The organism is Streptococcus sp. STC1396 (assembly GCF_058933875.1).
The window spans coordinates 1-57,671 of sequence record NZ_JBZYCU010000011.1 but is presented as its reverse complement, the minus strand read 5'-3'; the positions used below and the strand labels follow the sequence as shown (position 1 = coordinate 57,671).

At 42.6% G+C, this 57,671-nt stretch carries 53 protein-coding genes, 2 tRNA genes and 1 other annotated feature (1 of these 56 running past the window's edge); of the genes, 6 read left to right on the top strand and 49 right to left on the bottom strand.

Annotated elements, in window-relative coordinates; translation table 11 throughout:
- A protein-coding gene (locus tag AC5FEC_RS05285; protein ID WP_493661527.1) for a DUF6556 family protein crosses the window boundary here: on the top strand, positions 1-429 show its 3' portion. It extends 3 nt beyond the left edge of the window; 429 of the gene's 432 nt are visible here — the last part of the coding sequence; its start codon lies off the left edge, out of view; its stop codon occupies positions 427-429.
- Between the two features lie 57 nt (positions 430-486).
- Here AC5FEC_RS05285 and AC5FEC_RS05280 read toward each other — a convergent pair whose 3' ends face one another.
- From AC5FEC_RS05280 to AC5FEC_RS05135, 30 genes are all read right to left on the bottom strand, one after another.
- Positions 487-1,557: an ABC transporter substrate-binding protein gene (locus AC5FEC_RS05280; protein WP_037614895.1), complete on the bottom strand. Its 1,071-nt coding sequence runs from the start codon at positions 1,555-1,557 to the stop codon at positions 487-489.
- Positions 1,554-2,327 carry an ABC transporter permease gene (locus AC5FEC_RS05275; RefSeq protein ID WP_005590157.1) on the bottom strand — a complete coding sequence of 258 codons (774 nt, stop codon included), beginning with the start codon at positions 2,325-2,327 and terminating at the stop codon, positions 1,554-1,556. Before AC5FEC_RS05275 ends, AC5FEC_RS05280 begins: the two co-directional genes overlap by 4 nt.
- Complete coding sequence (locus tag AC5FEC_RS05270; protein ID WP_037614898.1) at positions 2,324-3,130, bottom strand: ABC transporter permease; 807 nt, start codon at positions 3,128-3,130, stop codon at positions 2,324-2,326. The genes AC5FEC_RS05275 and AC5FEC_RS05270 overlap by 4 nt, the downstream gene beginning before the upstream one ends.
- Positions 3,111-4,268: an ABC transporter ATP-binding protein gene (locus AC5FEC_RS05265; protein ID WP_493661526.1), complete on the bottom strand. Its 1,158-nt coding sequence runs from the start codon at positions 4,266-4,268 to the stop codon at positions 3,111-3,113. Before AC5FEC_RS05265 ends, AC5FEC_RS05270 begins: the two co-directional genes overlap by 20 nt.
- A gap of 217 nt (positions 4,269-4,485) precedes the next feature.
- Positions 4,486-5,391, bottom strand: coding sequence for a UDP-N-acetylmuramate dehydrogenase (murB, locus tag AC5FEC_RS05260; protein WP_493661525.1), 906 nt, complete (start codon positions 5,389-5,391; stop codon positions 4,486-4,488).
- Positions 5,392-5,722: 331 nt separating this feature from the next.
- Positions 5,723-6,712 (bottom strand): lipoate--protein ligase, encoded by a 990-nt coding sequence (gene lplA / locus AC5FEC_RS05255; protein WP_493661524.1) that lies wholly within the window; start codon positions 6,710-6,712, stop codon positions 5,723-5,725.
- A gap of 14 nt (positions 6,713-6,726) precedes the next feature.
- On the bottom strand, positions 6,727-8,430 hold the full coding sequence (lpdA, locus tag AC5FEC_RS05250) for a dihydrolipoyl dehydrogenase (RefSeq protein WP_493661523.1): 1,704 nt from the start codon (positions 8,428-8,430) through the stop codon (positions 6,727-6,729).
- A gap of 72 nt (positions 8,431-8,502) precedes the next feature.
- Positions 8,503-9,546: a dihydrolipoamide acetyltransferase gene (locus AC5FEC_RS05245; RefSeq protein ID WP_493661522.1), complete on the bottom strand. Its 1,044-nt coding sequence runs from the start codon at positions 9,544-9,546 to the stop codon at positions 8,503-8,505.
- A gap of 127 nt (positions 9,547-9,673) precedes the next feature.
- Positions 9,674-10,666 (bottom strand): alpha-ketoacid dehydrogenase subunit beta, encoded by a 993-nt coding sequence (locus tag AC5FEC_RS05240; RefSeq protein WP_234550206.1) that lies wholly within the window; start codon positions 10,664-10,666, stop codon positions 9,674-9,676.
- Positions 10,667-10,684: 18 nt separating this feature from the next.
- Positions 10,685-11,653 carry a thiamine pyrophosphate-dependent dehydrogenase E1 component subunit alpha gene (locus AC5FEC_RS05235; protein ID WP_493661521.1) on the bottom strand — a complete coding sequence of 323 codons (969 nt, stop codon included), beginning with the start codon at positions 11,651-11,653 and terminating at the stop codon, positions 10,685-10,687.
- A 220-nt stretch (positions 11,654-11,873) separates the two neighbouring features.
- On the bottom strand, positions 11,874-12,278 hold the full coding sequence (locus tag AC5FEC_RS05230; protein WP_493661520.1) for a hypothetical protein: 405 nt from the start codon (positions 12,276-12,278) through the stop codon (positions 11,874-11,876).
- Positions 12,279-12,463: 185 nt separating this feature from the next.
- Entirely contained in the window at positions 12,464-13,642 is a 1,179-nt protein-coding gene (locus tag AC5FEC_RS05225; protein WP_234550203.1) for an ATP-grasp domain-containing protein, read from the bottom strand.
- Between the two features lie 27 nt (positions 13,643-13,669).
- Positions 13,670-14,410: an esterase family protein gene (locus AC5FEC_RS05220; RefSeq protein ID WP_234550202.1), complete on the bottom strand. Its 741-nt coding sequence runs from the start codon at positions 14,408-14,410 to the stop codon at positions 13,670-13,672.
- 26 nt (positions 14,411-14,436) lie between these two features.
- The gene (locus tag AC5FEC_RS05215; RefSeq protein ID WP_493661519.1) at positions 14,437-15,261 is read right to left on the bottom strand and encodes an alpha/beta hydrolase; all 825 of its coding nucleotides are present in this window, start codon (positions 15,259-15,261) and stop codon (positions 14,437-14,439) included.
- Between the two features lie 107 nt (positions 15,262-15,368).
- Positions 15,369-16,703: a methylenetetrahydrofolate--tRNA-(uracil(54)-C(5))-methyltransferase (FADH(2)-oxidizing) TrmFO gene (gene trmFO / locus AC5FEC_RS05210; protein WP_493661518.1), complete on the bottom strand. Its 1,335-nt coding sequence runs from the start codon at positions 16,701-16,703 to the stop codon at positions 15,369-15,371.
- Positions 16,704-16,796: 93 nt separating this feature from the next.
- Positions 16,797-17,291 (bottom strand): phosphoribosylanthranilate isomerase, encoded by a 495-nt coding sequence (locus AC5FEC_RS05205; protein WP_493661517.1) that lies wholly within the window; start codon positions 17,289-17,291, stop codon positions 16,797-16,799.
- Positions 17,292-17,332: 41 nt separating this feature from the next.
- On the bottom strand, positions 17,333-19,426 hold the full coding sequence (gene topA, locus AC5FEC_RS05200; RefSeq protein WP_493661516.1) for a type I DNA topoisomerase: 2,094 nt from the start codon (positions 19,424-19,426) through the stop codon (positions 17,333-17,335).
- An 85-nt stretch (positions 19,427-19,511) separates the two neighbouring features.
- The gene (gene dprA, locus AC5FEC_RS05195) at positions 19,512-20,354 is read right to left on the bottom strand and encodes a DNA-processing protein DprA (RefSeq protein ID WP_234550197.1); all 843 of its coding nucleotides are present in this window, start codon (positions 20,352-20,354) and stop codon (positions 19,512-19,514) included.
- Between the two features lie 234 nt (positions 20,355-20,588).
- Positions 20,589-21,161 carry a sugar O-acetyltransferase gene (locus tag AC5FEC_RS05190; RefSeq protein ID WP_037614935.1) on the bottom strand — a complete coding sequence of 191 codons (573 nt, stop codon included), beginning with the start codon at positions 21,159-21,161 and terminating at the stop codon, positions 20,589-20,591.
- 2 nt (positions 21,162-21,163) lie between these two features.
- Complete coding sequence (locus AC5FEC_RS05185) at positions 21,164-21,979, bottom strand: PRD domain-containing protein (protein WP_493661515.1); 816 nt, start codon at positions 21,977-21,979, stop codon at positions 21,164-21,166.
- 23 nt (positions 21,980-22,002) lie between these two features.
- The gene (gene rnhB / locus AC5FEC_RS05180) at positions 22,003-22,770 is read right to left on the bottom strand and encodes a ribonuclease HII (protein ID WP_493661514.1); all 768 of its coding nucleotides are present in this window, start codon (positions 22,768-22,770) and stop codon (positions 22,003-22,005) included.
- A complete protein-coding gene (ylqF, locus tag AC5FEC_RS05175) occupies positions 22,757-23,608 on the bottom strand; it encodes a ribosome biogenesis GTPase YlqF (RefSeq protein WP_493661513.1) in 852 nt (283 codons plus the stop codon). The genes rnhB and ylqF overlap by 14 nt, the downstream gene beginning before the upstream one ends.
- A gap of 1,006 nt (positions 23,609-24,614) precedes the next feature.
- Positions 24,615-27,794, bottom strand: coding sequence for a carbamoyl-phosphate synthase large subunit (carB, locus tag AC5FEC_RS05170; protein ID WP_493661512.1), 3,180 nt, complete (start codon positions 27,792-27,794; stop codon positions 24,615-24,617).
- A gap of 88 nt (positions 27,795-27,882) precedes the next feature.
- Positions 27,883-28,974 carry a carbamoyl phosphate synthase small subunit gene (locus AC5FEC_RS05165; protein WP_493661511.1) on the bottom strand — a complete coding sequence of 364 codons (1,092 nt, stop codon included), beginning with the start codon at positions 28,972-28,974 and terminating at the stop codon, positions 27,883-27,885.
- A 153-nt stretch (positions 28,975-29,127) separates the two neighbouring features.
- Positions 29,128-30,045: an aspartate carbamoyltransferase catalytic subunit gene (locus tag AC5FEC_RS05160; RefSeq protein WP_037614949.1), complete on the bottom strand. Its 918-nt coding sequence runs from the start codon at positions 30,043-30,045 to the stop codon at positions 29,128-29,130.
- Positions 30,046-30,101: 56 nt separating this feature from the next.
- On the bottom strand, positions 30,102-31,382 hold the full coding sequence (locus AC5FEC_RS05155) for a uracil-xanthine permease family protein (protein WP_037614951.1): 1,281 nt from the start codon (positions 31,380-31,382) through the stop codon (positions 30,102-30,104).
- Positions 31,379-31,906, bottom strand: coding sequence for a bifunctional pyr operon transcriptional regulator/uracil phosphoribosyltransferase PyrR (pyrR, locus tag AC5FEC_RS05150; protein ID WP_037614953.1), 528 nt, complete (start codon positions 31,904-31,906; stop codon positions 31,379-31,381). The genes AC5FEC_RS05155 and pyrR overlap by 4 nt, the downstream gene beginning before the upstream one ends.
- 231 nt (positions 31,907-32,137) lie before the next feature.
- On the bottom strand, positions 32,138-34,726 hold the full coding sequence (locus tag AC5FEC_RS05145) for a leucine-rich repeat domain-containing protein (RefSeq protein ID WP_493661510.1): 2,589 nt from the start codon (positions 34,724-34,726) through the stop codon (positions 32,138-32,140).
- 134 nt (positions 34,727-34,860) lie between these two features.
- Positions 34,861-35,490 carry a Pr6Pr family membrane protein gene (locus tag AC5FEC_RS05140; RefSeq protein ID WP_037614957.1) on the bottom strand — a complete coding sequence of 210 codons (630 nt, stop codon included), beginning with the start codon at positions 35,488-35,490 and terminating at the stop codon, positions 34,861-34,863.
- Positions 35,491-35,498: 8 nt separating this feature from the next.
- Positions 35,499-35,837: a zinc ribbon domain-containing protein YjdM gene (locus AC5FEC_RS05135; protein WP_005590197.1), complete on the bottom strand. Its 339-nt coding sequence runs from the start codon at positions 35,835-35,837 to the stop codon at positions 35,499-35,501.
- A 210-nt stretch (positions 35,838-36,047) separates the two neighbouring features.
- Between AC5FEC_RS05135 and AC5FEC_RS05130 the strand changes: the two genes are divergently transcribed.
- The 3 genes from AC5FEC_RS05130 (at position 36,048) to AC5FEC_RS05120 (ending at position 38,571) form a co-directional block, all read left to right on the top strand.
- Positions 36,048-36,572, top strand: a complete 525-nt coding sequence (locus AC5FEC_RS05130) for an ECF transporter S component (protein ID WP_493661509.1) — start codon at positions 36,048-36,050, stop codon at positions 36,570-36,572.
- 38 nt (positions 36,573-36,610) lie between these two features.
- A complete protein-coding gene (locus AC5FEC_RS05125; protein ID WP_217473381.1) occupies positions 36,611-37,123 on the top strand; it encodes a transcription repressor NadR in 513 nt (170 codons plus the stop codon).
- A gap of 140 nt (positions 37,124-37,263) precedes the next feature.
- Positions 37,264-38,571, top strand: coding sequence for an aminotransferase-like domain-containing protein (locus AC5FEC_RS05120; protein WP_493661508.1), 1,308 nt, complete (start codon positions 37,264-37,266; stop codon positions 38,569-38,571).
- A gap of 304 nt (positions 38,572-38,875) precedes the next feature.
- On the opposite strand, the gene AC5FEC_RS05115 is transcribed toward AC5FEC_RS05120, so the two are convergent.
- From AC5FEC_RS05115 to AC5FEC_RS05085, 7 genes are all read right to left on the bottom strand, one after another.
- Positions 38,876-40,615 carry an ABC transporter ATP-binding protein gene (locus AC5FEC_RS05115; RefSeq protein ID WP_493661507.1) on the bottom strand — a complete coding sequence of 580 codons (1,740 nt, stop codon included), beginning with the start codon at positions 40,613-40,615 and terminating at the stop codon, positions 38,876-38,878.
- The gene (locus AC5FEC_RS05110) at positions 40,612-42,360 is read right to left on the bottom strand and encodes an ABC transporter ATP-binding protein (protein ID WP_493661506.1); all 1,749 of its coding nucleotides are present in this window, start codon (positions 42,358-42,360) and stop codon (positions 40,612-40,614) included. Before AC5FEC_RS05110 ends, AC5FEC_RS05115 begins: the two co-directional genes overlap by 4 nt.
- Positions 42,361-42,472: 112 nt before the next feature.
- Positions 42,473-43,144 (bottom strand): MmcQ/YjbR family DNA-binding protein, encoded by a 672-nt coding sequence (locus tag AC5FEC_RS05105; RefSeq protein WP_493661505.1) that lies wholly within the window; start codon positions 43,142-43,144, stop codon positions 42,473-42,475.
- Positions 43,145-43,155: 11 nt separating this feature from the next.
- A complete protein-coding gene (locus AC5FEC_RS05100; protein WP_493661504.1) occupies positions 43,156-43,788 on the bottom strand; it encodes a copper homeostasis protein CutC in 633 nt (210 codons plus the stop codon).
- Between the two features lie 65 nt (positions 43,789-43,853).
- Positions 43,854-44,714 carry a GNAT family N-acetyltransferase gene (locus AC5FEC_RS05095; RefSeq protein ID WP_493661503.1) on the bottom strand — a complete coding sequence of 287 codons (861 nt, stop codon included), beginning with the start codon at positions 44,712-44,714 and terminating at the stop codon, positions 43,854-43,856.
- Between the two features lie 90 nt (positions 44,715-44,804).
- Positions 44,805-45,404, bottom strand: coding sequence for a hypothetical protein (locus AC5FEC_RS05090; RefSeq protein WP_493661502.1), 600 nt, complete (start codon positions 45,402-45,404; stop codon positions 44,805-44,807).
- 216 nt (positions 45,405-45,620) lie between these two features.
- The gene (locus AC5FEC_RS05085) at positions 45,621-47,597 is read right to left on the bottom strand and encodes a peptide ABC transporter substrate-binding protein (RefSeq protein WP_493661501.1); all 1,977 of its coding nucleotides are present in this window, start codon (positions 47,595-47,597) and stop codon (positions 45,621-45,623) included.
- 197 nt (positions 47,598-47,794) lie between these two features.
- Here AC5FEC_RS05085 and AC5FEC_RS05080 point away from each other — a divergent pair, with 197 nt between their 5' ends.
- Complete coding sequence (locus tag AC5FEC_RS05080; RefSeq protein ID WP_037616256.1) at positions 47,795-48,052, top strand: metal-sensitive transcriptional regulator; 258 nt, start codon at positions 47,795-47,797, stop codon at positions 48,050-48,052.
- Between the two features lie 118 nt (positions 48,053-48,170).
- Positions 48,171-48,659 carry a prolyl-tRNA synthetase associated domain-containing protein gene (locus AC5FEC_RS05075; protein WP_062198444.1) on the top strand — a complete coding sequence of 163 codons (489 nt, stop codon included), beginning with the start codon at positions 48,171-48,173 and terminating at the stop codon, positions 48,657-48,659.
- 50 nt (positions 48,660-48,709) lie between these two features.
- On the opposite strand, the gene AC5FEC_RS05070 is transcribed toward AC5FEC_RS05075, so the two are convergent.
- The 12 genes from AC5FEC_RS05070 to AC5FEC_RS05015 form a co-directional block, all read right to left on the bottom strand.
- Positions 48,710-49,003: a rhodanese-like domain-containing protein gene (locus AC5FEC_RS05070; RefSeq protein WP_062198446.1), complete on the bottom strand. Its 294-nt coding sequence runs from the start codon at positions 49,001-49,003 to the stop codon at positions 48,710-48,712.
- Positions 49,000-50,652: an FAD-dependent oxidoreductase gene (locus AC5FEC_RS05065; RefSeq protein ID WP_493661500.1), complete on the bottom strand. Its 1,653-nt coding sequence runs from the start codon at positions 50,650-50,652 to the stop codon at positions 49,000-49,002. The genes AC5FEC_RS05070 and AC5FEC_RS05065 overlap by 4 nt, the downstream gene beginning before the upstream one ends.
- 17 nt (positions 50,653-50,669) lie before the next feature.
- Positions 50,670-50,975 carry a rhodanese-like domain-containing protein gene (locus tag AC5FEC_RS05060; RefSeq protein ID WP_493661499.1) on the bottom strand — a complete coding sequence of 102 codons (306 nt, stop codon included), beginning with the start codon at positions 50,973-50,975 and terminating at the stop codon, positions 50,670-50,672.
- A gap of 103 nt (positions 50,976-51,078) precedes the next feature.
- The gene (locus AC5FEC_RS05055; RefSeq protein WP_493661498.1) at positions 51,079-53,064 is read right to left on the bottom strand and encodes an NACHT domain-containing protein; all 1,986 of its coding nucleotides are present in this window, start codon (positions 53,062-53,064) and stop codon (positions 51,079-51,081) included.
- A 162-nt stretch (positions 53,065-53,226) separates the two neighbouring features.
- Positions 53,227-53,520 (bottom strand): 50S ribosomal protein L27, encoded by a 294-nt coding sequence (gene rpmA / locus AC5FEC_RS05050; RefSeq protein ID WP_003032879.1) that lies wholly within the window; start codon positions 53,518-53,520, stop codon positions 53,227-53,229.
- 17 nt (positions 53,521-53,537) lie between these two features.
- A complete protein-coding gene (locus AC5FEC_RS05045) occupies positions 53,538-53,882 on the bottom strand; it encodes a ribosomal-processing cysteine protease Prp (protein WP_037616265.1) in 345 nt (114 codons plus the stop codon).
- 15 nt (positions 53,883-53,897) lie between these two features.
- Entirely contained in the window at positions 53,898-54,212 is a 315-nt protein-coding gene (rplU, locus tag AC5FEC_RS05040) for a 50S ribosomal protein L21 (protein WP_485671170.1), read from the bottom strand.
- Between the two features lie 34 nt (positions 54,213-54,246).
- Positions 54,247-54,336, bottom strand: a sequence feature (ribosomal protein L21 leader region).
- 132 nt (positions 54,337-54,468) lie between these two features.
- Positions 54,469-55,671 (bottom strand): 30S ribosomal protein S1, encoded by a 1,203-nt coding sequence (rpsA, locus tag AC5FEC_RS05035; RefSeq protein WP_037616267.1) that lies wholly within the window; start codon positions 55,669-55,671, stop codon positions 54,469-54,471.
- Positions 55,672-55,834: 163 nt separating this feature from the next.
- Positions 55,835-55,906, bottom strand: a tRNA-Gln gene (locus AC5FEC_RS05030).
- A gap of 49 nt (positions 55,907-55,955) precedes the next feature.
- Positions 55,956-56,036 (bottom strand) — tRNA-Tyr (locus tag AC5FEC_RS05025).
- A 49-nt stretch (positions 56,037-56,085) separates the two neighbouring features.
- Positions 56,086-56,316, bottom strand: coding sequence for a DUF2969 domain-containing protein (locus AC5FEC_RS05020; protein WP_037616269.1), 231 nt, complete (start codon positions 56,314-56,316; stop codon positions 56,086-56,088).
- A 92-nt stretch (positions 56,317-56,408) separates the two neighbouring features.
- Positions 56,409-57,464, bottom strand: coding sequence for a branched-chain amino acid aminotransferase (locus AC5FEC_RS05015; RefSeq protein WP_304949353.1), 1,056 nt, complete (start codon positions 57,462-57,464; stop codon positions 56,409-56,411).
- Between the last annotated feature and the right edge of the window lie 207 nt (positions 57,465-57,671).

The window sequence follows — 57,671 nt, the reverse complement described above, 5'->3', positions numbered from 1 at the left end:
GAAAACTATTCACGTAAAAATAAACATCAAAATGAACAAAAGCCAAGCAGAAAAACAACTAGCCATCATATAAAAAAAGGGTTTTCTGCCCTTCAAAAAACAATCGCAACTATCGCCAGTATTCTGTCGATTATCATTGCTAGTCTGACCATTATGAATCTTTTGAACAACAATGACAGCAAATCTAAGTCAGATACCAGTAATTCTACAACGACAACAACCATCGTTAAGGAAATCGAAAAAGAGACTGTCACTTCTAGTTCAGCAGATAACCAATCTAGTGCTGCTAGTGATACAGCAATCGAAACTGGCTCTTCTACGGTCGATACAGCCTCTACTACTGCTACCGATAGTAACAACAGTACGACTGCCAGCTCAAGCACAGCAACAGACACGACAACTGATGCTCACACTGAGTCATCAAACTAACCTTCTTTTAAAAAAAACTAAAAATAAAGCCAAGACACACAGTCTGGCTTCATTTTTTTATTTGCGATACATTTTGACTTGAAGATAGAGGTCGTTATAAGTCCCAAGCCATTTTGGTCCTAACTGCTGATAGACTTCTAGATGCTTCATAGTTTCTTCTGTCGGATAGAAAGCCTCGTCTTCCTGTATGTCTTCTGGCAACAGGGCCTTGGCAGGAAGGTTTGGCGTTGAATAGCCAACATAAAGCGCATTCTTATAAGCATTTTCCGGTCTCAGCATGAAATTGATAAACTGATAGGCGGCTTTTTTATTTTTGACCGTCTTTGGAATGACGATATTGTCAAACCAAAGGTTGCTGGCTTCTGTCGGAACGACATAGCGCAGATCCTCGTTGGCTTCCAGCATTTGACGGGCTTCACCAGAGAAGGTTACGCCTATGGCCGCGTTATTCTGAATCATGTAGCCCTTCATCTCATCAGCAACGATGGCTTTGATGTTAGGCGTCAGAGTATAAAGCTTATCGACAGCTTCCTGCAGCTGGTCTGCATCTTTGGAGTTGAGACTATGACCATTTGAGTTCAGACCAATCCCCATGACTTCGCGGGCTCCGTCAATCATCATGATAGAATTTCTATATTCTGGTTTCCAGAGATCGTTCCAATGCTCAGGCGCATGTTCGACCATTTTAGTATTGTAAACAATTCCCAGCGTCCCCCAGAAATAAGGAATGGAATACTGATTTCCTGGATCAAATGGCTGATCCAAAAAATCTGACCCAATATTTTCCAAGCCTTTGATCTGGCTATGATCCAATTTTTCCACCAAGTTTTCCTTCATCATCTTGGCAATCATGTACTCGCTTGGGATAGCAATGTCGTAGGTTGTACCACCTTGTTTGATTTTCGTGTACATGGCTTCGTTGGAATCGAAGGTTTCGTACTGAACCTGCACACCTGTTTCCTTGGTAAACTCAGTCAGCAAGTCTGGATCGATGTAATCTCCCCAGTTGTAGACAACCAATTTATCACTGCCCTTGCTATTGGTTCTGCTTTCAATCCGATAGCTAATTCCCCACAAGATCAGGATAATCGCAAGAATCCCTGCTAAAAACGAATAGAGTTTTTTCATGCTGCTTCCTCCTTCTCACGCGTGATAAAGTAATAGCCGATGACTAAAACAATGCTAAAGAGAAAGACCAGAGCTGACAAGGCATTGATTTCCAAGGAAATTCCTTGCCGTGCGCGGGAATAGATTTCAACCGAAAGAGTCGAGAAGCCATTTCCTGTCACAAAGAAGGTCACAGCAAAGTCATCGAGTGAGTAGGTGAAAGCCATAAAGTAGCCGGCAATGATGGCTGGTGTCAGATAAGGGAGCATGATTTCCTTGAGCATCTGGACTTGACTAGCTCCCAAATCATAGGCAGCTTTAATCATATCGTCATTCATTTCTTTCAGCCGTGGCAAAATCATCAGCACCACAATGGGAATTGAAAAAGCGACGTGGCTAGCCAAAACAGATACAAAGCCCAACTGGAATTTAGCCGTGGTAAAGAGAATCAGGAAACTGGCCCCAATCATAACGTCTGGCGCAACCATCAGAATATTATTGATGGATAAGAAGGCATCCTGATATTTTTTGCGGGCTTGGTAAATATAAATAGCACCAAAAGTTCCGATAATCGTAGCGATGAGGGAAGAAAGAAAGGCTAGGAAGAATGTCTGCGCCAAAATCAAAATCAAGCGTGAATCTTCAAACAACTTTTGAAAATGAACCAGATCAAAGCCAGTAAATTTGTTCATATCATCGCCAGCATTGAAAGCATAGGCAATTAAGTAAAAAATCGGAAGATAGAGGATTAGAAACACAATCGCTAAATAGAGATTAGCAAATTTTTTCATCGTTCTCTCCTTTCCTTGGTTGCCCACATGGTGAAGAGCATGGCAATAATCAGAACTACTCCGATTGTTGACCCCATTCCCCAGTTCTGCGTTGTCAAGAAATGCTGTTCAATGGCTGTTCCCAGCGTAATGACACGGTTTCCACCGATCAAACGCGTCAGCATGAAGAGACTGAGACTAGGAATAAAGACTGACTGTACACCACTTCTCACGCCATTCATCGAAAGAGGAAAGACAACATTGCGGAAGGTCTGCCATCGATTGGCCCCCAAGTCATAGCTGGCATGAATCAGATTTTGATCCAAATCATCCAAGACATTGAAGATTGGCAAAATCATAAAGGGCAACTCAATATAGCTGGCAACAAAGATAAAAGAAAAGTCAGTGAAAAGAATCTGCTTGGGACCGATACCGATAAAGGTCAGAAATTCATTTACCGAGCCATTTTGTCCAAAAATACCGATAAAGGCATAGGCCTTAAGCAAAAGATTGATCCAAGTCGGCAGGACAATCAGCATGAGCCAGAGCTGGCGATGCTTGAGCTGGGTCAAAAAATATGCGGTCGGATAAGAAATGAGCAAGGTGACCAAGGTAATAATACCTGCGTAAAATACCGAATTAAAGCTCATTTTCAGATAAGTCAAATTCTGCGATGTGAAATAAATCCGATAGTTTTCCAGCGTGAACTGACCTTCGATATTAAAGAATGATTTCCAGACAATCATCATCACTGGAGCTAGGACAAAGAGCAGAATCCAAAGAAAATAAGGAACCAGAAAAAGGTTAGAGGTTGTTTTCTTCATCTCTTTCCTCCTCAATGGCATTGATCAGCCCTGCTTCTTGTTCTTCGATTTCTACGTATTCTTCAATCCGAGCATCGAATTCTTCTTCGGTTTCATTGAGGCGCATGATATGGATATCCTCTGGCTCAAAGTCCAGACCGATTTCTTCTCCAACGATGGCCTTGCGAGTCGAGTGGATCATCCATTCATTGCCAAGCTCATCGTAGGCGATAATTTCATAATGAACCCCGCGGAAAAGCTGGGTATCCACTTTTACCTGCAGTTTTCCTTCTTCAGGAAGCGTAATCCTCAAATCCTCCGGACGAATCACCACTTCCACCGCTTCATTAGGCCGCATTCCTCCGTCCACCGCTTCGAAACGCTTACCGTTAAACTCGACCAAGTAGTCCTCAATCATCCTACCTGGCAGAATATTAGATTCTCCGATAAAGGTCGCAACAAAGTGGTTAATCGGCTCATCATAGATATCCACTGGCGTTCCTGACTGAACAATTTCACCTTCATTCATGACAAAAATCCAGTCACTCATAGCGAGTGCTTCTTCCTGATCGTGAGTCACAAAGACGAAAGTGATACCGAGGCGCTGCTGCAGTTCCCGGAGCTCATATTGCATGTCCGTACGAAGCTTCAAATCCAGAGCAGAGAGGGGCTCATCCAATAGAACGACCCGCGGCTGATTAATGATTGCACGGGCAATGGCTACCCGCTGGCGTTGCCCACCTGAAAGTTTTCGAATAGAGCGGCGCTCAAAGCCTTCCAGCTGAACCATTTTCAGCACTTCAGCAACCCGCTCTTCAATTTCTTTTTTGTCCACCTTCCGAAGCCGCAAAGGAAAGGCCACATTCTCAAAGACATTCATATGCGGGAAAAGAGCATAGGACTGAAAAACGGTGTGAACATCACGTTTATTCGTGGGAATGTCATTAATGCGGACACCATCCAAAAAGATGTCTCCTGTAGTCGCATCCAGTAGTCCTGCAATTATATTGAGGATGGTTGATTTCCCCGAGCCAGAAGCCCCTAAAAGCGTGTAAAATTTCCCTTCTTCTAATTCAAAGTTGATATCTTTGAGAACGATGGTATTATTGTCTTCAAAAACTTTTGAAACGTTTTTGAACTCAATGATTGGTTTTTTCAATTGACATAAATTCCTTCTTTTCCATGTATTAACAGATTTCTGGTTCTGTCAGACCACAAAGACCTCTCGAGGGCTACTATGGCCCTGCATACTTGCGATATCGATAGGCTTTCACCCCCTTTACTAAGATACACATGGATATTCGCTATTCCAAATACTTGGACAAACCTAGGAACTAGAAATCAGAAAGAACTAGTCTGACAAATTGCTTGTCGGACTATAAGGCTTCTCCAATGATTCTAACTTCGCGTTCCAGAGTGACCCCAGAATGCTCTTTTACTGTTTTAATAACGTGGGCAATCAGATTTTCATAATCGCTAGCCGTACCATGATCGACATTAATCATAAAACCAGCATGTTTTTCTGAAACCTCCACCCCACCGATTCGACAGCCTTTTAAACCAGCCTCACTAATCAACTGACCGGCAAAATGCCCTAGAGGACGTTTGAAGACCGAACCGCAAGATGGATATTCTAAAGGTTGCTTGAGCTCACGCAGATGGGTCAAGCGTTCCATTTCATGACGAATATTTCGATGGACACCAGGTGCCAAGGCAAACTTAGCCGAAATCACAATGTCGCCTGTTTCCTGAACAAGTGAATGACGATAGCCGAATCGCATATCACGAGCATCTAGGGTCTTAATTTCCCCCTCCGGCGTCAAGACCTTACAAGAAACTAGCACATGACCGATTTCACCACCATAAGCGCCAGCATTCATAAAGACAGCGCCACCGACACTACCTGGAATACCACAGGCAAATTCAAAGCCTGTTAAGCTATGATGCAGAGCAATACGCGTTGTCTGAATCAGATTTGCCCCTGCTTCAGCCTCAATTGTGTAACCATCCACTGCCACATTGTTTAATTTGTCAAACATGATGACAAAGCCCCGAATACCGCCATCCCGTACAATAATATTGCTGGCATTCCCTAACACCAGCCAAGGGATGTTTTCACGATTGGCGAATTTGACAATTCTAGCCAGCTCATACCGATTGCGCGGAAAAACTAAGAAATCAGCCGCTCCTCCTACCTTTGTGTAGGTATATTGACTCAAAGGTTCATTGAAGCGGATGTCAATTCCTTCTAATTCAGCATTAAATTTTTCTAAGTTTTGCATGATTTACTCTCTTTTTTACAAAATACACTCTATTATATCAAAATTATATGACATTTACGATAATTTGAATAAAAAAGCTGATAAATATCTAGCTAGACTATTGCTAATCTTACTCCACATCAAAGCAATTCTAAGGCTGAGAGGCTATAGAGACAGCAAATAGAAGAGTCTGGGACAAAAAGATTTCAATTTTTAAAAATCTTAATTATTAAGCCCTTCAAATCTATAATTAAATGCGAAAAGCGAACAAAGCAGAATTCTGATTACCAGAAAACTAGTTTTGTTCGCTTTTTATATTTGAGGTCGGACTTTTGTCCCAGACTCTTCTATTTTAGCCAACAATCGCTTCAGCAATCTCTACTTTGCTGATACCAGCAAAGTAGCGTGTAATGTCAATTGTTTCTAAGGCTTTAAGGACATCTTCGCGTTCATATCTTACTCCACGAAGGACATCTTCTACAGCTACGACATCTTCGATACCAAAGAAGTCACCATAAATCTTGATATCTTGGATTTTAGACTCGATAACATTGGCAAAGACTTCGACCTTACCACTAGGGAATTTTGTTCCACGACGAACGTTAAACTCAGGTGATTTACCGTAATTCCAGTCCCAAGTACCAAACTTAGTATCCTTGATACGATTGATTTCCGCCAACTCTTCCTCTGAAAAGACGTATTCAGTCATCACTGGGTACTCTTTTTTCATATAAGCCAGAAGAAGATCCTTAAATTCTTCAACAGTGATTTTCTCTGGAAGCTCGTCCACAATATTGGTCACACGAGCACGGACAGATTGAACTCCCTTGGATTCAAACTTATCCTTAGAAACCTTAAGAGCATTGGCCAAGACTGACAAATCCACATCAAAGAGCAAGCAGCCATGGTGCATGATACGGCCATTGATGTAGGCTTGGGCATTGCCACAGAATTTCTTGCCATCAATCTCCAAGTCATTGCGGCCAGTGAATTCAGCCTTTACACCAAGCTGAGCTAAGGTATTGATTACTGGCGTTGAGAAAGATTTGAAATCAAAGGCTTTATTCTCATCTTCTTTGGAAATAATCGTGTAGTTCAGGTTGTTCAGATCGTGGTAAACGGCTCCGCCACCACTGATACGGCGTACCACTTCAATACCGTGTTCCCGCACATAGTCGCGGTTGATTTCTTGGATCGTGTTTTGATGGCGCCCGACAATAATCGATGGCTTATTGATCCAGAGCAGGAAAATTTGATCCTCATCAAGGAGATACTTAAAAGCATACTCCTCGAGAGCGATATTAAAGGCAGTATCATTGCTATTGTTAATGATATATTTCATTGACGAGACATCCTTTATTTTTTCTTAGGTGAGTGGATAGCCATTCCCAAAACATCCGCAAACGCTTCATACATCACTTCTGAATAAGTTGGGTGTCCGTGGATGGTCTTGAGCATTTCTTCAACAGTGATTTCCATTTCGATGATGCTTGACGCTTCGTTGATCAATTCTGCAGCTGCAGGACCAATGATGTGAACTCCGAGGATTTCTCCGTATTTCTTATCAGCGATAACTTTAACAAATCCTTGAGCCGCGTCAGAAGCGATCGCACGGCCATTCGCTGCGAAGTTGAATTTACCGATGGCAACATCGTATTTCTCACGAGCTTGTTCTTCAGTCAAACCAACTGCAGCAACTTCAGGAAGCGTGTAGATAGCGGCTGGAGTCAAGTTGAGTTTCGCAACAACGTGGTTACCTTTAAGGGCATTTTCAGCAGCAACTTCACCCATACGGAAGGCTGCGTGGGCCAACATCTTCGTACCGTTGATATCGCCCGGTGCGTAAATACCTGGAACAGAAGTTTCCATGTACTCGTTGACTTTGATACGGCCACGATCCAATTCGAACTCAACATCGCCAATACCTTCTAGGTCTGGCACACGTCCGATTGAAAGAAGAGCCTTACTTGCGACAATGTCCTCTTTTCCTTCAACTTTGATACGAAGTTTGCCGTTTTCTTCGATGATTTCTTCCAACTTAGTTTCAGTCAGAATTGTCATCCCCTTGCGCTCCAAGATGAGGCGAAGGTTCTTAGAAACTTCAGCATCCATGGCTGGTACGATACGATCCATCATTTCGACAACTGTGACTTTTGAACCAAAGGTCATGAAGGCTTGACCAAGCTCAATACCGACAACTCCGCCACCGATAATAACAAGGCTTTCTGGCACTTCATTCATTTCTAGGATATCATCGCTGGTCATAACCAGAGGTGATTCCATGCCAGGAACATTGATCTTGCTGACTTTTGAACCACCAGCAAGGATGATTTTCTTGGTTTCAAGCAATTCTGAACCATTTACCAAAACATTCTTGTCTTTAGTAATGGTACCAATTCCCTTATGAACATCTACGCCATAGCTGCGGAGAAGACCAGCAACACCACCAACAAGTGTATTGACAACTTTAGACTTGGTTTCTAAGAGTTTGTTCATGTCAACTGTGAAGTTTGGATTTTCAATGACGATACCACGGTTTGCTGCATGACCGATGCTTTCAATGATTTCAGCGTTATGAAGGTATGTCTTAGTTGGAATACATCCGCGGTTCAAGCACGTTCCACCGAGTTCTGATTTCTCAACAAGAGCAACCTTACCACCAAGTTGGGCTGCTTTAATCGCTGCTACATAACCAGCAGGACCTCCACCGATGACAACGATATCGTAAGCATCATCGCTCTTACCATCATCATTTGAGGCACTTGCTGCAGGTGCAGGGCTAGCTGCTGGCGCTGCTGCTCCTGCCGTTGGGATATTTTCGCCTTCTTCACCAAGGTAGCCGATAACTTCTGTTACAGGGACAGTTTCCCCATCACCTTTAAGAATGGCAATCAGGTAGCCATCTTCTTCTGCTTCCAATTCCATGCTGACCTTGTCAGTCATGATTTCCAGAAGGATTTCCCCTTCTTTGACAAATTCACCGACTTTTTTATTCCATTGGACAATTTGTCCTTCGGTCATATCCACGCCGGCTTTTGGCATAATTACTTCTAAAGCCATTTTTCTTTCCTTTTCTAATTAATTCTTCATTTGCTGAGCGCTTCTTTGCTTTTCAGACTAGCAAAGAAAATCTTATACCAACATTGAAATTGGGTCTTCAATCAGAGCTTTCAAGTCCTTCATGAACTTAGCTCCAGCCATTCCATCAACTACACGGTGGTCAATGGTCAAGCCCAAGCTCATAATTGGACGGATAACGATTTCTCCATTCACAACGACAGGTTTTTCAACCGTTGAGCTGACACCCAAAATAGCAGAGTTTGGTTGGTTGATGATTGGTCCAAAAGACTGTACACCAAACATTCCCAAGTTACTAATCGTGAAGGTTGAGTTTTGCAGCTCGCTCGGTACCAACTTACCATCCAACGTACGGCTGATAACGTCTTTAAAGGCTACAACCAACTCTGACAAGCTCATTTTTTCTGCGTTGTAGACGACTGGCGTCATCAGGCCATTCTCCATACCGACCGCCATGGCTAAATTCACATAATTGTGAGTGATAATGGTCTTGCCATCCTCTGTCAAGGTCGAATTGAGGTAAGGATGCTTCATCAATGTCTTGACAACAGCAAGAGAAAGCAGGTCTGTGACCGTTACTTTTTTTCCAGTAGCTTCCATGATTGGCTCTAGCACTTTTTTACGCAAGGCCAGCATTTCTGTCATATCGACATCGTAGTTGAGAGTGAAGGTTGGTGCCGTCAGGTAAGATTCTATCATCCGTTGAGCGATGACCTTCCGCATCGGTGTCATCGGAATCCGCTCAATTTCACCGTAAGGAGTGATGTTATCAGGAACTTCTTCCACTTTCTCGATTTGAGCAGGAGACTTAATCGTATCCGACTCAATATTTTCAGGCAGAAAGGCAAGGACGTCCTTTTTCATAATCTTGCCACGATGGCCAGTTCCTTGAATTTCTTGCCAAGCAATATTATGTTCCTTGGCAATTCGTTTTGCAAGCGGTGAAATACGGACCGCATGGGTATTTTGGTAAGTTTCCACGTCTTCTTTGTGGACACGACCGTTTGAGCCTGTACCAGTTACATCGTAAAGGTTAATTCCCAAATCATCTGCTAGTTTTCTGGCAGCAGGAGTCGCTCTAAGCTTTTCGTCAGTCATGACCTCTCCTATTCTAAGTGAGTTTATTCAATGCAGCTTCTGCATTGAAGTTTTCTTTTTTTATACGAGTTCAGTTTACATAAAAAACTTATATAAACTGAATATTTCCATTCTTTTTTATTATAGTTTATTCTTTGTGATAAGTCTTACGGATGGCCTCTTTGATGGATTCTACAGTCGGAATCATGGCATTTTCCAAGTTTTGTGCATACGGCATCGGCACATCTTCTCCTGCGCAACGGCGGATTGGTGCATCTAGATAGTCAAATGCTTCTGATTCTGAAATGATAGCTGAAATCTCTCCGATATAACCACTTGTTTTGTGAGCGTCGTTAACCAGAACAACCTTACCAGTCTTCTTAACTGAGTTAATGATGATATCCTTATCAAGCGGTACAAGGGTACGTGGGTCAACAATTTCAACTGAAATTCCTTCCTCTGCCAATTCTTCCGCAGCTTGAACCACACGGCGAAGCATTTTTCCATAAGTAACAACTGTTACATCCGTTCCTTCGCGTTTGATTTCCCCAACTCCAAGTGGGATTGTGTAGTCTGGATCGACTGGCACTTCCCCTTTTTGGTTAAATTCAGACTTATATTCCAAGATAATCACTGGGTTGTTGTCTCGGATAGAAGCTTTGAGAAGGCCTTTCATATCGGCAGGCGTACCTGGGGCTACAACCTTCAATCCTGGAATATGAGTAAACCAAGATTCCAAAGACTGAGAGTGCTGAGCTGCAGAACCAACTCCATTGCCAGCCGCACAGCGAATGGTCATCGGAACTTGCCCTTTACCGCCAAACATATAACGAGTTTTAGCGGCTTGGTTGACGATATTATCCATGGCAATCACAGCGAAGTCCATGAAAGTCATATCTACGATTGGGCGGAGGCCTGTCATGGCTGCTCCTGCGGCTGCTCCAGAAATGGCTGCTTCAGAAATCGGACAGTCACGGACACGCTCAGGTCCAAACTCTTCCAGCATACCAACTGATGTACCAAAGTCTCCACCAAAGACTCCGACATCTTCTCCCATCAAGAGTACATTTTCATCGCGACGCATTTCCTCAGACATAGCGAGGATAATGGTGTCACGAAAAGACATAGTTTTAGTTTCCATTTTCTTTTTCTCCTCTCTTTAGTCTGCGTAAATATCTTCAAAGGCAGATTCAAGCGGCGGGAACGGGCTTTCTTCTGCAAACTTCACAGACGCTTCTACTGCTTCTTTTACTCCAGCTTGGATAGCTTCTAGCTCTTCCTCGCTTGCAATCTTGTTTTCCAGCAGGTATTTACGAAGATTTTCGATTGGATCTTTCTTTTTCCATTCGTCTACTTCTTCACGAGTACGGTATTTACCAGGGTCAGAAGACGAATGTCCCAACCAACGATAAGTTACGCTCTCAATCAAGACAGGTCCTTTACCACTGCGAACATGCTCTACAGCCTTTTGGAAACCTTCATAGACATCCAGAACATTATTGCCATCTTCGATGAACATACCTGGAATACCATATGCAGCACTACGTTGATGGATATGTTCTACGTTGGTCATTTTCTTGATGTCGGCAGAAATGCCATAACCGTTGTTAATACAATAGAAAATAACTGGTAAATTCCAGATGGAAGCCATGTTAACTGCTTCGTGGAAGACACCTTCGTTGGTAGCACCATCACCAAAGAAGCAGACAACAATTTTTCCAGTATTCTGCATTTGCTGGGTCAGAGCTGCTCCAACAGCAATTCCCATGCCACCGCCCACAATACCATTGGCACCGAGGTTACCCGCATCAAGGTCTGCAATGTGCATAGAACCACCTTTTCCTTTACAGGTTCCAGTGTATTTCCCTAGGATTTCCGCCATCATACCATTCAGGTCAATGCCTTTGGCAATGGCTTGACCGTGTCCACGGTGATTAGAAGTGATTAAATCATCCGGATTCAAAGCTAACATTGCACCAACGTTTGCTGCTTCCTCACCAACTGAAAAGTGAGTCATGCCTGGAACTTTTCCTTTTTTTACAAGTTGTGCAATTTTCAAATCCATGCGACGGATTTCTTCCATCTTACGGAACATCTCTAACAAAAGATCTTTATCTAAAGTTGACATATTTTTGCCTTTCTAAGCATCATTCTATAGACACATTTTATCCAAAGCTGTAAGCCCTGTCAAAATTTATGCTTAGAAAATTTCACAAAGAAAAACTGGTATATCGCATAGATACACCAGTTTCGGCGAGAAAAATAATATTTTCACAAACTTTAGGCTGCATTGATTACTTACAATAGCCCTATCATTTTTCTATTTCAATGACTTCGCCTTCCATTTCCTAAATTATCGGATTGTGAGTTGCTATGATAATCACTCGCTCCTCGCTTTTTAAAGAACCATTAAAATTGTAATAATTAACGACCAAACTCGAAGAGCGACTTGTTGAATCTTTTGCTTTATTCAGCCCTTGAGGCAATCTCCCCTGACCATATAACTCATATCGAATATTTTTATCGCTATTCTCATCAGAAACTTGCACCATACGACCGATGAGGCTCTTGTTTTCCTCCGCGAGTTTATCCAATTCAGTTTTGACATTTTCATATTTGAAAGTTTCCCTGGCAGAAAAGACAGAGACTGAAGGATATAAATCATAAGTTAAACCTTGGTTTGTAATTGAAAATACCCACAACAAAAAATCAACAGCATAACATTGGAAAAAAACAAGAAAGATTCGTTTCATAATTTCCCTCTTTTCTAGCAGACAAAAAGAGGTGGCTGACCGCCACCTCCATTCATTCATGAATCTTATCCAAAAATGATGCAATAGATTTCAAAGTATCTCTCGTATTCTAACTCTATTAGACACTATATGTATGTGCTAAATAAATGATTGCTGTGTCTGACGTTTTGCGTGGTGTACCAAGACTATTGTGCGGCATCGTCCACTTTCTTCCCAAAATCTGCCACCATTTGATCAAGTTCCTCGCGGCTTGGAGTCGTCAGCATATAGAGAACATCGCCCTGAAGCTCTGCGAAAGCTGCTGGCATATCTTTTTTGACTTTAAAGTTATCCCGATATTTTTCAAGCAAGTCTGCCTCTGAATAAGCATAATGTGAGGTCGAACGGCGAGCGGTTGCCAAGCAGAATAATGGCTCCATGTGTGACCCAGGAAATGGCTCACCTGCCACAATAGCAGCATAACCCTTATAAAGATCGATTGAATGAGCGTAATTGTAAACATCGATTGTAAAACCACCGGCCGGTCGATTATTGTATTCTAGGGCGATATAATCACCATCTTGACGGAAAAATTCTATGTGGAAAAAGCGCTCTTTCATGCCAAACGTTTTGACAATCGCTTCCCCGTATTCACGAAGTTTTGGATCCATATCCTTGAGGATGTAATAGGAATTATCTGCTTTATAGAGCATCAAATCAAGCGGTGTGTGCGCATAGTCAAAGGTTGTTGAAAAGACAATATTTCCATTAGAATCAATCAGTCCATCAAAAGTACAAATCTCACTTGAAGTCACAAATTTTTCAAAGAAATAAACTGTTTCCTGATCCCATTCTGCCTTGAAACGATCAACATCTGCTCCTGTTTCAAGCTTGAAAGTGGCTGCTGCTCCAACACCATTGTCTGGCTTGGCAATCAGGGGCAGACCGATTTTATTGACAGCCAAATCCACACCGGACAGAGTTTTAACAACCTGACCTGGAACAACTGGCACACCAGCCTTTTTGAAGAATTTCTTCATTTCAGACTTAAACTTGGTCTTTTTCAGATCTTTTGGTTTGGCTCCGAAAATATTAAATTGCTCCCGCAACTGGGCATCCTGCTCCAGCCAGTATTCATTGTGGGACTCGATGCGATCAATCGGGCCATGTTTGTAGAAAAGGAAGGCAACTGCACGTTTGACTTCATCCAGATTTTCTAAATTTTCAACACGGAAATACTCAGTTAAAGCATCTTTCAACGGCTGATCTAGTTGGTCATAAGGCTCCTGACCGATACCAAGTACTGTAATGCCCTTGTTGGCCAGCTCAATTGTAAACTGCTGAAAATTTTGCGGATAGTAAGGGGAGATAACGATATAATTCATAGTAAGACTTCCTTTCTACTTGACATTTTAAAGATTTAACTGACTTAGGAAATAAGGCATCTGCTTGCGCCACCAAATCCAATCATGGGCCACATCATGCCCCCACTCAGAGAACCAAGCTGGAATATTTTTGTGCTCAAAAGCTTCTTTTAGGGTATAGAAGGATGGCAGGCCATCTTGTTCCCAATCACCCAGGCCAGTACAAATAATGATATCTGCTTGACGGTAACGGTCGATGAACCAACCGTCGTTTTGATTCCAGATATAGTCAGCTGGTGAGTTTTGATAAATGACTTCGTCGTTCAAATTGTCACCGACAAAAAAGCGTGCATCATAGACACCACTGAGGGCAATCACTTTATTGAAAACATCCGGATGCTGGAGGAAGAAATTAACAGCGTGATAAGCTCCCATAGAACAGCCGGTCGTCATCATCGGGTCAAACCAGCCAGTCTTGTGCTTGATAAACGGAATCGCCTCTTCAATGACATAACGCTCATAAGCACGGTGCATCTCAGCACGATCGTGGGGATGCTTCCAGTCAGCCAGCCAGCTTTCGCTATCCACGCTGCTCAAAGTGAAAAACTGAACCTTCCCTGTCTCGATGAACCAAGAGCAGGCCTCAATCATCCCAAAATCAGCATATTCATTGTGAGTGCCACCTGACGAAGCAAAGACTACCACTGGAATGCCAGCATGACCATAACGATTGACATACATTTCACGGCCTAGATTTCCACTCCAATGACTTAAAAATTCTACATGCATTTGTTTTCTCCTTTTAGCTTCTTTTCCTACCACTTTTCACTGATAAAGCGGAAACAGTCGGGTAGATTCTCTGCCCAGTCTACTTCATTGTGAATCGCTCCGGACTGGATTTTGATGTGCAGATTGTCCAGCTCCACACCAGCAGCAATCAGCTGACGGTAATAACTGAGCGAAGAATCGATATAGGCTTGTTTGATATTGCCTGCCATGAGGGTCTTGTCCGTATCATCAGCTTCCTCCGTTCCAACATAGATGAAAATCCGCTGGTCAGGTTGTAGCTTCTGGCGTTCTATATAGCGATCAAAAGCTTCCTGATGGAGCCAGTTGGCTGATGAAAAAACGCCCAGACAGCCGACCTGATCCTGATATTCAATGCCAATAAACTGGGTAATATTGCCACCCAATGAAGAACCAATCATAGCTGTATGCTGGCGGTCAGCCTTCGTCCGATAGTTTTCGTCAATAAAAGGTTTGACGACATCCATAACAAACTCTGCATACTCCGTCCCCTTACCGCCAAACTGAATGTCAGGAATATTGGACTCCTGGAACTTCCAGGCAGAGTATTCATTCATCCGACGCGGTCCATCATTATCAATGGCTACGACTATCATTTTTTCAATATCGGGATTGCGCTTGATTGTCGGAATCACTTTCCAAGAATGGCCACTGAAAGACTCCTTGCTATAAAGGACATTTTGGCCATCGTGAAAATAAACGACAGGATAGGTCTTTTCAGTATCTTGTTCATAGTTTTTAGGAAGCAACACTCGCACGCGCCGCTTTTGTTTGGTGTAAGGAACTACCAACTCATGGTTTTTCATATCAAGATAGAAATAGGATTTATTCATTTTCAGAAAACTTTCTATTTTCAAAAATTTTTATTTATTATATCATAAAATTAGTAAAAAAGTTAGGCGTTTCCTAACTTTTTTGAGATTTTCGGTAAAATTCTGCTCTATTTATCTAAATAGGCCTCTAAATCTGCCAATGCCCGCTCAGCAATCTTCTCATAGCGCTCTTTCTTATCACGAATCCGAGGGCCATCTAGCTCTTTGATAATGCCAAAATTGACATTCATGGGTTGGAAATGCTTGCTATCAGCATGAGTGATATAATGCGGCAAACTACCGATGGCTGTCGTTTCTGGGAAGACAAGCGCTTCTTCTCCCTTGAAGAGTCGAGCGGCATTGATACCAGCAACCAAACCAGAAGCCGCTGACTCAACATAGCCTTCAACTCCAGTCATTTGACCTGCAAAGAAAAGATTTGGCTGTTTCTTAGAGCGGAAAGTCTGTTCCAGCAGATTTGGAGAGTCCATGTAGGAGTTGCGGTGCATGACGCCGTAGCGGACAAATTCTGCATTCTCAAGACCAGGAATCATCTGAAAGACCCGCTTTTGCTCACCCCATTTGAGATGAGTTTGGAAGCCAACGATGTTGTAAAGGCTGCCTGCTGCATTATCCTGACGAAGCTGCACCACAGCGTATGGCGTCTTAAAATCTCCGTCACGAGGCCTTTGGTAGTCATCTGGATATTCCAAACCAACCGGCTTCATAGGACCATACAACATGGTTTTAATGCCTCGCTTGGCCATAACTTCAATAGGCATGCAACCTTCAAAGTATTTTTCTTTTTCAAAGGAATTGAGCGGTGCTTCCTCCGCATTGACCAAAGCATCATGGAAATCCATAAACTCTTGCTTGGTCATGGGCGCATTGAGATAGGCCGCTTCGCCCTTGTCATAGCGGGATTTGAGATAGACCTTGGTCATATCAATGGTATTGACATCGATGATTGGCGCCGCCGCATCGTAGAAATAAAAGCCGTCGCCCCCATTGAGCGCGTGTATTTTTTCTGCTAAAGCATCGCTAGTCAAGGGCCCTGTCGCAATGACTATGATGGCATCTTCTGGAATTTCAGTGATTTCCTCACGAATGACTTCAATCAATGGATGATTGGTCACTTGCTCCGTTACTAGCTGCGAAAAACCTTCTCTATCAACTGCTAGAGCGCCACCAGCTGGCACTCGAGTCGCTTCTGCAGCTCTTAAAATGACCGAGTCCAGCCGACGCATTTCTTCCTTAAGCAGACCGACTGCATTTGTCAGCGCATCTCCTCGCAGGGAGTTAGAGCAGACCAGTTCTGCAAACTCCGCAGTTTTGTGCTGAGGAGTCGACTTGACACCCCGCATTTCATAGAGTTTGACTGGGATTCCGCGCTTGGCAATCTGGTAAGCTGCTTCACTGCCAGCAAGACCAGCTCCGATAACATTGATATAGGATGATGACATGATACTCTCCCTTGGATATTTCTAGATTTTCACTCTGACCATTATAACAAAAAGAAAGTAAAAAAGACAGACAGGAGAATTCCTCACTGTCCATCATTTCGTCATTTTTTCTAAATAAGCAATCTTAGCAAAATCCTTATGATTGTTATTTTCATTTCGGTAAGAATCTTGAGAAGAGGCACGGTAGATTGCTAGAAATTGCTCTGGAGTCGGCAGTAGAAATTCAACTCCTTCCACTTCTCTTCGAGTCAGCTCCGCTATTGGCACACCTGAAAATGCCTCCAAGGTTTCCATGACCCCAAATTCAACAGACAAGTCTTCTTTTTGAAATTCATGCTCATGCAGGTCAACTAAACGATAGCCTAGCCGCTCCATCATGGGCTCAATCCTGTCCATATCGTAAATACGTTCTTCGTCTGGTACTTCCCAGCCACGCTCATCACCGTAAACGTGAATGTCGATATCACGCGCCTTCCAGTCCTGACCAGAAACCTGCTCCAGTCCCAGAGATCCCATCAGCAATGGAATAATTCCCATCTTGTTCAGTTGAGACGCTATTTTAAGAAACTCTGCAAATTTATCCATCATAGCCTGTTCCTTATTTTTAAAAATAGATTGAACAATACAACTTATTTCACTTTTTCTTCTTGATAGTCGCCATTGCTGCAGACCACTTGCTTGCCACCCCCACGAACTTTCTTTTCAACTAGATAGTGGTCGCATTTTGGACAGTTGCGCCCAACGGGCTTGTCCCAAGATGTGAAATCACAGTCAGGATAACGATCACAGCCATAGAAAATGCGATTTCGCTTAGTCTTACGCTCAATAACTTGACCTTTCTGACACTGCGGGCAGGTCACGCCGATTTCCTTGACAATAGCCTGAGTGTGACGGCAGTCAGGGAAATTGCTGCAGGCGTAGAATTTCCCAAATCTCCCCAACTTGATAACCATAGGACTTCCGCAGACCTCGCAGTCAAAACCAGCTGGTTCATCTTTGATTTGGATTTTCTCCATTTCAGTTTCGGCTTTAGCCACTTCCTTTTCAAAAGGTTGATAAAACTCGTCAACAACTTTCTGCCACTGCTCTTTGCCAACTTCTACATCATCTAGTTTAGCTTCCATTTCTGCTGTAAATTTCACATTTACGATGCCTGGGAAGAATTCTACAATCAATGAATTGACAATTTCACCTAGTTCCGTCGGCTCAAAGCGCTTGGAAACCAGCTTAACGTAATATCGTTTCTGAATAGTTTCAATGGTCGGTGCATAGGTAGACGGACGACCAACACCATTTTCTTCTAAAGTCTTGATAAGAGTCGCTTCAGAATAACGAGCAGGTGGCTGGGTAAAATGCTGTTCTGGATTGGTATTGACACGTTTGACTGTGTCCCCCTCTTCCATGTCTGGCAGCATTTTATTTTTGTCAGAGTCGTTGTAAATAGCCAGATAACCATCAAACTTGACCTGACTGCCATTAGCTGCAAATTGGACACCATTTTGCCCCAGCTTGACATTCATTGTATCAAAGACTGCTGCTGTCATTTGGCTGGCTACAAAACGGTTCCAGATCAGCGTATAGAGCTTAAGCTGATCCTTATCCAGATACTTTGCGATGCTTTCTGGAGTATTGAAAACGCTGGAAGGACGAATGGCTTCGTGGGCATCTTGAGCGCCAGAAGCGTTCTTGGCCTTGCTGCCATGTTTGGAATATTTAGCGCCAAATTTATCCGTGATAAAGCTTGCTGCTTCATTCTGCGCTACTGGGCTGATACGAGTCGAGTCGGTACGCATATAGGTAATAAGACCCTGTACGCCAGATCCGATATTGATCCCCTCATAGAGCTGCTGGGCCACCATCATGGTCTTACGAGTCCGGAAGTTAATCTTATTAGCAGCATCTTGCTGCATGGAGGACGTCGTGTAAGGCAGGGGAGCATTGCGTCGACGCTCTTTCTTTTCGACACTGTCGACTGTAAAGTCATCACCTTTGAGATGAGATAGGACTTCTTTGACCTCATCGTTATTAGTCAGCTTCATCTTTTTACCATTCATACCGTAAAAGCTGGCTTGAAATTGACGAGTTCCTTTCTTGAAGGTTCCGTCAATCGTCCAGTATTCTTCTGGTTTGAAGGCGTTGATTTCATTTTCACGGTCGATAATCAGCTTGAGAGCGACAGACTGCACCCGACCAGCTGACAGGCCTTTTTTGACTTTCTTCCAGAGAATAGGAGAAATGGAATAACCCACCAAGCGGTCCAGAACTCGGCGAGCCTGCTGTGCATCAACCAAATCCATATCAATCTGACGTGGCTCTTTAAAAGCATTTTTGACCGCATCTTTGGTAATTTCGTTGAAGACGACACGGTTTTTCTCTTTTTCATCCAGATTAAGAATGTGAGCCAAATGCCATGAAATAGCTTCTCCTTCGCGGTCCGGGTCACTTGCCAGAAAGACTTGCTTGGCTTTCTTGGCTTCTTTTTTTAAGTCATTAATCAACGGACCTTTACCACGAATATTGATGTATTGCGGCTCATAGTTGTTCTCAAAATCAATGGACATAGTAGACTTTTTCAGGTCTCGAATATGTCCCACACTGGCTAGAACCTTATAGTTTCGTCCCAGATATTTTTCTATTGTTTTTGCCTTAGCAGGCGACTCTACGATGACAAGATTTTTCTTGGTCGTAGATTTTTTCTTTGTTTTTGTTACCAATTTAGACACCTTCTATCAGAAATAAAATCTCATAGAGTGTAAACTATTTTTTGATAGATGTCAACTACTAACTTTTCTTATAGGAAAACTTGTTTTAAAAATCAAACTCAGAAAGGACGTCAGAGCCTGATGTGATGCACTTTGCGCCCTCTTGAATCAAATGATGGCAACCGTCAGATTTTCCATCCAAAATTGATCCCGGAATTGCAAAAACATCCCGCCCTTCTTCCATTGCCCGCTCGCAGGTAATGAGACTGCCCGACCGCATTTTGGCTTCCGCCACAATGACGCCTCGGCAGAGACCGGCAATAATGCGATTACGCTCTGGAAAATGAAATTTTAAAGGCTGTTCACCTGGACCATACTCTGTCAGCAATAGATGATTCTTACCAATATAAGTCTGTAATTTTTTATTGGCCTTGGGATAAAAAACATCCAAGCCCGTCCCAATAACAGCAATTGTCTGACCGCCGTTTTGCAGGGCAGCCATGTGAGCTGCGGTATCAATCCCACGAGCCAGCCCGCTGACGATGACCAGTTCGTTATTAAGCTCTTTGACAATCTTTTGAACCGAAGCATTGCCTTGCTTACTGCTATCTCGGCTGCCAACGACTGCAGCCTTAGGCAGCTCTAGCAGGTCTAGATTTCCCTGATAAAAGAGAAGAGTCGGAGCATCATAAATCTCGCATAAATCCCAAGGGTAAACATCGTCCAAGATAGAAAAGGATGGAAATCGGTCAAACTCTTCCTTCAAAGCTTGCAGATCGAGCCGCTTGTACTTCTCCATAAAGAGAGCAGGATTGCGGCATTCAGACACGACAGCCTTGTCTCGTAGAGAGAGTTCACCCTCTCTAGTCTCGGCATATCTCAAAACGTTTAAAACCTGATGATTGGTCAAACCAGCTTTTTTCATTTTATAAATTTCAAAATTATTCATTTTTTCACCTCACTTTATTATTCGTAAAAGAAATAAAAAAGAGCTGAAAGACAGCTCGATTTTGAAAATTTTAGATTATAGCCTATGATTACCCAAGCTGATTCAAATATGCCTGATAGATCCCAACTGTCTGGCATAAAGGTCTTGGTGATGGAGTCGATTTCCCTTTTGTTTGAGTGCAAGACCAACTTGATAAAAATACCACCAAGGTCCATAGCTAGAAAACCGCTCTTCTTAGGCCTTTTCTTCCTTATGAATAGGAATTTCCTTAATCATCCGTGCTGGGTTGCCACCTAAGACCACATTATCACCAAAAGACTTGGTCACAACAGCTCCTGCTCCGACCACGACATTATCACCCAGCGTCACTCCTGGCAAGATCGTTACACCGCCGCCCGCCCAGAAGTTGTCACCAATCTTAATGGGCGCTCCGTATTCAACACCTGAATTTCTCTCTACTGGATCGAGCGGATGCAATGGCGTCAGCAGCTGGCAATTGGGACCCAGCATGGCATTTTTTCCGATGGTAATGGGGCAAACATCCAGCATGGTCAGGTTCCAGTTAGAATAAAAATTTTCTCCAAGGTGGATGTTAACCCCATAATCACAGACCAAATCAGGCTTCATAGCTAGATTCTCCCCTGTGCTACCAAACCACTCCTTGATGATAGCGCTGCGTTTCTCACTATCTCGTTCTTGATTAAAGCGATACTGAAAATCTCTCGACCGAGCAGCTAATTCTCTCAATTCAGCATCCTGAGGGCTGTAATACTCCCCTGCAATCATTTTCTCATATTCACTGCTCATGCTTATCTCCTTTTCATGCGTGACAGATGGATGGTCAGATAGAGCTGCTCATCATCTGAAGTGTGGTAATTGCGCGTTCGACGCAGATAATCACTAATCTTTTTGGTTGTTTCAAACGCTAAAGGATACTTGATTTTCAGCATATCAAACATATCATTATCTGGCAAATCTCGATGGCCTTCATTGGCCAAAACCCTCTGGCAGAAGAATTTGAGGTGGGTCATGAAGCGTTCGACGTAAATATCATGATCTTCTAAAGAGGTCTCCAGACTGTATTTGACAATGGTCAGGATTTCCTCCATGAGCTGAGTCAATTCTCTCGCAGCAGCTGTACCAGTCCCTAACTCCGCATTGACAAGGGTCAGGGCTATAAAAGCCGCCTCATCATCCGGCAGGTCCTTGCTCAGATAATCGCTCAAGAGGTGATTTGCAAACTTTCCGACCTCATATTCTTTTGGAAAGAACCGCTTGATATCCCAAAGCAGAAAATTTTTCATGTAAAGATCGTCCTGCAGACGCAGGGTAACACCGTAGATATGGTCCGCCACAGCTAAAAAAGCACTGTCCTTCAGCTTGCTCTCTAGATGATTATGGGCAAAAGAGATAATCTGATCGGCCATTTCCATGATTTCAGCTGGCAGCTCCATGAGGAGTTCTCTTTCCTGCTCAGAAGAAACATAGCGTTTTTCGATTAGGTCGGTTGGAATCTCGTCTCCTACCTTGCGACCAAAAGCCAAGCCGCATCCCATTAAAATCACTTCCTGTCCTTCAGCTTCAGAAAGGACGACATTGTTGTTCAGTATTTTAGTAATAATCATCTTTTACCTCTCAGGGCTTTTTATTATGGACTTATCATGGATTTCACAGGTTCAAAGCTTCGGCGGTGAATCGGTGTGACACCGTATTTTTCCAAGCCTTCCAGATGCAATTTGGTGCCATAACCAGCATTCTGGGCAAAGTCATAGCCTGTATAAACCTGATCAAATTCCGCCATCATCTTGTCCCTCGTCACCTTGGCTACGATAGAAGCCGCAGCGATGGACAAAGAATTCGCATCACCCTTGATGATGGACTGCTGGGGCAAGGGCAAGTCTAACTTCATCGCGTCAATCAAAAGGCAATCCGGCTTTATCTGGAGCTGGGCTACCGCTTCTGTCATAGCTAGCTTGGTCGCTTCATAGATATTGACTCGGTCAATCGTTTGATTGTCCATAATGCCCAGACCAATGGCTAAGGCCTGATCTAGCACTGCTTGATAAATTTCATGATGCCTTTTCTTGGGAATCTTCTTACTGTCATTCAGACCTTTGATTTTACAGTCAGGAGGCAGAATGACTGCTGCTGCAACCACCGGACCAGCTAAGGGGCCTCGTCCGACTTCATCAATGCCAGCCAGGACTTGAAATCCCTGACTGTACAGTTCTTTTTCATAGCGCAGCATAAACTCCAGACGCAGGTCTTCATCTAGCTCTGCTTGGATTTCTTTTTGGCGCTTGAGTAGCAGTTTTTGAACACCGCTCCGCTCATCCTGCTTCAAATCCTGAAAAAGTGGATCCTGCAAGTCAGAAACTTGAGCTAGCTGCTCTTGGATTTCCTTAATCGTGGGCATCCAATTCCTCCAGACCATCCAGTGTATAACGACCTAAGCGCCCATCACGCACTTCCTTGACAAAGAGGCTGTAAAAGCGATCGTAATCCTCTCTGAAGCCCAATTTCTGGGTTATATCCATAATCATGTCTGGCGCTTCCAGTTCTAAATCCAGCTGCTTAAAGCGCTCCTGCAGTGCCTTAGGATAATGCTCTTTGAAATAATTGAGTCCGAAAATCGTGACCTCATCCATTGGTAGCAAATTGTCCTTGATAGCACCCGTCAAAGCGAGTTTCAAAGCCACCATTTCATCTTCAAATTTTGGCCAAAGAATCCCCGGTGTGTCTAGAATTTCCAAATCCTTATTGGACTTGAGCCACTGCTGACCTTTGGTGACCCCTGGTTTATTGCCGACTATCGCAATTTTCTTACCAGCTAGCCGGTTCATCAGCGTTGACTTTCCAGCATTGGGAATCCCGATAATCATAGTTCGCAGAGTCTCGATTTGAATTCCTCTTTCCCGCTGGCGAGCTAGCTTATCAGCCATCAATTTTTTAGCTGCTTCGGTTACTTTTTTGACTGCAGATTGCTCCTTAGAGTTAATAGCCAAGGTTTTGATTCCCTGACCTTCAAAATAAGCCTGCCATTCCTTGGTTAAGGTCGGATCTGCCAGGTCAGCCTTGTTTAAAATCAATAACTTGGGCTTGTCCCCAACAATTTTAGTCAGCATAGGATTTTGACTGGATAAAGGCAGCCTCGCATCCACCAAAATCGTCACAAAATCTACAAATTTAATATTTTCTTGAACCTGTCTCCGAGCCTTGGACATGTGGCCTGGAAACCATTGAATTGTTGCCATAATATTTCTCCTATTGAGTCTAATTTCTCATTGAAAAAAGCCATTAAAAGGGCTCTGTTTACGTTTATTATAGCAGAAAAGACCAAAAATGTCGCAAGGCAATGCTGAAATCATGAGAAACTTTGACAGGCTTCGCCATTAAAGAAGCGCTCAAGTATTTCGTAGCCCTGCCCGAAAATATTAGCTGCGTATTTATGGATAACCATAGTCCTGATAATGGCACAGCCATTGATATTACCCTAAAGTTTTCTGAGCGGAAGGCTGGTGTCTTCTTTGGTTGGGTCTTCCCCCAAGCTTTCCTTCGCATAGTATAGGTTGGTCCCAAAAACGTCGGGACACCAACTACATCTGTTATTCTTATGGGGATTAATCTTGAGACAACCTATGCAACACTAATGGTCAACGGATTGACAAGCTCGGCTAGTGTCCTAAGCTTTTGCAGCTTTGTTTTTTCAGCTCTCGTCATCTTTGAATACATCTATAATTTCTTTGATAAGAAAAACAAGTGTAATATGAAAACAACATGATTCCGTAATTGTTGGAATCATGTTGTTTTTTTATAAACACTTTAAATTCATCCTATACAAATTGCCAAAAAGTCTCAATAGCATCAGAAACTTAACCAAGCATAGTCCTCAACTGAAAATATTAGCTCATTTCCTGCTGGGACTCTCTTTCCAGATTCACCCTAACATCCGCTTTGGAGCAACGCTTGTATGCCCTCTTTCCCAAGAACGCTTGAATAGTCGCCTTGAGACAGGTAGACCAGATCAGTCCAGTGCAATCAGCTCTTCTGGATTAAAGTAAAATTGACCATTAAGCGGATAATTGCTGGTGCCGTTGGACAGATGGATTGTGTCATCGATCCCCTCTTAGTTGCTAGCTGTGACACGATAGAGTGACATTATTTCTCCTTTGCATTCAGCTTCTCTCAAGATTAGCTGTATAAGATCGCCTTCCCAACTCGTACACAGACAAATGCCGATATTGGACTTAAAATCTATCTCTAAATCGCCTCTGTAGTGAAACTGCGGCTTTCCAGTACCTTCAGCATGGCATCAGCTGTATCCAAGGCTGTAAAGAGTGGAACTCCGTGCTCAATAGCTGAGCGGCGGATAATTTGACCATGCTTGTCAGCTGTGCGCTTGGTCCCAACCGTATTAATAATAGCCTGAACCTTGCCCTTGCGGATATAAGCTGGGATGTTCTTATCATCGTCACTACCGATTTTTTTCACCAGACGGACGTGTAGGCCGTGATTTTCAAAATAAGAGGCTGTTCCCTTGGTTGCCCAGATACTATAGCCGATATTGGCAAAGCGCTGAGCCAGCTGCAGGGCTTCTTCTTTACTATCGTCTGCGATAGTAAAGACAATATTGCCGAAGTTTGGCAGATGAAGATAGGAAGCCTCAAAAGCCTTGTAGAGAGCTTTTTCCAGGGTGCGGTCACTGCCCATGACTTCACCAGTAGACTTCATTTCAGGTCCCAAGAGACTATCGACCTTAGCCAGCTTGGTAAAGGAGAAGACCGGAGCCTTGATATGAACCATGGAACTTTCTGGATGAAGGCCGTCTTCATAACCCAGCTCTGCCAAGGTTTCCCCAAGGATCAAACGAGTCGCTACTTGCGCCATCGGAATATCGGTCACCTTGGACAAGAAAGGAACAGTCCGGCTGGCCCGTGGATTGACCTCAATGACATAGACCTGCTCATCTTTGATGACGAACTGAATATTCATCATGCCGATACAGTTCAGTCCCAGAGCCAAACGTTTGGTATAGTCTGCAATAGTATCCTTGACTTTCTGAGATAAGGTTTGCGGCGGATAAGCCGCCATGGAATCCCCTGAGTGAACCCCTGCCCGCTCGATATGCTCCATAATCCCTGGAATCAAGACCTGACGGCCATCAGAAATAGCATCCACCTCGCACTCATCACCGACAATGTAAGAATCAACCAAAACTGGATGGTCTGGACTGGCCTTAACCGCTGTCCGCATATAAGAGCGTAGATCCGCTTCGTTTTCTACGATTTCCATGGCACGGCCACCCAAGACATAGGAAGGTCGCACCAGAACGGGGAATCCAATTTTACGAGCAGCCTCTACTGCTTCCTCTTCATTAGTGGCCGTCTGACCCGGCGGCTGCGGAATATCCAGCTCTTTCAGCGCTTGCTCAAAGAGATCCCGGTCCTCAGCTCGATCCAAGTCCGCTACTTGGGTACCTAAAATCTTAACACCAGCCTTGGACAGTGGCTCTGCCAGATTAATGGCTGTCTGCCCGCCAAACTGTACGATAACACCCTTAGGCTGCTCCAGCTCAATGACATTCATGACATCTTCAAAGGTCAGCGGCTCAAAGTATAGCTTGTCAGAGACAGAAAAGTCGGTCGATACAGTCTCTGGATTACTGTTCATGATAATCGCTTCATAACCAGCTGCCTGAATAGCCTTTACAGAATGAACAGTCGCATAGTCAAACTCGACCCCTTGCCCGATTCGGATAGGACCTGAGCCCAGCACAAGAACAGATTCCTTGCTGGACTTGACAGATTCATTTTCAAAGCCATAGGTGGAGTAGAAATATGGCGTCGCAGACTCGAACTCAGCAGCACAGGTATCGACCATCTTGTAAACCGGCACAATCTTCTGCTCCTGTCGGATGCGACGCACCTGCTCAGCTGTTATGTCCCACAAGGCTGCAATCTTAGTATCCGCAAAGCCATTTTGCTTGGCCTTCTTGAGCACATAACTATCTCCGATATGACTGGCCAGTTCCTGCTCGATTTCGTAAATGTGGAGGAGCTTATCCAGGAAAAAGACATCAATCTTAGTCAGCTCGGCAATTTCATCTGGACTGTAACCACGGCGAATAGCCTCTGAGATGTAGAAAATCCGGTCATCTTGCGCCTTGACAATCTTCTTCATCAGCTCATCATCGCTTACTTGACTGAGAGCAGGCAGCTCATTGTGGTCCACGCCAACTTCCAGAGAACGGCAGGCCTTGAGCAGACTCTCCTCGATATTGCGGCCAATAGCCATGACTTCGCCTGTCGCCTTCATCTGGGTTCCCAGACGGCGCTCACCCTGCTCAAATTTATCAAATGGAAAGCGCGGAATTTTAGCGACCACATAGTCCAGAGCCGGCTCAAACATAGCATAGGTCGAGCCTGTCACCGGATTGATGATTTCATCCAATGTAAGTCCGACTGCGATTTTAGCCGCAAGCTTGGCAATCGGATAGCCAGTCGCCTTAGAGGCAAGGGCTGATGACCGGGAAACCCGCGGATTGACCTCGATGACATAATATTTGAAACTATGCGGATCCAGAGCCAGCTGCACATTACAGCCACCCTCAATCTTTAGCGCACGGATAATCTTGAGACTGGCGTCCCGCAGCATCTGGTATTCATAGTCTGAGATAGTCTGACTAGGTGCAAAGACGATAGAATCTCCTGTATGGATGCCGACTGGGTCAAAGTTTTCCATATTACATACGACCAGCGCATTGTCTGCACCATCCCGCATGACTTCGTATTCGATTTCCTTAAAGCCTGCTATGGAGTGCTCGATCAGACACTGAGTAACTGGAGAGAGTTTGAGGCCGTTTTCTGCGATTTCCTGCAGCTCTTCCTTATTGCTACAGATACCGCCGCCAGTTCCCCCCAGTGTAAATGCCGGACGGACAATGACTGGATAGCCGATACCAGCCGCAAATTCCAGCGCTTCATCAACTGTATTGACAATTTCTGACTCAGGGATGGGCTGGCCTAGCTCTTCCATCAGCTGCTTGAAAAGGTCTCGGTCTTCCGCTTGGTCAATGGCTGATAACTTGGTTCCCAAGAGTTCCACTCCTAGCTCTTCTAAAAGCCCTGACTTGGATAATTCCATGGCCATATTGAGTCCAGTCTGACCACCCAGAGTAGGCAGAAGAGCATCTGGCCGCTCCTTGCGCAGAATCCGCGCAACAAACTCCAGCGTGATAGGCTCGATATAAACCCGATCCGCAATCTCCTTGTCCGTCATGATGGTCGCCGGGTTGGAATTAACCAAGACGACACTGTAGCCCTCTTCTTTCAAGGACAGGCATGCCTGAGTCCCTGCATAGTCAAACTCCGCAGCCTGACCAATGACAATCGGACCAGAACCAATGACCATGATTTTTTGAATATCTTTACGTTTTGGCATCTTTTACCTCGTTTTCTATTGTCTATGTCCCTGCATAAACTTAAATATACTGGCAAGCAAATTTGAATATAAATCTCCTAGCGCTGGGTTAAGAATCCTTTGAATGAATCTCTTGGAAAGTATCCATCATCTCCATAAATTCATCAAAGAGATAGCTGGCATCATGAGGGCCAGGTGCAGCATCAGGGTGAAATTGAACAGAGAAGGCCGGATAATATCTGTGGCGCACTCCTTCAACAGATTTATCATTGATTTCTTCATGGGTCACAATTAAGCATGCCGGCAAATCCTCACGGCTAACTGCATAACCGTGATTTTGACTAGTAAAGTCAACTCGGCCTGTCGCAATCTCACATACCGCATGATTGAAGCCACGATGACCAAACTTCATCTTATGCGTCCTGGCACCATTGGCCATTGAGAAGAGCTGATGCCCCATACAGATACCAAAAATCGGAATCTTGCCCTGAACTCCCCGAATCATCTCCAGAGCCTCTGGCACATCCTCTGGATTGCCTGGACCATTAGACAGCATGACTCCGTCGGGATTGAGCTGCAAAATTTCCTCGGCGCTGGTATCATAAGGCACCACTGTCACACTGCAGTTACGCTTGGCTAGCTCTCGCAAAATAGAGTGTTTGAGACCAAAGTCCACCAATACCACGCTGCGGCCAGTTCCCGGAGCGGGGTAGGCTTGCTTAGCAGACACCTGCTTGATATTATCCGTTGGTAGGACTGTTGCCTGCAGCTGATCTTGGATGTGCTCAATCGTATCCTCCGCATTGGCAAGTGTCGCCTTCATGGTTCCGTGTTGGCGGATAACCTTTGTCAGTGCCCTTGTATCAATTCCTGAAATTCCTGGAATATCCTTCATTTTGAGAAACTCATCCAAAGACATTTGATTTCGCCAATTGCTTGCGCGGCGGGCATGTTCATAAACAACCACCCCCTTGCAGGTCGGGCGGATAGACTCATAATCATCGCGATTAATGCCATAATTTCCCACAATCGGATAGGTAAAGGTTAAAATCTGACCATTATAAGATTGGTCTGTAATCGACTCTTGATAGCCCGTCATACCTGTGTTAAAGACAATTTCTCCTGTCACACTAAGGTCAGCTCCAAAAGCCTCTCCTTCAAAAATCATGCCATTTTCCAATACTAAAAGTCTTTTTGTCATTGTCTCCTCCTTCTGTACCCAACTAACCCAAAGAATTAGTTGGGGGATTCAATTCACTTAACTGCAGCCACAAATTCTTGCTATCTATATAATAAGAGGGAGCAGGATGACTCTTTTTGAGTCCACCCCCACTCCCAACCGAAATATCTGAGATTATTTACGTCCTTTGAGAACTGCCTCAATGATGGCCATTCTGACAAAAACACCATTGGTCATTTGTTCTACGATACGAGATTTTGGAGCCTCAACCAAGTGATCTGCAATTTCCACATCGCGGTTGACAGGAGCTGGGTGCATCAGGATAGCGGTATCCTTCATACGGTCATAGCGCTCTTGCGTCAAACCATGAAGTTTATGATAATTTTCCTTAGAGAAAATAGAGTTGTAGTCATGGCGCTCATGTTGCACACGTAGGAACATCATCACATCCACTTGGTCAATCACTTCATCAATGGTTACGAACTTACCATAGTCAGCAAACTCCGCACTTCTCCACTCATCTGGACCAGCAAAGAAGAGCTCGGCACCGAGACGTTTTAAGATTTGCATATTAGACTTGGCTACACGAGAGTGATCGAGGTCACCGGCAATAGCCACTTTCAAACCATCGAAATGGCCGAATTCTTGGTAAATTGTCATCAAGTCAAGCAGGCTTTGGCTTGGGTGCTGACCAGAACCATCACCGCCATTTACGATGGAAGTTGTAATCGTTGGACTTTCGACCAATTCTTTATAGTAATCCACCTCAGGGTGACGGATAACACAGACGTCTACACCGATAGCCGACATAGTCAAAATCGTGTCATATAAGGTTTCTCCCTTATTGACTGAGCTTGTCTTGACATCAAAGTCAAGCAGGTCACATCCAAGTTTCAATTCTGCTACTTCAAAAGCCTTGTGAGTCCGAGTCGAAGGTTCAAAGAAGAGATTCGCAACGATATGTTGCTCATCGTAATGAACCTTTGCGCCGTTTTTGAATTCAATCCCGCGCTTAATCAGGGCCATCACTTCTTCGTTAGTGAGGTGTTCCATAGATACAAGGTTTTTAAGTGCGATTTGATTTGATGACATGATGTTATACTCCTTTTATATTAAAAACGTTGAACAAATGTAGCAAGCTTGTCAGCCTAATTTTTAGGTTCTGGCAGGATGAGGTAGAGTGCAATTCCTAGAACAGTTGATAGAGCAACTCCTGAAATTTGCAGACCTGATAGTTGCAGGGTCAGACCACCGATACCAGATACCAAAATGACACTGGCAATCAGCAGGTTCTTTTTGTTGTCAAGATTGGTTTGCGCTTCAATCAGAATTTTAAGACCACTGGAAGCAATTACCCCAAATAGAGCAATCGAAATGCCTCCCAAAACTGGGCTTGGAATCGATTGGAGCAGGGCAGAAACCTTGCCCACGAAACTCATGACAATGGCCAGTACTGCAGCACCAGCAATCACATAAACACTGTAGATTTTATTGAGCGCCATAACCCCGATGTTTTCACCGTAGCTGGTCACTGGCGGAGCACCAAAGATACCTGCGATGACCTGAGCCAGACCATCCCCAGCCAAGGTCTTATCCAAACCAGGCTCTTTAAAGAAATCCTTGCCTGTCAAGCTATTCAGAACCATAACATGCCCAAAGTGCTCTGTCATCGTTACAAAGGCGATCGGTGCCATTGTTAAGATTGCACTTGGATACAATTTAAAATCATAATCTAAAAACGGAAGATTCATTGGCGGAACATGGAACCAAGAAGCTTTTGTCACGTTGGCGAAGGAGATAATCTCCTGACCTGTCACTGCTCCGGCAATCAGGGCAAAGATATATCCAACAATCAAGCCCAGCAGAACCGGAATAATACCAACGATTTTCTTACCGTAGATGTTAAAAAGAATGACGCAGAGAAGGGTTACCATCCCGATAGCAAAGTAGGTGATGTCGTAGACCTTCTGGTCTCCAACAGTCTTATACATCACATCGCCAACGGCTGTACCCGCTAGACTCAGGCCAATCACCATGATGATAGGCCCTACCACTACTGGCGGCAAAATCTTATCAATCCAAGCATTCCCTGCGAATTTCACGATGAGGGCTACGATAAAGTAGACCAGACCGCCCGTGATGGCACCTTGCGCCACTGCTGCAATCCCATCTGTCTTCATCAGCATTTGCATGGCAGCGATATAAGCGAAACTCGAACCCATATAAGCAGGAATCTTGTACTTGGTCACTGTCAAGTGAGCCAGCGTACCTAAACCACTTGAAAACAGGGCTACCGCTGGGTCAATTCCCACCAGAATCGGAACCAACACCGTCGCACCAAACATGGCGAATAAATGCTGGAATGAAAGTCCTAAGAGTAAACCAGGTTTTGGCATATCATGGACATCGTATTTAACTTCTTGACTCATGATGCATCCTCCTCTACGATGAGGACTCGGTCCTGACCATCTTTTTCTGTCATTTCGACAATGATTTCCTCTCGACGGCTAGTTGGAATATTTTTACCAACGTAATCTGCTCGAATCGGCAATTCGCGATGACCACGGTCAACTAGAACCGCCAAACTGACACGAGATGGCCTGCCATGACTGACCAGATTGTCAATAGCTGCGCGAATGGTCCGCCCTGTATAGAGAACATCGTCCACCAGAATCACTTCACGGTCAGTAATATCAAATGGAATCAGTGTTGTATCTTCCTCGACCTTGACATCATCCCGAAAAGGCTTGGTATCCACTTCACCGACTGGAATATCAATATTTTCCAACTGAGCCAGTCGTTGCTGGATGCGCTTGGCAATGAAAACCCCTCTGGTCTTAATGCCCGCCAAAACAATCTGGCTTAAATCCTTGTTGCGCTCGATGATTTCATAAGTAATCCGTGTAATGGCACGGTTCATGGTGATGTCATCGACAACTTCTTTTGTCTTCATCTAAACCTCCTAAAAGCATAAGAAAAAGTCCCCTTTACAAGGAGACTTCAGAAAATCTAGATAGGCTAGCACAAGACGCACTTGTTTACACTCCGCCCATCATTTTTACTTTGCTCCTTGCCCATCTCTCTGGATAGAATTAAAGGATTATTTAATTTTTTATACTATATCACAAATTAAAAACTATTTCAAGAAAAAAATTATGTTTTTTATGATTGTCTTAGATAAGCATCAGTGATTAGCTTCTTTATCCGCTTTTTCCTTATCTTTCGGATCCTTTTGATTTTCTTTGTCTGCTGCTTGAGCTGGCTCATCATTTAATGCAGACTTTTCGGCAGCTGGCACTTCTTCTGATGATGGTTTTGAAGAAGCTTCCGCTTGCTCGTTTACCTCTGCTTCAGGAGATGCAGCTGGATGCTCGGCATCTTTTAGAGCTTGCTGAATGCTTGCTTCAGCTGAGGCTGGTTTATCAGATGCTTCCTTCTCTTGTGAAACCCTTCCGTCAGCTTCGCTCTCGTTTACCACTTCCTTATTTTCTTCAGTTTTGTTTTCAGTAGCTTCTTGATTTTTTAAAGCAGTAATTTCTTCAGCTTTTGCATCCGCAGGCTTATTATTATCAATGCTGCCCCCCTGTACATCTGGGAAATGCTGTGCCAAAGCCTTTGGAATTTGCTTTTCATTCAATTCAAGCTCTGCTTTGGGAATATGATTGTCGCTGACATTGATATAGGTCACCGTCTTATTTGGCTCCTGCAGCGCCAAGGTTGTGATTTTATTCTTGTTGACAGCGAGATTGTCTAAAGCCCTAAACTGATTAATTCCTTCCAAGTTTTTCAGCTCATTCTCAGCCAAGTTTAAATTCTTCAAGGAAGACTGAGTGGCTGGAATGTCTAAAGTTTTAATCTTGTTTTGTGTTGCGGACAAGGTAACTAAGTTCTTAGCAGCTTCAACTCCTGCCAGCGAAGTCAGGCGATTGCCATTTAGGCTTAGAGTTGTCAGATTTGGATTAGATTTCAGGAAGTTCAAGCTCTCAACATTGGAATTGTCAGCTGTTAATTCTTCCAGATGGGAAGCTTTGAGGGTATTGAGATTTATGTTCGGATTGTTGGATAAGAAAAGCCTTGTTAAATCTTCTTTTTGGCTCAGAGCAGAAACATCTTGCAGTTGATTGTGCTCTAAACTTACTGCTTTTAATTTTGAAAGCTTCGACAAAGCAGAAATATCAGAAATATTATTGTAGTCAAGATTCAATGACTCTAGATTTTTCAGCTTAGCCAAAGGCGAGATATCGGTAATCTCATTTCCCGCTGCTGCGACTGTTTTCAGATTTGGATAATCCTTCAAGAAAGACAAATCAGTGATGCCATTCTGCGAAATGTCTAAGCCTTCCAATGTCGGAATTTCTTTTAAGAAATCATAGTTGGTAACGCCTGTCTTTGTCATCCACAGTTGTTTTAAATGCTTAAATTGCAGGACTGGTCTGATGTCCTTTATCGGGGTAAAGCCAATTCCCAGAACTTCAATATTTGGCATTAGATCTAAACCTTTTCGTTCCAAAGGATCTTTGCGTTGGCCGATATTTAAGTATTTTACAGTTGCCAGCCAAGCTTTCATCTTTTCCAAATCCGTTTCGTCTGATGGGAATGGGGTGTCAGCCGTAGCATGTAAAATATCTTCAATGATTTCATCATCAAATCCTAGGGCCTTCAAGGTTGCCATACCAACTGCATCATGAGCGTGTGGATTTCCATGAGGGTCAAAAGGCTTGGTCGTATCAATCTCACTGATCAAAGTCGAATGGCTGTGGTCGCCGTGCGGGTAGATGAATACCTTTCCTTTATCCGTATCACTCACTTGAATCAAGCTTTCATCGATTCCTAATTGCTGAGCCAAATATGCCTTTTTCTTAGCAATTTCTTCTTCCTCGTTTGATGGCGTAGGCGTAGGATCAGGTATAGGAGCTGGTGCTGGCGATGGTTCCGGTGAAGGCTGCGGCTGTCCTTTTCGGCCATAGTAAGCATCTTCAGCAGCTTTCTTGTATTCTGCTGGAATTAACGACTCCCACTTCGAAGCAATCAGCTGCTCATAAGGAATGAAATGAGTATGACCATTATGATCTGCCAACAAGCCTGTAGCGAGCTTGCCCGTTACCCCTGTACCCTTAAATAAGAATCCATCACTTGTAGGGTAATCAATCCCAGCAAACTGACGCTTATTTGTGCCTTGCTGCTGTGGAGAAGATGGTACAGGACTCGGCTGATAAATATGTCCCGTGGCATTGCCAGAGAGGTTTGGACGATAAGTTGGTACTTGTGCAAGATTACCTACAGACTGCTTCAAAATGTAATGGTAATGATCACCGTGGCGCACCACGTAGCCGTATTGGTCTTCTGACACGATGTCTTTAGGATTAAAAACATAGCCATCATCGGCAGTGTTCATTTGATTTGTCAGCTGAGCAGAGCCAGAGCCCGCAGGCGCTTGCCCATCTTTTGGTATCAGATAGGCCCATTTACTATTTTTTAAATCAGAATAAAAAATAAAATGCGTATGGCCATCATGCTCTAAAATCAGACCTTCACTAGTTCTAGCCTTAATTTGAGACTCGCTTTTAAAAAGAAAGCCATCATCCGTCGGCTTATCAACACCAGGAACTGCCCCATTTTTACTAGCTTTGCTTTCTTTTTTCACCTCTCGCTTAACTTTTACCTTTTCCTTGCTGTTCTCCTGATGAGATGACTGAGACTGGCAAGCCGCCAAGCAAAGGTTACAAGCTAAAACAATTCCTGCTAAACTTAACAATTTTTTATTGAATGTCATATTTCCTCCTCGATGTTTAACCGGTTGATTATTAACTAGTTAACTATATCACACAAAGCAGATATTGGCAAGAAAAAAATAGAGACAAAATAAAAAACAGAAAAAATCTGTTTTTCATCTCCTATTATAACTATCTAAGCTTTTTGCTTCTTTGAAAAAGAAAGGGTTTTGATTCCGTAAAAGACAAAACCAAAGACCAGATAAGCCACAAAGATAATCACGCACATCTTGATGACATAGGGCCATTTGTATTTAAAAACATTCAAAAAAAAGTAAGGAAAGGGATTATCTTTTGATTTCGGAATAGGGATTTGCGTTACAAAGCCATTAAATAAGGCAAAAGCCATGTAAACTAAAGGTACGCTTGTCCAAGAAATGGGATCAAACCAGCGATACTGCCGACTTTTGTCAAATACAAGACTGTCAAAGAAAAACATGAGCGGCACAATGTAATGACAAAGGAAATTTTCCAGCCGATAAAAGTCTGTCGCAATCGGAGCTAGGAGCAAGTGATAAACGACGCAGGTAATCATGATACACATGGTCACGCCGCCCTTTACCCGCAAGAGCTTAGAGCTGTCCCAGTCATTGTCCGTCCACATTCTAAAAATGAGGTAGGCGATAAATAAAAGAACCAGAAGATTGGACAAGACCGTGTAGTACATCAGCATCCCCCAGCCGTATTTAGCGATTTCCAGATAGACTCCGACAAAAGCTAAAATCAGAAGAAGGAGGCGATAAGCAAAAATTACTTTTTTATTCATAGTGCTTCTCAGATTTTTTTGACAAATTCTGACTTGAGCTTCATCGCACCAAATCCATCAATCTTACAGTCGATATTGTGGTCGCCTTCGACAATACGGATATTTTTCACACGCGTTCCTTGTTTGAGATCCTTAGGAGCACCTTTAACCTTCAAATCTTTAATCAGCGTCACCGTATCGCCGTCAGCCAACTGATTTCCGTTTGCATCAATAGCCACTGGACCAGCTTCTCCTGCTGCAACTTCTGCCGGATCCCATTCGTAGGCGCATTCTGGGCAAACCAAGAGAACTCCGTCTTCATAAACGTATTCTGAGTTACATTTAGGGCAATTTGGCAAATTATTCATTAAATCATTTCTCCTTATCGGCGGACATACATTCAGAAAAAGAACAGAACCTGAATGACATCCATATTTTACCGTCTTATTATACGATATTTTATCTTATTTGACAAATGAGTCTGAAAAAATCATCCTATTTTTAAAAATTTTCTTGACTTTTCTGACAAAACAGTGTACTATTCTAGTGTATATACACCTAACAAAAAGGAGATTGTTATGAAACCAAAATCTAAAAATCAGTTTATGACACTGACTGCTTTTTTGACAGCATTAGCCATCGTTATCCCACTGGTCATGCCGATTAAGATTGTCATTCCGCCTGCTTCCTTCACCTTGGCCAGTCACGTTGCAATCTTTCTGGCCATGTTCATCTCACCTCTCATGACAGTGATTGTCGTCCTAGGCTCTACCATCGGATTTTTCATGTCCGGCCTTCCTTTCATCATCACCCTGAGAGCCCTGTCTCACCTGCTCTTCGGGACTATCGGCGCTCTTTATCTGCAAAAGCATCCTGAAACACTGGACAGTCAGAAAAAGACTTGGATCTTTAATTTTGTGCTGGCCCTGATTCATGCCTTTGGTGAGGTAGTGGTCTGCATTCTCTTTTACACAACGACAGCCTATCCAGCTAATGCCTTCTATATCCTCTTCGGTTTGGTCGGACTTGGTACAGTCGTTCACAGTATGGTAGACTTTGTCATTGCTAAATTTGTCTATCAGGCTCTGAAAAAGATTCGTTAAACCTTGAATCTTCTAAAGTTTTGATTTACAATGAAGATATGACAAAAAAACGAAGAAATGATTTATTAGAGCTTTTAAAAGAAGCTCGGCAACCTTTAAACGGACAATTTTTGGCGGAACAATTTCATGTCACGCGCCAGATTATCGTTCAGGATATTGCCCTGCTGCGAGCCGACGGTGCTCCTATTATCAGTACCAATAGAGGTTATGTCTATAAAGAAAGCAACGTACCTGCCCATTTTCATCGGCTTTTTAAGCTTAAACACAAGGCGGATGATATCGAAGCCGAACTTTTGACCATCGTTGATAATGGCGGACGAGTGCAAAATATCATGATTGAACATCCTGTCTATGGGGAAATCCAGACCTATCTGAAATTGACCTGCCGCCGCGATGTGCAACAATTTTTGGAGCAGATCACAGAGAGCGATTTTCGTGCCTTATCCGAGCTAACAAATGGAATTCACTACCATTTAATCGAGGCAGATTCTCCGCAGGACTTAGACTATATCGAGGAAGCCTTAGCTACACTGGGCTTTCTGCAAGAATAAACGCGACGCAAATATTCTAGATTGAACCAGTTTTGAAAGGAAGTCAAAGCTGGTTTTTCCATTTTGAAATGACCAAGAAACTTTGTCAACTTCCTAGAAATAAGGTAGAATAAGAGAAAAGAAATCTGTAGGGGGACAGAATGGCAGCAAAAGCAAAATACCAAATTATCATGGATAAAATTATCAGGGATATTGAGAAGGGAAGGCTTACTACAGGGCAAAAGATTCCCTCCGTCCGCAAGCTGGCAGACCGCTACCACTGCAGTAAAGATACTGCTCAGAAGGCCTTGATTGAGCTTCGTTATCAGAAGTACATTTATGCCGTGCCTAAGAGTGGCTACTATGTCTTGGAGAATAACCAGAAGGAAAAGGAAGATATCAAGCTGGCTGTGACAGATGACCGCCACCAAGCCTACGAAGACTTCCGCCTGTGTGTTAATGAAACACTGATTGGTCGAGAAAACTATCTTTTCAACTACTATTCCCAACAAGAAGGATTGGAGGAGCTGCGACAGTCAGTCCAGCGCTTGCTCTTGGACTCCGCAATCTACACTTCTGCAGACAATCTGATTTTGACTTCCGGCACCCAACAAGCCCTCTACATCCTCTCCCAGATTGATTTCCCAAATGGCAAAGACACCATTCTGGTTGAGCAACCAACCTATCATCGGATCAATGATTTACTGCTAAATCAGAAACTGCCTTATGAGACGATTGAACGTAAACCGACAGGTATTGACCTGAAAGAGTTAGAGACGATTTTTCAAACAAGGCGGATTAAGTTTTTCTATACGATTCCCCGTTTCCATTATCCTCTGGGACATTCCTACAGCCGTCAAGAAAAGGAAGAAATTCTTGCCCTCGCTGAGCGTTATGATGTCTATATCGTTGAAGACGACTATCTGGCCGACTTTGATAGCAAGCGAGAACTGCCTTTTCACTATCTAGATGACAGCCAGCATGTCCTCTATATCAAGTCTTTTTCTACCAGTCTCTTTCCTGCCCTGCGCATCACAGCCTTGGCTCTGCCACCACAGATTCAGAAGACATTTCTTGATTATAAAAGAGCGGTTGACTACGACAGCAACCTCATCATGCAAAAGTCTCTCTCCCTCTATATCGACAATCTGATGTTTGAAAAAAATCGTCTGGCATTATTAAAACGACTAGAAACTGAAAAAAATAAGGCACAATTCCTCTTGGACTCTAGTAATTTCCCTCTGCCACACCAGTTGACAACAGATGGCGTGATTTTTGACCTCAAATCCCTCCCCTCGGTCAGCTCCCTCAAACATAGCAAGCTGCCGCTGGACTTTTTTGAAAGCAGCTACATTCAGACCTGCCCCTACCACTACGCTAAGCTACAGTTTGATGATTTAAAAGAAAATCTGGAAAAATTAAAAGACTATCTAAAAAAGAGAGTGGAGCAGAAATCGGTAATTCGTTAGAATTCGATTTCGTCGTCCCACCTCCGCACAGTTGAGTAGGGCTGTAAAAGCTGATAAAATCAGTGTAGTAGAGCTCACTCAACCACTGCGTCTTGCTCGACAATCCAAAGACAATTGAGGAGGCTGGGACAAAAAGATTTCAATTTTTAAAAATCTTAATTATTAAGCCCTTCAAATCTATAATTAAATGCAAAAAGCGAACAAAGCAGAATTCTGATTACCAGAAAACTAGTTTTGTTCGCTTTTTATATTTGAGGTCGGACTTTTGTCCCAGCCTCCCTTTCTTTGAATGTCTCCTTGCTTATCAGGCATCTAACATCCCAGCCTGCAGCTGATACATTTTCTTATACGTCCCATTTTGTGCTAGAAGCTCTTCATGGCTACCAGACTCAATAATGCGCCCTTTATCTAAGACATAGATGCAATTAGCATCCTGAATCGTAGATAGCCGATGGGCAATGGCAATAGTAGTTCGACCCTGCCGCATTTTCCGGAGAGAATGCTGGATCAGCTCCTCAGTTTCCGAATCGATATTGGCAGTGGCTTCGTCCAAAATCAAGATTTTAGGCTTGGTTGCGATGGTTCTGGTAAAGGCCAAAAGCTGTCGTTGGCCACTGGAGAAGGTGGAGCCGCGTTCAGTAACCGGACTATCATAGCCCTGAGCTAGCTGGCTGATAAAATCATGGGCATCGACAAAGCGAGCTGCTTCTTCGACCTCTGCTTGTGAGAGACTCTCCTGATACATGCGGATATTGGAGGCAATGCTACCGTGGTAGAGGAAGGGATCCTGCAAAACAAGACCAATATTCCGTCGTAACTCTGCTTGACTGTAGTCTCTGATATCTCTGCCATCAATAAGAATCTTACCTTTCTCAAATTCATAAAAGCGCAGGAAAAGGTTGATAATGGAGGATTTGCCCGAACCCGTTGATCCGACAAAAGCAATCGTCTCACCTTGCTTGACGCTAAAGGAAATATCCTTTAGAATCTCTCTCTTTCCGTCATAGGAAAAGCTTACATGCCGAAAGTCAATATTGCCTGCCTGAATCTCAGGTCCTTCTTCTGCTTGCTCAGGTTCAAAGTCTCGACGATCCATCAGTTCAAAAACGCGCTCCGCAGCCACCATCGATGTCTGAAGAACTGAGTAATTTTGCATGACATCGATCAAGGGATTGAAAAGCTGGTTGACATACTGGATGAAAGCATACATGACACCTGCAGTCACTCCAGCTACTTGCCAGCTCAAGCCAAAATAAATCAGAATAAGAGCATAAGCCAAGATTTTCAGCAAGGACATGGCTGGGCGCAGAAAGAGGCTGTTCACATTCAGATAGCGATTGCTAAAAGCCAAATGTTCCCCATTGATTACTTCAAATTCTTCTAAAAGCCGCTCTTCCTGACCAAAGGCTTGGATAATCCGCATCCCTTCAATGCTCTCAGAAAGTTTGACATTCAGGTCGCTCAGTCTGGCTCGAACCTGTTTGAGCAAGCGATTAGAGAGCCGTTGATACAGGATAATCGAGCCAAGCATGATAGGAAAAAAGAGGACAATCAGCAAAGTCAGCCGCCAATTCAGAGCCAGCATGGTTGCGATTGTCACCACCAAGATAAGCATGGAGCTGAGGAAGTTAGAAAAAATACTGCTAAACATATCAGCTACTGACTGGGTATCATTGGTCAAGCGAGAAACGATAGCCCCTGCTGCTGTCTGATCAAAATAAGCCATCCGTAATTGCTGCATATTCGCAAAAGTTTCCTGTCGAAGATCACGGACAATGCTGTAGGCCACCCTTGCAAAAGCATATTGCCCCAGAAAAGTGAGAAGCACCCGCAAAAGAAAGAGACCATAGTAAATCCCCAGCAGATAGAGACCGCTTGTGGCTGCCTCTCGACTGACAAACTGATCAATGTAAGAACGAGCCAAGAGCGGCAAGGCCGTTGTCACCAGAGTTGTCGCAAAAATAAAGACTAGAGCCAGTAGACTAATCCATTTGTAGCGCCACATATAACCTAGGAGGCGTCTAAAAGTTGATTGTTTTGTCATCTTGCAGACTCCTCCTTAAAGCGTTCATATAGTTGCTGATTTTGATAGGTTTGAGCATACCAGCCCTGTGCTGCTAGAAGTTCTTGGTGAGTACCTCGCTCCTTGATGTGTCCATTCTCCAGCACTAAAATCAAATCCGCATGGACAATGGCTGACAGACGATGAGCAGTGATAATGGTCGTCTTGTCAGCTCGCTCCTGCTTGAGATTTTCTAAAATCACATGCTCGGTCTTGGCATCCACTGCTGACAAGGAATCATCCAAGATCAAAATTTCTGGATGTGTGATGAGGGCTCTGCTCATAGCCAAACGCTGCTTTTGACCACCAGAAAGCGAGACACCCCGCTCACCAAGCAGCGTATCCAAACCATCCGGCATAGCCTTAATATCCTCATAAACACCACAAAGCTGGGCTGCTCGGATGACTTTCTCTTCTGACAGTTCTGGATTGGCAAAGCGGATATTGTCCCGAATGGACAGGGCAAAAAGAATCTGATCCTGAGGTACATAGCCAATCAGACTTCGCAGTTCCTTAAGGCCATACTCTCGGATATCGTGACCGTTCAGATAAATAGCTCCTTCCTGAATATCCTGCTCCCGTAGCAAGAGTCGTAGCAAGGTGGTCTTCCCAGATCCAGTCGGCCCGACAATCCCCAAGGTCTGCCCTTTTTCTAATGTAAAGTGAATATCCTTCAAAGTCACTTCGTTCTCATAAGCAAAGTAATCTATCTCATAGTCCAGTCGACCATTTTGAATACTGGCAAGTGGCTGCTGGGCTTCCTCGACATCTGACTCCTCAGCTAGCAACTTCTCAATCCGTTCATAGGAAACGGCTCCCCGCTGGCTGATATTCACTAGGTACCCCATCGCTTGCAGCGGCCACACTAGCATATCCAGATAAGTCATAAAGGTAACCAGCTCACCGACTGTAAATTGACCTTTAGAGATAAACATGCCCCCGAAAATCAAGGTCAGAACATAGGATAAGCCGACAAAAATCAGCACCATAGGGTCAAACAGGGAATTATACTTAGCAGCCAAGATATTCTTTTGATAGACTTCTTGGTTGATGGCCGCAAAAGACTCCGTCTCCGCATTCTGATAGCCAAAGGACTTGGTTACTTTAATCCCCGCTACGCTTTCCTGAACTTTATTGTTGAGATCAGAAAAAGCCTCCTGAGCCGCTTTAAAGCTCTCGTGATTCTTCCGACCAATCAAACTGGTCCCCCAGGATAGAAGGGGCAGAGGGAGAATCGCAATCAGAGTCAACCGCCAGTCCAAGACCAGAAACATGGTGATGAGGGTCACCAAGGCTGTAATAGAAGCATCTACCGCTGACATAACACCACCGCCAGCCACACTGACTACGGCATTGATATCATTGGTTGCGTGAGCCATGAGGTCACCCGTTCGGTATTTTTGATAAAAACTTGGCGACATATGCGTAAAATGCTCAAAAAGCCGAAAACGTAAGATGCGTCCCAGATTATTTGCTGTGCCAAAGATGTAGAGCCGCCAGACATACCGCAAACCATACATAATAAAAGCAGACAAAATCAAAAGAAGAAGATTATAAGCCAGTTCCCCAGCAGTCAGATTCTGCCCAGCAATCCGGTCTATAACCTGTCCAATGACCCGTGGCGGAATCAGATTAAACACACTGACCAGAGACAAGGCCAAAATACCGATAATATAGCGCCGCTTCTCCAGTTTAAAAAACCAGTCCAGTTTTCTGATAAGATTCATTTCGTTTCCTCATTCCAAACAAAGGACGGACAGCCCCTAATCCGACTGTCCGTTTCTCACTATCTCTATTATACGCTATTTCAGCTGAAAATGAAACTCTTGTAAATCATGCTCATTTTTTCTTGGTCAGAGCAAAACTGGTATCCAGCAAATCAAAAAGTTGCTGATCCGACAGCGTCCCATCCAGAGGCAGGCTGAGCCAGTATTTTTTATTCATATGAAAGGCGGGATAAATTCCTTTTTGATGAATAAGTTCCGCAACTCGGTCACTCTTGACATTGAGAACCTCGATCGCACCACTGCGATCCTTCTCAAACTTAGACCAGTCAGTCGTCAAAAAAGCTCCGTACCATTTCTTGCTATCCTGATGGCGAAAAACAGCTGCCCCATTAGTGCTTTTACGAGAAGAATTCTCCCAGAGATACTCCAACTGCCCCTGATAAGTAGCTACCACATAGCTACTCAGTCGCTGACTTTGCTCATAAAGAAAGCCTACTTCCTTAAAGCAATGCTGCCGAATATCCAGCAAAACCTCCTGACAGGCCTCCCTGACTTGACCGACAAACTCACCTGTCATACTCTCCATCTTGACCTGCCGGTATTCCTCTCCCGTATCTAGGTCAATGACCTGAAAATCCAGCTTTCCATCGGAAATCAGCACATCCATCTGGAAGTCGCCAGCCATAATCTTGGTCGAATAGCTGTACTCTGCCCCAGATCTGACAAAGCCATAATCCAGCAAACTTTCTTCCTTCGGTCTGTATTTGTCAAATAAATCCAGCATGAATTTTCCTTCTAAAATACCACTCTGGTCCCATGTAATTGATCAACACCCAAAGTGTCAACAATCTCGGCACGATTTTCTAGATTAATCCCACCACCAGGTAAAATCTCTATCCGCCCTGCCGCATGCTCAATCAGCTCATCTAGCCAAGCTAAATGCTCGAAAATGGACTCTGACGCTAATCCTCCGTGAGTCAAAATCCGCTTCACTCCATGTTCAACCAACCAGTCTAACTCCCCAAACTGATACTCAGCAGGAATCGCATCAAAAGCCATATGAAAGACCACATCTAGCCCCTGAGCGGCTTCTAGCAACTGCTCCATCTTAGGATAATCGATCTCATTATTTTCTGTCAAAACACCAAAAACTAGACCGTGGCTGCCCGCCTCACGTGCCTTCTGAATATCCGAAAGCATTATCTCGATTTCCAAATCTGAATAGACAAAATCTCCACCGCGAGGCCGAATCATGGTCATCACAGTTGCATCATAAGGCTGGACCATGCGAACTGCTGCCTCAATGACACCGTAGCTAGGCGTTGTCCCACCGACTGTCAGATTGTCACACAGCTCAATCCTCCTTGCTCCAGCCTCCAAAGCCTTGTCTACCAAAGTCACATTCTCCGCACAAAATTCGTAAATCATAGCGCTACCTCAAATTTAATATATTGATTTTCTCTATCTATTATAACACAAAAATCTCGCTGAGTTTAGCTGCTGCCAAATTTTCTGCATTCTTTTTTACACCAGTCCAGCCACTGAATCTGATAATCCGACTGAGACAAAATCCTATTCTGCAAATCAGCTATTGAAAAGATTCCCATTTTCTCACAGGCTTGGACACAGTATCTGTAAAAATCCCAGTTGAGCTCGTCTCCATCAAAATAGACTGGAATATCCGAAAGCCCAGCACGATAGGCCTCAAAAGCTCTGCTATGTCCATCGGTAAAGAAAATCTTACCATCCAAGCGTTTTATGGGTAAGGGAGACATCTCCCCAGCTTCAAAATCAATACTAATCTTGTCCAGCTTATCCTGTGAAAGATAAAACTGACTAGGCTGAATCTTCGTAAGAGGTAAACTTAAATCCAAAGCGTAGGCCCATCCTTTCTCCTTAGGAACTGTTTGATAAAAACCAATCGCCTCAAACATTCGGCGTGAAGCTTGATTAAAATCAAAAATCTCTTGGACAGCCAGCTGATGATAACCTAGCAAACGCCCACGCTCAACCAAGGCAGAAATGACTTTCCTTCCAATCCCCTGCCCCCGATAAGCCACATTGCCTATCACAATAGGCAAATCTTCCTGCCAAAAAGTCACATCACCAATTGGCAACCAACGCTCCTGCTCCCATACCTCGATAAAATACACTTCGCCCCGTGCCGCCAAATACTCATACATCCTTTGAATCCGCTCCAGTGAGTATGGATTTCTATTACCATCAATCAAATAAATCACATCTGGATCCTGATACCAATCAAAAGCTAACTCAAACTGACCATCATAAGCCCGTAAACGCAGGCCATTATCAACCATTATCGACTCTTCTTGTCTGACATTTGGAATAGGCATCTTTTCTCCTTTACAACTGAAAAACGATAGTATAAAAACTCCACTTGAGCTAGTGCAAACTGGCATCAAATGAAGTTTTTGAAAATGAGATTAAAGCAAACCCACACTGAACTGGATTTTCACATGATTATCTTGAAGACTGACCTTGTCAATACTGAACTGCGACTGAGGCAAAGAGAAGATGAAATGATCCCCTTCGATTGCAATAGAGTTATTATTGGCCGCCAGATGCTGTTTGAGAATAGCAGTCACCAGAGATTTAGGGATGGGAAACTTCCCCAACTTAGCACTAGTAATATCAAAATGCAGAGCATTATTTATAAAAACCACATCCAAGTCCAAATCCACCTTACTATCCACAAAGGCCAATTTAAGAGGATACTGGACTCTGAGTTTGTCTCCATTGATACTGTAAACAGCCTCCAGCAACTCCTTATTCTGATCGCCTGACAAGGAAGTTTTTAAAAGCTGATTAACCTGAGCAGTATTGAGAGATACTTCTGTACTGATGCCCTGAGCTGTAACATTAGCATTGCTCAAAGCCGGCTCAATAATACTGGTCCAAGAAGCGCTTCCTTCAATATTTTTTAATTGTTCCTTTGAGTTGACTGATGATGGTACTAAAAAAATGACCGCTGCCAGAAAGAGCAATATAGCAAACCCAAACAGTTTTCTAACTAGTTTAAACATAGTATTTTCCTTTACATTTCAATATCCATTCTATCAACAGATATCAGTATTTATCTTATTTTACACTATTTTCAGGTGTTTTTCTGTAACAAAACCATTAAGAAAATGACAGTAGGATAAAAATATAAGTAATCTGAAAAATCAGCCGTTTTTCAAATAGCAAAAAAGAGAAGACCGAGATGTCTTCTCTTTTTCCAGAATCATTTCTATAAAATTCTATTTATTTTTTTCGACGTGGTCAGCCAGTTCTTCCTGTGCTTTCTTATTTGAAGCAGCCGTTTCTTCTTCCCATTTTTTCTTAGCAGCTTCGTATTCCTTCACAGTCACAACATCAGACTGCAGTTTAGTCAACTTGAAGTTAAATCCTGAAGCACCCTTAGCCCCTACAAGAGAGTAAGCCTTACTAAACGGCACTGACTTCGTCACACGCGGAGTTGCACCTTGAGAAACTGTCGGCATAATCAAACCGCTATCAATGAGCCAAGCTTCAGCTTCTGCATATTTTTCATAACGAGCTTGTACATTTGTAGTTTCTGCATTTGCTTCTTCAAGCATGCTGGTATATGTATCTAAACCAAGTGCTTTAACTTTTTCATTATTCACGTCTTGTCCAGGTTCAAAACCAAAGTTTTGCAGACTTCCTCCGTTTTTAATATTCAGAGTATCCAAATAAGTAGATGGATCTTGATAATCCGCAGTCCAACCACCACCAGAAAGGTCATAATCTTTTTGAGCAGCAGTATTTGCAAAGTAAGTAATATTATTAATATCATCAGTACTCATCTTCTGCAGATCAATGACAACATTTTCTGCACCAAGGTTTGATTCGATGGACTGTTTCATTGAACTTGCCCATTGAACTGAAATTGAGCTTGACTGATCAACCGGCATGTCCAAATGAATTGGGAACTCCACTCCTTTAGCTTGGAGAGCAGCTTTTGCTTCTGCAAATTTTGCTTTTGCTTTTTCGGGATTATAGTAAGCATCCTGCGCGTCTGAGAAATCCATATTTTCCCATTGAGTACCGTATTTTACTACTTTTTCTGAGACTACTTCGCCAAATGTTTTATCCCCAATTTGAACAAAAGTAGGCGGAACCAGCAAGTTTCTCAACAGTTTAGTTGCACCAGCTTCACCATTTCCTTGAGCTCCGTATGAGGTACGGTCAAACGCAAAGTTCACCGCTTGACGGAACTCTTTATTCATAATCGCTTCATTAGTAGCAGACTTTTGAGCGTCAGTTGTTTTGGAAGTGTGATTATATGATTGACGGTTGTAGTTAAAGTTAGCATAATAAGAAGTTGAGTCTTGTTCGCTGTAAATAATGTTATCAGCGTATTTCTTCTGAGCAGCAGCAAAACCAGAGCTATTTGGGTACAGACGAGCAGCACTATAAACACCATCATTAAAGTTACGAATGAGAGCTTCCTGGTCCGTTCCATCATAGTAAGTTAGTTTAATATTTTCAATGCTAACTTTATCCTTGTCATAGTAGTTTGGATTTTTAACAAATTCCATCACAGACTTTGAAGTCAATGCTTTCAAAAGGTAGGGACCATTGTAAAGGATACTTGATGGTTTCACAGAACCAAAATTGCTTCCTTCCGATTTAACAAATTCTTCATTTACTGGGAAAAGAATGGTACTAGTCGTCTTAGAATTCCAGTAAGGTTCTTGCCGAGTCAGTGTGTACTGAACAGTGTGGTCATCCAGAGCTTTGACACCAACATTTGCAAAATCTTTATCTTCTCCTCTTACGTAGGCATCCAAGCCTTTGACAGAATCTTGCACTAAGTAAAGAGCTTCTGAATTCTCATCAGCAGCATATTTCAGACCAGCTACAAAGTCTTTTGCTTTCACATCCGCATATTCTTCACCTTCAGAAGTATACCATTTCGCATCTTTTCGTAGCTTATAAGTATAGGTAAGACCGTCTTCAGAAACTGTCCATGACTCTGCCAGAGATGGAATCAAATTCCCGTATTCATCATTTTCTAACAAACCATCGACCAAATTAGTGATCACGTCAGAAGTCGTTGCACGGTTTGCAGTAAGGTAGTTCAAGCTATCAGGATCTGATCCATAAACATAGGTATAAGTTGAAGTACTGGATGTTGAATTCCCACAACCAGACAGTAACAGGCCAGCACTAAGTACGACACCAGTTGTAATAAGCCATTTAGATGCTTTCATTAATAAACCTCCTTTTAATGTTATATTTTATAACATGGATAATTATATCAAAAAAAATATAAAAAGTAAATAGATAGAGGAGGAAAAACAACAAATATGTATGAATTTTCTAAAAATATTAGCCAAAATATAGAAACTTTGACAAACATTTTTTAAAAGAATATAATAAAATAAAGGTAATTAAGTGAGGAAAGATGATGGCCGATTCTAATTATATCACTCGTCTCAAACGTTCTGAAGGACAATTGAGAGGGATTCAAAAGATGATTGAGGAAAATCGAGATTGTTCAGATGTCCTTACGCAGTTACTAGCTGTTCGCTCTAGTGTTGACCGCGTTATTGAGATGGTTATTACAGAACATTTGACAGAGTGTTTGGAAAATCCTTTGGAAAACCCTCTGGATCAAAAGGAGCGTATTGAAAAAGCTATTCGTTTCCTCATCAGCCGAAAATAAGAAGGCAGTATCAAGCGCTCCTCTTGCTTTACTAATAGACAACCAAAATTGTAAATAAAATTATTTTTTTCACATGTACACACTCCCCTTGCCTCATATTTTATAGAAAGAGATTCAAATGGACCCATACTTAGCAGTCAAAGAAAAATTAAAAGAATTGGATATTTCTTTTGAATTAGTTAAACACGAGCCTGTCCTGACGACAGAGCAAGCCGACTCCTTCATAGAGGGCATCGACGGAGTCCGCACCAAAACCATGTTTCTCACCAATAAGAAAAAAACAGCTTATTACTTGCTGATCATGGATGATAAAAAAATGCTGGACATGGATTTATTCAAAGATTTAGTTGGAGCTAATCGTATTAGAATGGCCTCCTCAGACAGTCTTTTCGAAAAAATGAAGTTACCTCCTGGCACCGTCTCTCCTTTTGGCCTTTTAAATAACGAAAGCAAAGATATCGAAGTCTTTTTTGACAAAGAAATCATGGATGAAAAACGCATGTGTTTCCATCCTAATACAAATGAGAAAACACTTTTCTTAGACACTAAGGATATCCTACGCTTCCTAGAAGATATTGGTTACACGCCTCATATCATCGAATTATAAATCTATAACAAAAACGATTCAACTGCAAAATTGAATCGTTTTTTTATGTATCATTTAATCTCTCCTGACCAAGCGTTCATGCCACCCGAAACGTTGGTCACATCAAATCCTTGCATGGCAAGAAACTGGCAAGCTGCTGCTGAGCGTGCCCCTGCTTGACAAATAATATAATATTTATACTGTGGTTCAAGCTTTTTATAGCTCGTTTCCAACTCGCTTAGAGGGAGATTGGCAGCGGTCGGGATATGACCCGCTTGAAATTCATGTCTTTCACGCACATCTACGATTGCCAGTTGTTCAGATTGATACTGCTGCTCTAAGTCAGCTGCTGAGATGGTTTTCATTTTTCTACTCCTTCTGGTTTTACCATTTTGTATAAAGCATAGGCTCCGTCTAGATTTTTCACTGAAAATCCTGCTTGTTTTAAGATTCGCTCGGCAATATAGCTGCGCAGACCGCTGTGACAGCTCACGATATATTCTGCTTCCTTATCCAGCTCAGTCAAGCGTTCTCTGAGTTCATTTAGCGGAATATGAACTGTCTTGTCCGCCTTCAGGCGTCCTTGTTTAAACTCATTAAGTGTCCGGACATCTAAAAAGAGTTTCCCGCTTGCCAGCTCATCTTTCAGCTGGTGCCATTGGATATTTTCACTCAAGCCTTCTGCTAGATTCATAGCTGCATAGCCCAGCATATTGACTGGATCCTTGGCTGAGCCAAAAGGTGGTGCATAGGTAAATTCCAGCTCTGGCAAATCAAAAATCGTCAGATTTCCTTTAATAGCCGTCGCCAGAATATCAATCCGCTTATCAACGCCTTTTTTACCCACACCTTGAGCACCATAGATTTTGCCAGTTTTTGGCTCAAAGAGCAATTTCAAGATCAAGTCAGTCGCACCTGGATAGTAGCCTGCATGATCCTTCCCGCTGACATGAATCGCTTGATAAGGCAAGTGATTTTGCTGAAGGAAACGCTCGTTCAGGCCTGTTGAAGCGGCTGTCATCTCAAAGACACGCACAATAGCCGTGCCAATGCTTCCCTTATTCTTCCGCTCCAAGCCAGCAAGCACATCTGCTACCTGACGCCCTTGTCGATTAGCAGGCGAAGCTAGAGCAATCAAAGCATCATCACCAGTAATTTCCTGCTTGACAAGGATGGCGTCTCCGACTGCAAAAATATCTTTCTGACTCGTCTCATAATGTTCATCAATTAAGATTCCCCCACGAAGACCTGTCTCAATGCCGGCTGCCTTAGCCAAGCTATTTTCAGGCTGGACCCCGACAGAGAGAATGGTCACATCTGAAGTCAATTTTTGACCGTCTTCCAAGACGATTACTTTGCCATTTTCTTCGAAGCGAGTCGCTGACTGGGAAGTGATGACTTTCACTCCCTTATCGGCTAATTCCGCTTGGACAAAAGCTGCCATTTCCTCATCAAGTGGTGGCAAGACATGCGGTGCCTTTTCTACGATTGTCACATTCAAGCCACGCTTGCGCAGATTTTCAGCCGTTTCCAGACCGATAAATCCAGCACCGATGACCACAGCCTCTTGAGGCTCTTCATCCAAGGCTAACATGATCTGATCCAAGTCTGGAACATTGCGCAAAGTGAATACATTAGTTGCTTCTGAAAGTCCTTCAATCTCAGGAATAAAAGGCTTCGCCCCCGGTGAAAGAATCAGCTTGTCATACTTCTCTGTGAACTCTGAACCGTCATGAACCACCGTCACCGTGTGCTCTTCAGGAGAAATTTTCACCACCTCATGAAAAGGTCGCACATCCAAGTTAAAGCGCGCCTTGAGACTTTCAGGTGTTTGAACCAAAAGAGAATCTCGCTCAGCAATTTCACCAGAAATATAATAAGGCAGGCCGCAGTTCGCAAAAGATACAAAAGGACCTTTTTCAAAAATTACAATTTCAGCATCTTCCATCAGCCGTCTTAAACGTGTTGCCGCAGACATACCACCTGCAACTCCACCAATGATAACAATTTTCATTGTTTAACCCCTTCTACTTAAATGGTTTTACCTGTCCAAGCGCTCATACCACCGCGGACATTGACAACATCATAGCCCTTTTTCTTCAGATTTTTCGCTGCCATCTTACTCCGCATGCCTGAATGACAGATGACATAAATCGTCTCCTTTTTAGCTGGAGCAAATTGACCAATTTGGCTCAAAGGAACATTCTGGGCCTCTTTGATATGTCCTCTACGAAATTCGGATGGCATCCGTACATCAATTAGTTGGATATTAGACTTCAATCGCTTCTCCAACTCATCCGTTGAAATACTATCTATCTTTGTAAAAAAATGAAACATATTTTTTCTCCTTTATACCCCTATAGGGTATATTAAAACACTAAGAAGAGAAAATGTCAAGGAAACGATTTCAAAACCAAATAAATCAGCAGATATTGCCGATTTATTTTTTAAAATTTAAAATTGGGATTTTTCTTTTATCCGCTTCTTTTTCGAGTCTTGTCTTGATCACCCAGTCGTCAATAGCCTTTAAGCGCTCATATGCTCTACTATTTTTGAAGACTTCATACCATGCAGCGTCTTTACAAATCGTACTATAGTCGATAAAGAAATAAATCAAGTCTAGCTTATACTTTTCCATAAGTTCCATTGCTTCATTTGTTAGTTTTACGTTTTGGAGTTCATTATCAATTTTAACACACAGTTGAAAATACTCTTCATCCGTTAAATTACCAGAAAATTCGGAATATATAAAATGTGTCTCTATGGCTTTAATTTTAGGTAATTTCACAGGCAAAGGCAGATTTTTATCTTGCACTGACAAATAATCTATTTTAGTATAATCCATAAAATAATCTAAAACATAAGAACCCAAATCATAGAAAATAATGTCCCCCTCACCTTTAGGAGATAGTTTCACTCTGTATGAAATCGTATCCAATTCAATAAAGTCTCTTCCTTTATTTCTAGATTTAAATTCTTCTAAAACTGGCAGGAAGATATTGTAGCTTAACTTTTTCTTATTAAATTCTTTATCCAACTCATGATAATATTCTAAAGTAGTTTCAATCAAACGACTATTCATGTCTTTAGTAAGAAAATTATCTTTAAAAAATTGTTCTTGGGTTTCATCATACAACTCATAATATAAATAGTTTGCCGCGTAAAATTCTTGGAAAATATTATGGACAAAATAGTAAGATCGTCCCTCTTTATGTATGATACATAGACGGGTTATCAAATCAGCAAGCAAATCTTCTGCCCTTGTCAAAGATAAGCCTTCGTTATTTAATACCCTATCTAGCAAAGAAAGAATCTCACTTTCTGTAAACTCTGATTTCCCTCCATTATTTTCAAAATAAGTGAGAAAACAGAGATAAGAAATCACCCGCATCATCGTAGACTCAGGTAAGTCGGTTTTAAACTCTCTAGTTAGAGCAACTAATTTTGAATGATCATGTTCTTTATAGAGCAGTCGGTAAGAATCTTTGATAAATGTAGCTTTTTCAGTCGGAAAACTTGCATTTCTTTCAAACATTTGTAGCATCAAAAAAAGCAATATAGGATTTTCTGCAAATGATTGATATTCATCATACAGTCGTTCTTCTAAACTCTTAATAAATCGTTCAAAGACCTCTTCTTTTGAATCTGATATAAACAATGTACTGATGCGCTTTATTAATGCTATTGCTTCCTCTTTACTTAAGCCATTCGTTTGGTAGGGATGAAATAAAGTGGCATTATTTATATGATTAAAAGGTAATTTCCGGCTAGTCACAAGGATTGGATTATTAGAATATTTGGTAGCTAATTCTTCTATCTCCGTCGCGGCTTGTTCCATATTATTTGAAGCTATTTCATCAAAAGCATCCAAAAGAAAAATAAAACGCCCTTTTTTTGCCATATATTCAAAATACTTAAACTCTAAATCAAACCCTAATACTTTAGCTTCTTCATATATAAAATTTAAAAATTCCCTTCTTTTATTCGAATCAAAATTATATTTCCTCAATTCAATATAAATGGGAATTCTTTGATTATTATTACTCGTAGCTTTTTCAATCTCCTTAAGAAAAAAGTACTTCAGCATGGTTGATTTACCAATGCCACCATATCCATAAATCCAAGCATTATTAGATTTTTCTAAAATGTTATCTAAATCAGCAGTATAACATCTCACATCACTTATTTCTGATTTTAAATAAGTGGGCTGGAAAATAGAAAGCAAATCGACATTATTTGTACCGCTTAACACAAACGGAATATTCTTCACTCTCTTAAATGAACCCTCAAAATAGGAGGTAAAACTTTTATTAAATCTAGTTTCAAATTTTTCCCAATTATCTACACCAAAATCCACCAATTCATCTTTTAATTGAATCAACGTATTATTTAACAAAGCTGAAATAGCTAAACCCAGAAATCCCATATTGCCCTCCCTAGAATATCCTTATAACAACTCTATTATACAAAAAAAACATTGCATGTAGCAACAATTTCTTTTAAAATGATTTCACAAAAGGAAACGATTTCAAATTTTTTTAAAAATAAAAATCCCAATCTTGAGACAGGGATTTTTATCAATAATGAATTATTTCGCAATTGGGTAAACTGATACTTGTTTCTTATCGCGACCTTTACGTTCAAAGCGTACTACGCCTTCAACTTTCGCGAACAATGTATCGTCTCCACCGCGGCCAACGTTAACACCTGGGTAGATGTGAGTACCGCGTTGACGGTAAAGGATAGATCCTCCAGTTACAGTTTGTCCATCAGCTGCTTTAGCTCCAAGACGTTTTGCTTGTGAATCACGTCCGTTTGACGTTGAACCTCCACCTTTTTTGTGGGCGAAAAGTTGCAAGTTTGCAAGATTCATTTTTAACATAGTGTTTTTCCTCCGTGTTAGTTTTCTGTGATAACTCTGGTTTGGACGAACTCAGATGAGTCCTCCGATAAGTTTGCCATTCCCAAGAAGAATGATTCAAAGAAAAGTTGAGTCATTTCTCTCTGGTGTGGCGGAATATCTGTCGGTATTTCTACTCGTAAAAATCCGCCTTCTTCTTCGTTTAATTCTAAGATTGGTTCGTAGCCTGCAAATTTTTCAATGGAATTGATGAAATTTATGGCAAGCGTAGAAACCGATGCACACACGACATCAAAGCCGTATTCGCCACTTTCGGCGTGTCCAGTAATTTCCGCACTCCTCAGCTCGCCATCTTCGGCTTTCTCAAAGACTGCCTGTATCATGTGTTCTCCTATAAATTAAGCGTTGATTGCGTTAATGACAACTTTAGTGTATGGTTGACGGTGACCTTGTTTACGGTGGCTACCTTTTTTAGGTTTGTACTTGTAAGTAACAACTTTCTTTTGTTTTCCTTGTTTTTCAACAGTTCCAACTACAGTAGCTCCAGCAACAAGTGGAGTTCCGACAACAGTTTTATCACCACCAACAAGAACAACTTCGTTAAAAGTCACTTCTTGACCAGCTTCAACATCCAATTTTTCAACGTAGATAGCTTGACCAACTTCAACTTTAACTTGTTTTCCGCCAGTTTTAATGATTGCGTATGTGCTCATTATGCACCTCCTATGATTTTTTTGGGATTCCCCGGATTTTGTGAAGACTCGCCTAGCATCGTGGGACGAACCACTTAATACTCACTAAATATGAGCTACGATGTTCGAGCGGTTGCACAGGCTGTGCATAGTCAACATTCTTAGTATAGCACTTATTACCTACTTTGACAAGTAATATATTTGAATAAAAACAACTTTTTCAAATTATTTTCTTACAAACTAAAAAGCCAGGATTACCTGACTTCTTAATCTAAAATTACAATTCGATGTCACCAAAAAGATCAGCCATTGAGAAACCAGTTTGAGTTTCTGGAAGCTCAAAGTCACGTTTTTCTTGACGACGTGGGCGACGTGGACGAGATTGACGTTTTTCTTCTTTTTGTCCTTCTTCTTGAGCTGGACGTTCTTCAAGAGCCTTGATAGAAAGTGATACACGCTCAGCGGCAGCATTTACTTCAAGAACTTTAACAGTCACTTCTTGACCAACTTTAAGCGCATCTTTTGGATTTTCAACACGTTTGTGTGAAATTTGTGAGATATGAACAAGTCCATCAATTCCTGGCAATACTTCAACGAAAGCACCGAAGTCAGTCAAACGTTTTACTGTTCCTTCAATCACATCACCAGCAGCAAGTTTTTGCTCAACGCCATCCCAAGGTCCAGGAGTTGTTGCTTTAAGTGAAAGTGACACACGGCCTTCCTCTTCGTTCAAGTCAAGAACCTTCACTTCGATTTCTTCACCAACTGAAACAACAGATTTTGGTGAAACATTGCGTTCGTGAGAAAGTTCAGTCAAGTGAACCAATCCATCAACACCACCAAGATCAATGAAAGCACCAAAGCTTGTGATACGAGCAACTTTACCAGTCACAACATCACCAACATTGAGCTTGCCAAATACTTCCGCACGAGCTGCAGCTGCAGCTGCTTCTACAACTTCACGACGTGAAAGGATGAAGCGGTTTTCTTTTGGATCTACTTCTTTGATCTTAGCATCAAATTCTTGACCTACAAAACGCTCAGTGTTGCGAACGAAACGAGTATCGAGCATTGAAGCTGGAATAAATCCACGAAGTCCTTCAAACTCAACAGAAAGTCCACCTTTAACAGCACGAGTGCCCTTAACAGTAACAACTTCTTCTTCACGACCAACCAATTTGTCCCATGCTTTGCGAGCTTCTAAACGTTTTTTAGATACTAGGTAAGTTACAGTATCAGTGTCTTTACCTACTACTTGACGAAGAACAAGCAATTCAAGTGTTTCACCTGGTTTTACAAGGTCATTAATGTCTGCATCACGGTCGTTTGTCAACTCACGAAGAGTCAAAACACCCTCAACACCAGTTCCAGCGATTGCAACATTAGCTTGGTTAGCGTCAACAGTCAATACTTCAGCAGTAACGACATCACCTGGCTCAACTTGGCTAACACTGTTTAGCAAATCTTCAAATTCATTCATCTAAAAAAATCCTCCAACAATCAAGTATACTACTTGACATACTTATAATTATTTTCCTAAGCACCCGCAAACGACATTTGATTTATCTTTAACGTTTTCCACCCTATAAAGAAATAAAATATCCAACGATATTTTATCATTTATCTGATCTATTACCTAAGAACTGGGGTAGCTGGATTCGAACCAACGCATGAGGGAGTCAAAGTCCCTTGCCTTACCGCTTGGCTATACCCCAAGATGAGCGCTGACAAAAGTTACTTTATCATCATCACAAGTAACGCTAATGGAGAGAGAGGGATTCGAACCCCCGAACCCGAAGGAGCGGATTTACAGTCCGCCGCGTTTAGCCTCTTCGCTATCTCTCCGCAATCAACGACAATTATTATATCATTGATATCATGAAAATGCAAGCCCTTATTTACCTAAATTGTAGATTTCAATCAAACTTTCCACTGCTTTTTCAAGCTTTTTATAAAAACTTTCAACATTTCCATTTTTTACAACTGCAAATTGGCCATCAAACTCCGCAATCTCACCAATTATCTTTTTTCCAATGGAGAGGGTGTAGCCATCAAATTGATCGGCGCCGACCGTTACCTTGCTATCTGCAATCTGAATCTCAATTTTTTTATCTTTTTTACTCATTCTTCTACCTCTTTCAAGTCTCTATTTTACACGAAAATAGCAAAGCTGGCAAGTGATTTCGTCATTAAAAAGAGCCTCAAAGGGCTCTTGGGTTATTCATCTACTTTGACAATCCAACCTTCTGGAGCTTCCACATCACCAAATTGGATACCAGTCAGCTCATCATAAAGTCTGCGGGTCACTGGGCCGACTTCTGTTTCACTGTAAAAAACATGGAAATCATCACCATGCTGGATGCCTCCGATAGGTGAGATAACAGCCGCTGTTCCACAGGCTCCTGCTTCAACAAATCGATCCAAATCATCAATAGCTACATCACCCTCAATCGGGGTCAGGCCCAGACGATGCTCGGCCAGATAAAGCAGAGAATATTTGGTAATAGAGGGTAGAATGGATGGACTGAGCGGAGTCACAAATTCATTATCCTTAGTAATCCCAAAGAAATTGGCAGAACCGACTTCCTCAATCTTAGTGTGAGTCGCAGGGTCCAAGTAAATGACATCAGAAAAGTTCTTTTCTTTAGCAATTTTTCCTGGCAGAAGACTGGACGCATAATTCCCACCAACCTTAGCCGCACCTGTACCGTGTGGAGCTGCTCGGTCGTATTCATCCTGAATCAAGAAATTAGTTGGCATCAAGCCACCCTTGAAGTAATTGCCAACCGGCATGGCGAAAATGGTGAAAATGTACTCCTCTGCTGGCTTTACTCCGATAATATCACCAACCCCAATCAAGAGCGGACGAATATAAAGGGTACCACCTGTTCCGTATGGCGGAACATATTCTTGATTGGCGCGAACAACCTGCTTGACCGCATCCACAAACATTTCTGTAGGAACTTGTGGCATGAGCAGGCGATCTGACGTGCGTTGCAGGCGCTTAGCATTTTCATCTGGACGGAAAAGCTGGATACTGCCATCCTTAGTGCGATAAGCTTTCAGCCCCTCAAAAGCCTGCTGGCCATAGTGAAGACACGGCGAGGACTCAGAAATATGCAGGGTCGCATCTTCTGTCAGCTGGCCCTTCTCCCACTGACCATTCCGGTAATGAGCGATATAGCGATAGGGTAATTTCATATATGAAAATCCAAGATTTTCCCAGTCAAGATTTACTGTCATAGTCTTTTCCTCTTTTCCTAATCTTTCAATTTATAGATACTCCCTATTTTACACCTTTTTATGAAAACTTCAAGTTTTATTTGCAATATTCTGAAAATTTCTTTTAAAAATGAGGCTGGGACAAAAGTCCTAGCCTCTCAATTGTTTTTGGATTGTCGAGCAAGACGCAGTGGTTGAGTGGGCTCTACTACGCTGATTTCATCAGCTTTTACAGCCCTACTCAACTGTGCGGAGGTG

Bases quoted from the DNA above. Each gene is read 5' to 3' on its own strand.
- AC5FEC_RS05280 (WP_037614895.1), bottom strand. From the start codon at position 1,557: ATGAAAAAACTCTATTCGTTTTTAGCAGGGATTCTTGCGATTATCCTG.
- AC5FEC_RS05275 (WP_005590157.1), bottom strand. From the start codon at position 2,327: ATGAAAAAATTTGCTAATCTCTATTTAGCGATTGTGTTTCTAATCCTC.
- AC5FEC_RS05270 (WP_037614898.1), bottom strand. From the start codon at position 3,130: ATGAAGAAAACAACCTCTAACCTTTTTCTGGTTCCTTATTTTCTTTGG.
- murB (WP_493661525.1), bottom strand. From the start codon at position 5,391: ATGCAAAACTTAGAAAAATTTAATGCTGAATTAGAAGGAATTGACATC.
- lplA (WP_493661524.1), bottom strand. From the start codon at position 6,712: ATGAAATATATCATTAACAATAGCAATGATACTGCCTTTAATATCGCT.
- lpdA (WP_493661523.1), bottom strand. From the start codon at position 8,430: ATGGCTTTAGAAGTAATTATGCCAAAAGCCGGCGTGGATATGACCGAA.
- AC5FEC_RS05245 (WP_493661522.1), bottom strand. From the start codon at position 9,546: ATGACTGACGAAAAGCTTAGAGCGACTCCTGCTGCCAGAAAACTAGCA.
- AC5FEC_RS05240 (WP_234550206.1), bottom strand. From the start codon at position 10,666: ATGGAAACTAAAACTATGTCTTTTCGTGACACCATTATCCTCGCTATG.
- AC5FEC_RS05235 (WP_493661521.1), bottom strand. From the start codon at position 11,653: ATGTCAACTTTAGATAAAGATCTTTTGTTAGAGATGTTCCGTAAGATG.
- AC5FEC_RS05230 (WP_493661520.1), bottom strand. From the start codon at position 12,278: ATGAAACGAATCTTTCTTGTTTTTTTCCAATGTTATGCTGTTGATTTT.
- AC5FEC_RS05225 (WP_234550203.1), bottom strand. From the start codon at position 13,642: ATGAATTATATCGTTATCTCCCCTTACTATCCGCAAAATTTTCAGCAG.
- AC5FEC_RS05220 (WP_234550202.1), bottom strand. From the start codon at position 14,410: ATGCATGTAGAATTTTTAAGTCATTGGAGTGGAAATCTAGGCCGTGAA.
- AC5FEC_RS05215 (WP_493661519.1), bottom strand. From the start codon at position 15,261: ATGAATAAATCCTATTTCTATCTTGATATGAAAAACCATGAGTTGGTA.
- trmFO (WP_493661518.1), bottom strand. From the start codon at position 16,703: ATGTCATCATCCTATATCAATGTTATCGGAGCTGGTCTTGCTGGCAGT.
- AC5FEC_RS05205 (WP_493661517.1), bottom strand. From the start codon at position 17,291: ATGATGGATAAATTTGCAGAGTTTCTTAAAATAGCGTCTCAACTGAAC.
- dprA (WP_234550197.1), bottom strand. From the start codon at position 20,354: ATGAATAATTTTGAAATTTATAAAATGAAAAAAGCTGGTTTGACCAAT.
- AC5FEC_RS05190 (WP_037614935.1), bottom strand. From the start codon at position 21,161: ATGAGCAGTGAATATGAGAAAATGATTGCAGGGGAGTATTACAGCCCT.
- AC5FEC_RS05185 (WP_493661515.1), bottom strand. From the start codon at position 21,979: ATGATTATTACTAAAATACTGAACAACAATGTCGTCCTTTCTGAAGCT.
- rnhB (WP_493661514.1), bottom strand. From the start codon at position 22,770: ATGCCCACGATTAAGGAAATCCAAGAGCAGCTAGCTCAAGTTTCTGAC.
- ylqF (WP_493661513.1), bottom strand. From the start codon at position 23,608: ATGGCAACAATTCAATGGTTTCCAGGCCACATGTCCAAGGCTCGGAGA.
- carB (WP_493661512.1), bottom strand. From the start codon at position 27,794: ATGCCAAAACGTAAAGATATTCAAAAAATCATGGTCATTGGTTCTGGT.
- AC5FEC_RS05165 (WP_493661511.1), bottom strand. From the start codon at position 28,974: ATGACAAAAAGACTTTTAGTATTGGAAAATGGCATGATTTTTGAAGGA.
- AC5FEC_RS05160 (WP_037614949.1), bottom strand. From the start codon at position 30,045: ATGTCATCAAATCAAATCGCACTTAAAAACCTTGTATCTATGGAACAC.
- AC5FEC_RS05155 (WP_037614951.1), bottom strand. From the start codon at position 31,382: ATGAGTCAAGAAGTTAAATACGATGTCCATGATATGCCAAAACCTGGT.
- pyrR (WP_037614953.1), bottom strand. From the start codon at position 31,906: ATGAAGACAAAAGAAGTTGTCGATGACATCACCATGAACCGTGCCATT.
- AC5FEC_RS05145 (WP_493661510.1), bottom strand. From the start codon at position 34,726: ATGACATTCAATAAAAAATTGTTAAGTTTAGCAGGAATTGTTTTAGCT.
- AC5FEC_RS05140 (WP_037614957.1), bottom strand. From the start codon at position 35,490: ATGAATAAAAAAGTAATTTTTGCTTATCGCCTCCTTCTTCTGATTTTA.
- AC5FEC_RS05135 (WP_005590197.1), bottom strand. From the start codon at position 35,837: ATGAATAATTTGCCAAATTGCCCTAAATGTAACTCAGAATACGTTTAT.
- AC5FEC_RS05130 (WP_493661509.1), top strand. From the start codon at position 36,048: ATGAAACCAAAATCTAAAAATCAGTTTATGACACTGACTGCTTTTTTG.
- AC5FEC_RS05125 (WP_217473381.1), top strand. From the start codon at position 36,611: ATGACAAAAAAACGAAGAAATGATTTATTAGAGCTTTTAAAAGAAGCT.
- AC5FEC_RS05120 (WP_493661508.1), top strand. From the start codon at position 37,264: ATGGCAGCAAAAGCAAAATACCAAATTATCATGGATAAAATTATCAGG.
- AC5FEC_RS05115 (WP_493661507.1), bottom strand. From the start codon at position 40,615: ATGACAAAACAATCAACTTTTAGACGCCTCCTAGGTTATATGTGGCGC.
- AC5FEC_RS05110 (WP_493661506.1), bottom strand. From the start codon at position 42,360: ATGAATCTTATCAGAAAACTGGACTGGTTTTTTAAACTGGAGAAGCGG.
- AC5FEC_RS05105 (WP_493661505.1), bottom strand. From the start codon at position 43,144: ATGCTGGATTTATTTGACAAATACAGACCGAAGGAAGAAAGTTTGCTG.
- AC5FEC_RS05100 (WP_493661504.1), bottom strand. From the start codon at position 43,788: ATGATTTACGAATTTTGTGCGGAGAATGTGACTTTGGTAGACAAGGCT.
- AC5FEC_RS05095 (WP_493661503.1), bottom strand. From the start codon at position 44,714: ATGCCTATTCCAAATGTCAGACAAGAAGAGTCGATAATGGTTGATAAT.
- AC5FEC_RS05090 (WP_493661502.1), bottom strand. From the start codon at position 45,404: ATGTTTAAACTAGTTAGAAAACTGTTTGGGTTTGCTATATTGCTCTTT.
- AC5FEC_RS05085 (WP_493661501.1), bottom strand. From the start codon at position 47,597: ATGAAAGCATCTAAATGGCTTATTACAACTGGTGTCGTACTTAGTGCT.
- AC5FEC_RS05080 (WP_037616256.1), top strand. From the start codon at position 47,795: ATGGCCGATTCTAATTATATCACTCGTCTCAAACGTTCTGAAGGACAA.
- AC5FEC_RS05075 (WP_062198444.1), top strand. From the start codon at position 48,171: ATGGACCCATACTTAGCAGTCAAAGAAAAATTAAAAGAATTGGATATT.
- AC5FEC_RS05070 (WP_062198446.1), bottom strand. From the start codon at position 49,003: ATGAAAACCATCTCAGCAGCTGACTTAGAGCAGCAGTATCAATCTGAA.
- AC5FEC_RS05065 (WP_493661500.1), bottom strand. From the start codon at position 50,652: ATGAAAATTGTTATCATTGGTGGAGTTGCAGGTGGTATGTCTGCGGCA.
- AC5FEC_RS05060 (WP_493661499.1), bottom strand. From the start codon at position 50,975: ATGTTTCATTTTTTTACAAAGATAGATAGTATTTCAACGGATGAGTTG.
- AC5FEC_RS05055 (WP_493661498.1), bottom strand. From the start codon at position 53,064: ATGGGATTTCTGGGTTTAGCTATTTCAGCTTTGTTAAATAATACGTTG.
- rpmA (WP_003032879.1), bottom strand. From the start codon at position 53,520: ATGTTAAAAATGAATCTTGCAAACTTGCAACTTTTCGCCCACAAAAAA.
- AC5FEC_RS05045 (WP_037616265.1), bottom strand. From the start codon at position 53,882: ATGATACAGGCAGTCTTTGAGAAAGCCGAAGATGGCGAGCTGAGGAGT.
- rplU (WP_485671170.1), bottom strand. From the start codon at position 54,212: ATGAGCACATACGCAATCATTAAAACTGGCGGAAAACAAGTTAAAGTT.
- rpsA (WP_037616267.1), bottom strand. From the start codon at position 55,671: ATGAATGAATTTGAAGATTTGCTAAACAGTGTTAGCCAAGTTGAGCCA.
- AC5FEC_RS05020 (WP_037616269.1), bottom strand. From the start codon at position 56,316: ATGAGTAAAAAAGATAAAAAAATTGAGATTCAGATTGCAGATAGCAAG.